Origin of the sequence: Nostoc sp., from assembly GCF_036917515.1 — a bacterium.
Classification (GTDB): Bacteria; Cyanobacteriota; Cyanobacteriia; order Cyanobacteriales; family Nostocaceae; genus Nostoc.
Window position 1 is genome coordinate 1 of record NZ_JBALDE010000280.1, and the last position, 56699, is coordinate 56699.

The window sequence follows — 56699 nt, forward strand, 5'->3', positions numbered from 1 at the left end:
TATTTACTGCTTAAGAGCGCTGCGTAACCATCAGAGTTACTTACTGTTTCAGTTTTTCTTCCTGATTCTACTCTCCCCGTAGTAACAAAAGAGGGCTAATACCATCTCACGAAAAACCTGATACAAATAAAGCATCCAGAATAAAACCCCAACCTGTAATAGAAGCAACAATTGATGTGTTTAATTTTTCCAGACGTTGCCAGATAACTGTTCTTAGCTCATCTAAATTTCCAAAGCATTCCCAACTTAAATACCTTTTAATTTCTTCCCATAAACGTTCAATTGGATTTACTTGTGGTGTATGTGGAGGTTGAAACAAGAGAATGATATTTTCTGGTATAACAAGAGTTTGGCTTAAATGAAAAGCACCATTATCTAACTGTAGAATATGTATATCTTCTGAGTATGTAGTTGCAAACTGTTCTAAAAAAATATTGAAACAGACTGTATTGAGATGAGAGAATTCCCAAATATAATGCTCTCCAGTTAGTGGTTATACTAAACCGTATAAATATAAATTTTCTCGTTTCCACTGCATCGTACCCAGCGGTTTAACACCACGGAGTGTAATTAATCTTCCTGGCTCTGTTTTTAATCCTATACAACTTTCATCACCACACCAGTATCTAATTCTTTTGTATTGAACTGAAGGTGCTATTACGTATTTTTTAATTACTTCTAAGTATTCTGGAAGTTTTTTTTAAATTCTGATTCCGCTTATTAGTCGTGTTTTATATTTACTGCTCACGGTACTTTTAACTTCGCTTTCATTTGATAACGCACTGTATCATGTACTACTTTATATGAAGCTTCTACCCCCTCCTGGGCTTTTAACCATGTTCGTATTTCCTCATAACTTTTAAATCCTTGTGGCTGTTGAAGTTCTTCCAAAAGTTGCTCTCGAACCTGTGAGTTGATGATTGGTGGTCGCCCTGACCCTTCTTTTCTTGATAAAAGACTGGTGATTCCCGACTGTTTATAAGTCTTTAACCATCTTTGTACCGTCGCTGTTCCTCTTCCCAGCACAACAGCCAAATCCCCTATCGTCTTTACTTGCCCTATTTTCAGTAAATACAACGCTTGAATACGTTCTTTACCTAACGCTGTTTTTTGTTTTCTCAGCAACTCATGCAATTGGTCTGCTGACTCAAATATTTTTACTTTGGTAACTCTAGCCATTTTCACTTGCTAATATTTATTACTTAATTATTTCTATCATTTTTTCCGTGAAATGGTATCACTGGTATGCAGCCGCAAGACTTTGGCATTAGTTAAAAGGGTGAAATTGGCATACATCTCGCGGCTAGGACGAATGGCGTTGACATCGGCATCGGCTTTTGCGTGTACGAGACAAGGGTATCCGTCAAAAGTATCGCAACGAATGCAGGGACTCTTGGTGCGATCGCTTTCATTAAGCTTTAATCCCAGTGGTAGGTGAAATGGGTAATAACCTAGTTTGCGGATGCCATCAGCAAGGGACTGCATATCCGGCTCATGACTCACTGGCGGATAGGGATATGGTTCTCTGCGAGGTGGTTCCGTTGGGTCTTCTCCTGCTTGACCATGCATGTCATACAGCTTTTCTGCCTGTGTGTAGTACGGCTCAAAGTCTGAGTACTTAAGCGGCCATTCTGGAGAAATTCCTTGCTTGTGAATTACCCTTTCAAAATCTCGCTCCCGAAATCGAATTAAGGCTGCACCGTAGAGTTTAGTATTGCCGCCAACCCAGTAACCTGTTTGAGGCTTAAAAACTTTGCCTTCTTTGTTATACCATTGCTCATCGGTGTGGTAACGATGTTTTTCATAGACTTACTGGGGATTCCAGTTAGCTTTTTCTCTCGGTAAAAAGTCGCCTCGTTCCAGCACGAGAATTTTTTTACCTGTAGGTGCGAGGCGGTGAGCTAGTGTACCTCCACCTGCTCCCGTACCGATAATAATGATGTCATAGCGCTCAGTAATTGTCATATATGTCCTAGCGCTTACTACTAACTTCAGGCTGTCCTTTTTGAATCAAATCAACGATACCACGCCGTAATTCATCAACAGTTAGCATCTGGTTCAAGCGCATCAATTCTGAAATCGCTGCTGTTTCTGTATCTTGATGGCTGGTTGCAACTGCCAAGACTTGATTGTTTTTCAGATAAAAAGCGATAAATTCCTGTTTTTGCAAATCCCCATCTACAATTATTTCATCCCAACTTTCGGCGTGTCCGATGTAGCGCAATGGAAAGTCGAATTGCATTGTCCAGAACAAAGGAAGCCCTCTAAATTTGACTGCTTTCCCTGTCATGTTCTGAGCGGCAATTCGCCCCTGCTGTGCTGCGACTCGCCAATGTTCAATCCGAATCGATTCGTTTGTCCGCCAATCGGGATAATGGGCAATATCACCTGCGGCGTAGATGCTATCAGCTGCACGCAAGTATTCATCAACAACAACACTGTTATCTTTAGGATGCAAATCGATACCCTGAAGAAAGTCTGTTGCAGGCTGTACGCCAACTCCGACAATTACAATATCTGCTTTTAAGCGATCGCCATTATCTAAAATTACAGCTTCAACCTTGTCGCTACCCTCAAATTGCACCGCTTTCCTACCAAATTTAAAGGAAACACCCTTTTCCTCATGGACTTGCTGAAATAGTTTGCCAATTTCCTCGCCCAGGATTTTCTTAAAAGGTACAGAATCCGGTGAAACAACAGTTACTTCTAAGCCATGTTGCTTCAGCCCAGCTGCCGTTTCCATGCCGATAAAACTGGAGCCAATGACTACTGCTTGTCCTTTTTGCTTGCTGATTGTCAAAATATGATCAGTGTCATTAAAACTGCGTAATGTCAAAATATTTTGCAAGTCTGCACCGGGAATATCTAGCTGGCGTGGTTTCCCCCCTGTTGCTACCAGTAAGGCATCATAGGTTAATGAATCACTAGACGCTCCGGTGTCGCTATCGGTAAAGGCGATCGTTTTATTTGTGGTTTGTACCTGTTCAACTCGCTTATTCAACAGCACTTCAATCGCGTGTTCTTTGAAGAAATCAGGCGATCGCAAGGGCATTTCCTCTGCGGATGTCTTACCAATGAAGTAGTCTTTAGTCAGCTTGGTGCGATCGTAGGGTAGCCTGCTATCTTGAGTAATCATCACGATTCGCCCTTGATATCCAGCTATTCGCAAAGTTTCTGCAGCATGGACACCTGCCGCTCCTGCGCCTAAGATGACAAATGTCCGCCCATCAACATTAGGGTCGAATTGCGCCATTGCGGGCGATCGTAATCCGTTAGTTTCCTCTGGTAGGCTGACAATGACATTTTCACCTTCAATGCGTACTTTATAACAAGCTAAAGCATCCAAACCAGGTGGCTCTTGTTGGTCGCCAGTCGTTACATCATAATAGGCATTGTGCCAGGGGCAAACAACATGATGTCCACTCAGTACCCCCTCAGCTAGTGGCGCTTTATAATGAGTGCAGTGTGCGCCGACAGCATAATACTTTCCATCTATACGACTTAATAAAATTTCTGTCTCGCCGACAGACACTTGTCGCATTTCGCCATCATTTAAATCGTTAATGTTACCAACAACTGCTTCTATCTGTTTCATAATCAACTTTCAAATTAAGAATAAGAGTATACCAATTCTTGAAAATTTGATCACATATTAGTTTGAGTACGGCTACAAGGTTTTACACCCTTTGATTACGAATTGATATAACAATAAAAAACTGGACTCTGTATTCAGTATTATTAGTCTGTCCGATTACTTTTGAGAGATATTCAAATAGTTTTTATTTACATTTTTTACTTTATGTCACAAAGTCTGATTTTTTCAACTTATCGATGGTATATCTCTTAAAATTAGAAATTCAGCCTTTAGACATAGATAAACTTAAGAAAATTGTTCTAACTGAGAATTGGGAAAAATGTAGTGAGAAATGAATTGGCATAACCTAGAGTTACAGAAATATTGCCAATTTAAAATTTTGTTTGGATTCTACCCAAGGGACTAATTGTTATTTATGTCTAAAGAGAGGGATAGTATTTCATTTTAATTTTATTTTTGTTTATATATGATGTAAATCAAGCATATTCAATATTTATAAAAATGCGGAAAAGTTTTATAAATATTACTTTTTAAATTGGTATTAACTTAACCTGCCATTTAGCGCTAGTAACCAAGTTAAATAACAGGAGATTCCTATGCCTGAAGCCATTGAGATTTCTGATGATCGCATCTGTGCCTTAGTACGCCCAGGTGCTTCACTGCAAGGCGTTGCATAATATAGGGAGGAATTGAGGTGTTCTACTGTGCATTGTCCATACTGTGAGTCTACTGAGATTAGAAAAAACGGAAAGCGAAGAGGTAAACAGAATCACATTTGTGTTAATTGTGGTCGTCAATTTATCAATGTTTATAGTCCACCAAAAAGGTACTCAGATGAAGTTAAACAAAGTTGCTTACGCTCATAGGTTAATGGGATGGGATTTCGAGCTATTGAGCGTGACAAGGGAGTTCAGACGCTCGCGGACTCGCTAACGCTTCGCTATCACACAACTATAATTCATTGGGTAAAACAAGCTGCCTCGAAGCTCCCAGATGCTCCACCAACGACGGCGATACCAGAAGTTGGGGAATTAGATGAACTGGAAACCTTTGTCGGGTCAAAAAAAACAAAGTTTGGTTGTGGACAGCAGTAGATCATTTTCGTGAGGGAATTTTGGCTTGGGTGATCGGCGATGCCTTCGGCGGGCAAAGCCTACGCAGCGCGAAAACGTTTGAATTATTGTGGAAGATTGTTTGCTGTTGGCAGTGTTATTTCTATGTAACAGATGGTTGGAAAGTTTATCCCTGTTTTATCGACCCAGGAGATCATATTGTCAGCAAAACTTACATGACTAGAGTAGAAGGTGAGAATACGCGTTTACGTCATTATTTAGCAAGACTACACCGAAAAACACTATGCTATTCCAAAGAGCGTGGATATGCTTAAATACTCTATTAGATTATTACTTCATTATCTTGAGTATAAGAAATTACTAATGTTTACTTGATTCCTCCCGCATTTATGCAACGCCCTATTTTTATTTTACCGATGGATGGAAAGTTTACCCCAGTTTTATTGAGCCAGGAGATCATATTGTCAGTAAAACATATATGACCATCGAAGGTGAAAATACACGGTTACGTGATTATCTGGCACGCTTACATCGCAAAACATTATGCTATTCCAAAACAGTAGATATTTAAATACTCAATTCGTTTGTGACTCTCTTACTTGAAGTATAGACAAATACCTGTATTTAGTTAATTCATCCCGCATTTATGCAACGCCCAAATTGATTGTTGTTTTCTTATGATGTTTGCGTTTTAGTAATGCTGCCGCCCCCCAAACACTAATTGCCAGTGTACCCAATGCTGCCGAAGGTTCGGGGACAGAGACCACCTCAGATTTAAATGTAAATTTTGTTACTAAACCTATTGATATGAACATCATTGTACTTCATTATACTGGGAAACGCTATACAAGTAATCACCCGAACTTGATATAGTTTCTAACTATTAATGCTTTATCGAATTAATGTTGATAAAATGCAAGATTCCCAACTTCTTCATGAAGCCGGGAATCCAAACAACTTAACTCAAACAAAATTATTTCATATTCTAAATTTAGCAATCCCAAATTAAAGATAATAAATAACTGAGGTTGCAAGTCAAAAAATATTACTCCTCTTCTTCCTCTTCTTCCTCTTCTTCTCCAAATACTTCATCTATAAGTTCTTGTGCGCGTTTGTCTGAAATATTTAAGGCTTCTTGAAGTTCAGAGATGTAATCTTGTTCGCTTTCGGGTACTTCTTCGTCAATCCCTACTACTAAAATAGCTGTGATGTATGCAGCTTCGCGATAATCTGTATTGGTTAAGGATTCGATAGACTCGGTGATTAAATCTTCTGGTTCTTCTTCTTCAATCAAACTGACAACTTTTTCGGTCAATTCTTCAAAATCTTTTTCAGAGTAATCTTCAAATAAGTCAACCTGACCGAGAAATTCACTCAAAGCGTATTCTTCTGTGGAAGAAATACCTTCACCATCAGCAGCTGCGGAAAACAACCCAAGGATTGCGATCGCAACTTCTGGTTCTAGAGCAACTGAACTAACACTACGGCCTTTGGGCAACTTGCGTTTAGACATAATTATCCTCTAAAAGTTACGTGATATTTCAGGAAGTAATACGTTGTGGTCTATAATGCTTCCTCGATTTATGATTCCCAAAAGAATGCAGAAATATACATTGGGATGAATCTTTTTTCATAAAAAATACGCAGACAAATATATTATCTGCGTATAAAAACTGTTAAATTGCCTTAAGCAATTGAGGTTTTTAGTACTTGTGTATGCTAAGTAGCCTAAAAAGCTACGGTATAAACACGTCTTGGTAATAAAGCCCAAAGTCTGGATTTACCCCCTTAATCCCCCCGATGCATTTTGGCATAGCGGGACTTAAACATTTTTGAGGAATAAATAAGCCTTAAACCCTTGTGGGGTAAGGTAAATACACCAAATGCCCGAAAACGCCTGAAACCTAGATATATCAATAAACCAAGCAAAACGATGTCAAAATTCTTTGAGATATACGTTTGAGGTCATTTTATCGGTGTTTTTTGCCTAAGTCCCAATAGGTGTAGAATGTTGTAGACATTGCTTTAAGTTGTTACAGAGCATGGGAACGAGGAAAGCCTACAGCCAGGCTCGGTCGTATTGAATAGGCCAGAGTTTATCGTGTCCAAGTTGTTTGGCTGCCAGATGTGGCCAGTAAGGATTGCGGAGTAGTTCACGTCCTAATAGCACTATATCAGCTACTTCTGTACGAATAATCTCGTCAGCTTGTTCAGGGGATGTAATTAAGCCCACGGCTCCTGTATAAATATTAGCTTCGCGGCGGATGCGTTCGGCAAACTGAGTCTGATAACTAGGTTTAATTGGGATATTAACGCCCGGTATAATACCGCCTGATGAATTGTCGATCAGATCCACTCCTAAAGACTTGAGTTTGTCGCTTAAAGCAATACTTTGCTCAATGTCCCAGCCATTGTCTACCCAATCGGTGGCGGAGATGCGTACCCAGAGTGGATGTGTCTTAGGCCAAACCTCTCGGACTGCTTGAACTAGTTCTCTGAGCAGACGAGTCCGATTTTCAAAGCTGCCACCATAATCATCTTGACGGTGGTTAGAAAGAGGCGAGAGAAATTGGTGCAGTAGATAACCGTGAGCAGCATGGATTTCCACTACCTTGAAACCAGCTTGTAGAGAACGTTTGGCAGCTTGAGCAAAGGCGTCAATAATTTCTTGAATTCCCTCATGGTTAAGGGCTTCTGGAACTGGGCTATCTTGGCTAAAAGCGATCGCACTACTCGAAACCAAGGGACGCCAACCTTCCTGAGATTCATCCAGCACTTTCCCTCCTTTACTCGGTTTAGCAGTACTGGCCTTTCTACCTGCATGAGCAAGTTGAATACCTGCAACAGCGCCAAAGTTATGAATTAATGCCACAGTCTTGGCTAAAGTTTCTATGTGTGAATCTGACCAAATTCCCAAATCTTGCGGGCTAATGCGTCCACGCGGTTCCACAGCTGCTGCTTCTGTGAACACTATACCTGCACCGCCAACTGCGCGAGAAGCTAGATGAATAACGTGCCAATCATTAGCATATCCATTTGTACTGGAATATTGACACATCGGTGAAACGGCGATACGGTTGCGAAAAACAACTTCACGAATCTTGAATGGTTCAAATAGATGTGCCATTAATCTTGATTCCTTCTCTTGCTAGGTAAAAGAAATTGGGGAGGGATTTGCAACATAAATTTGACTTTGCATTATTTTGGATTAATTAAATAGAGAAGTCAAAATTCAGAATGCAATCAGTGGGGAATTTAAACCCACCACTTTATAGTCTTCCAGCAAATTCAAAATTTGGTAGGAGACTTAAATCCTTACTCTCAGCGCCTAATTTACCGCCGTAGGTATCACAGTAGTTCTTGTGTAGGGCAGTATTCCTCCAGCCTCCTCCCCTACGCAAGAACTACCTCTTTTGTTAAATATTTGTTGAATGACTAGAGTCATCATAGAGATTTGGATAAATAGGCTGATTTTCAGGCTTTTGAGACTGCAATTCCCAGATATCGCGTTTTCCTAGTTCTTGATCCACTAATAACTGTATATGAGCTGGTAATTTAGTTGTTTGCCAAGTTGACCAAATTTCTTCACCAAATAATTCTTTTTCAATTTTTCCAGAAAACATGATTTGACCTCCACGAATGTTCAATTTTAAGTTTAGTAACTCCTAATTTAGGAAAGACGAAGTAACAAAATTGTCATTCTTCATTCTTTCGCTAACTTTAAAATACAAGTACTATTCGCCCTTAATATTGCTTGTTAAGAAAATCTCTAACTTGTGCATCGTTAAGTAACTTTTCATTACAAATATTGTCGACGGGATCGCGTCCTGTGAAGGCAATAATCCGTTGAAAAAGGCGATCGCATGAGCATCATCACCAATTTGTCTACTCAAAATTAAATGCAAATCAGGCTCTACTCGTACCGCAGTAGCCTTTATCTACAAGTACCACTCTTACCCCTTGAGCAGCAGCATTCCAAGCTGCCCAAGTTGCTGATGGGCCACGACTTATGACTAGAACATCAGTCTCTAAATTCAGTTGCGAAGTTGAACTATTGCCTGACTCAGATTTATATGTACTCACGATTACATCTCCTAAAAAGTTTACTTGGCACTAAATTTTGAGTTTATTGGCTAACCCACCTAACTTTTTATAAAATACGCTAAATCGATCGGTTTACCGTATTATATAGTTATGAGATTTACATAGATTGTGCTAAAAAACAAGAGGCTATTAAAATTTATTGATATTACTCTTTAATAAAATGCAGTTTGTGGCGAAAACTTTCTCAAAAAAGTAAAGGACAAGAACTATACTTGTCCTCAATGGTTAAAATACAGGTTCTGCGTCGAATAGGAGTTAGATGAGACAGGGTAAAACTTTTAGCTTAACAAGTCTGCTATTCCTCCTACCGTAGGTAATCGCCTAGTTCACAGGTTGCAAAATTTTTCTCCCACCAATCCAGCATTGCTCGTCACCTTTAGCACCGAATTTTAATTACTGTACTGTATATACTGTGCTGTTTATTAAATCCTTTGCCAGCAGACTTTTCGAGACTTAACGGGAAAAGTCAGATTTATGGATCGGTTACTAGTGAAACTAACTGGAAGTTTTTATTTTTAGAAGGGACAACTGTTTATATAGATTTGACTGAATATTATATTAAAGAAGTTGATAAAATTTTGGGTATTTTGTTGCAACCTTTTCAGCCTGTTTTAACTGCTGTTCAACTAATATGAGTCTATATTGTCTAGTTCACGGTGCTTTCCAAGCGACTTGGTGTTGGGATTTGCTAATTCCCTACTTAGAAGCACAGGGTCACAAAACCGTAGCAATGGATTTGCCAATTGAAAATGCATCTGCTACTTTGTCCCAATTTGCGGATACAGTAATTCAAACGCTGCCAAAAACTGATAATGATATTGTGCTAGTCGGTCACTCAATGGCTGGTACGATAATTCCTTTGGTTGCAGAAGCAGTAAAAGTGCGTCAACTAGTGTTTGTGGCTGCGCTGCTTCCCTATCCCGGAGTTAGTACACTCGACCAATTTGCTCATCGCCTTGATTCTGAGACGCTCAAATCATTCAATTACCAGCCAAAAGACCCAAGTAAACTCAAACAGTTCTACGATGAGCCTGATGTGTATGAACCAGCTTCCGTAGGCAAAGATTATTCAGACGAAGCAGTATTAAGGGAGTTTTTCTTTCATGATTGTCAACCGGATGTAGCACAGTGGGCAATCTCGAAAAGTCGTTCGCAACAATCTATGGCATATATTCTTGAAACGAATCCTCTAAAAGTTTTGCCAAAGGTTGAGCGTAAATATATTGTTTGTACTGATGACCGAATATTGTCTCCTACATGGTCACGCTATGCTGCACGCAAGCGCTTAGGAGTTGATGCCATTGAGCTAGCTTCTGGACATTGCCCACATCTGTCTCATCCTGACCTTCTGGCTACAGTATTAACTAGTGATTAATTGTTTGAGTTTGGCTCGATTGTTGCCATAGCAAACATATACCAATTCAATTAATGATTGCAATACATCTTTCGGTAAAGACGCGATGAATCGCGTCTCTACAAATGGTCTATTGGTTGCATTCTTTTTTTAAATTGGTATTACCTTCCAACGCACGCAATTGTCAGGAAAATGAATGCGATAAGCAATGCAATCGCCCGAATTGCATGACGATTATCCCAAAGTCTACGCCTTTCTTTCCAGTTTTTGGGTAAGTTCTCCAAATTCCATTTAGCAACCTCGTCGTTAATTGGTGCCAGAGCAACGATAGTACAGATAATACTAAGAAGCCAGATCACGGTGGCTGCAATGGCAAGCCAGAAAAATATGGGGTTGGAGAGAGTATGCAACTGATAAGTAAAAAAAGATGAAGTAATAAAGGTAGCAGCGTACCAGAAGGGCATGAACGCACCGAATATACGTGCTAACGGTTGGGCTGCTTTAATATGTGTAGCGTCATCGAGCTTCCATAGCTGCGGGTGGACGAAAAAACCGACCGTGATTTCGTTCCCTACCATTAATCCAGCGACTACAAGTGCAAGGACGCTGGAGACAATTAATATAGTCATATATTATCTAAATATCATATATTATCTAAATATCATATATATCTAAATAATACCATTTCCTGAAATACTTGATACAAATGATTTGTCTCTAACTCTTTCCCCCTGCTTTCCTGCTGCCTATTTGTATCAACCTTAAAGTGAAATGGTATTACTGGTGCGATCGCTAGCAAAAAAGAGGAGCCATTGATGCTCTAAGATAGCACAAGCGATCGCTTACCAATTAGTATTACTCTCTCCCAAGACAAACTTGTTCATAGCTTTTACCAGCAATATCCCAAGTGAATTCCGTTTCTACCAGTTGTCTGCCATTGTGAGACAATTCTGAACGCAGATGTGGACGATCGAATAGTTGAATAATAGCGATGACGTACTCTGCTGGTTTATTGGCTCGTAATGCCCGTAATGGATGACTAGCAACATCTACAGCTAATCCTTCTAAGCCGCGATCGCTAGCTACTACAGGTATACCAGCTGCCATTGCTTCTAAAGTTTTATTTTTAATACCAAACCCAGTCCGCATTGGTACAACGCAAATGGTGGCTTGGTGTAAATATTCTGCCATCGAAGGTACACGCCCCAGCACATTAATTCCTGGTTTTTTATCAAGTGCTAAAACTTCTGCCACTGGATGAGAACCGACAATATCGAAAGTTGTATTGGGATAGAATTTTTGGATTTCTGGCAAAACTTCATTGCTGAAAAAGCAAACAGCATCAATATTTGCTAAATTATCCATTGCACCAATAAAAATTAGGCGATGTCCTCCTGGATCGATGGTACGGTTAGGGAAAGAAACTAAATCTACGCCATTGGGAATAACCGTAATTTCGCTATTGGGGTTAAATTCTTGTAGTTGAATTTTATCTTCTTCTGTTGTCGCCACAATTGCCGAAAATTTAGCGCAGTAGTTTTGCTCATAACGACGCAAAAGTGGGAGATTAATTTTATCTCTGAGTGAATTTTCGGAAATACCTGTTGCTAGTTGGTTTTGACAGGTAGCATAAACAGAACTATGAACATTAACTATGGTTTTTAGCTGTTTGAGAAAATGTGGCTGCACATAAATTTCATTGACGCTATGTTCGCAAGTAATTACATCACATTTTCCCGCTTCCACCCAGTTATTAACCCATGTTTGCATTTCAACTGAGTAGCGGTTAAGTACACTTGGCGGTGTTCCCTGCTGCAAAAATCTCCCAAATCGCTGTATTTTCTGCAAGATTCCAGTGGTTTGAGAATCTGGCGGACGTTCAAAAATGGCTAGATGATCCACACAATCACGTAATCCTGCTACTTCTGCGTCTGTAACATCACTCTCGCGTTGAGTCGCGAGGGTAACAGTATGACGTTGACTCAAGTACTTGAGTAAATTAAATGTTCTAACTTGGGTTCCTCCGCGCGTTGGTGGATAGGGAAAGGTGGAAGATAGCATTAAAATGTTCATACAAGTAATGAATCAAATGTGATATATACACCATGCCCTCATTGGAGGCTGTATGTCACTCGCTTCTCTAAGAGACGCTGCGCGAACGCTCGAATTAAAAATTAAAAATTAAAAATTAAGAAAGCCAGACATAACAAAGGTATGTCCGTATGTATCTGTCGCATTCTTTTTTCAAATTGGTATAACAAAAATACCAAGAGGAAATGCGCGTTTCCTCCTGGTGTTTGGTAAATGACTCACAATAGTTAGGTGTGGTTACGATTTTTGGGTGGACTTGCTAATCTGACTGCTAAATGGGTGCTGCTTTTATTTTAAAGACGTTTAGTGTAATGGTATTAGAAAGCCGCGACAGCTGCCTCAGCTACAGCTTGATCCTGTTCACCGCTACCACCACTTACTCCGACTGCACCAACTATCTGCTCATCGCGTTGAAGTGGTATACCCCCGGCAAAGATCATGATTCGTCCTCCATTTGAGGCGTGAATACCATAAAATTGTTTTCCTGGTTGAGCATCCTCACTAAGGGATTTGGTAGAGAGATTAAACGCACGAGCAGTAAATGCTTTGTTAATTGAGATATCGATACTTCCGATCCACGCATCATCCATACGAATATGAGCAACAAGATTCCCGCCAGCATCAACAACCGCAAGATTCATTGGTTGTCCGATTGCACGAGCCTTCGCTTCTCCAGCCGCTAGTATTCGTCGTGCGTCATCCAAGGATACAGAATGTTTGTCAGAAGTCATGGTAATTCTTTCAATCGTAGAAATGTGTGCGTTGAGGGCGTGTCATCAATCAAGGATATCACGAGCATAAATTCTCGGTGTACTCCTTTAAGACTGGGAAGACTTCAAGCGCTGGTTATACCGTTTCACATTCAGATTGATACAAATAATCAAAGCATAATCAAACCCAGTCGCACACCCACTGCAACAGCCTCGGTGCGGCTGGAGACACTGAGCTTTTGAAAAATGGATGAGAGATGAAATTTGACGGTATGCTCAGAAATATGTAAACGTTTTGCGATCGCCTTATTCCCCAACCCAGAACCAAGCATACCTAAAACTTCTATCTCCCGTGGTGTCAAGGTTTGTACAGGATTCGCCACCACTTTTTCGCGGATAGACAGTAATTCTACAGCATCCGGGTGCAGCGCCAGCAAACCAAAAGCGATCGCCTCCACAGCCGCGATAATTTCTGACTCTGTGCTAGTACTGGGCAATATTCCCCGGATACCAGAACGTAACGCCGTCTCTAAGTCGATACTGTCGAGTTCTTCAACAATGACGATTATTCCTAATCGATATTGCTGTTCTTGAATAGTCAGCAATTTTTCCCACACCGCTTGTGGAAAATTACCGCTCAAATCTATCAGCACCACATCTGGCTGTAATTGCCCAACTTCACTCGCCAATACATCCAAATCGGATGCACTTCCCACAACTGTCAACCGAGGATTGGTAGTTACCACAGCTGATAACCCTGCCCGCACCACAGGGGAAGTAGCAACTACCATCACTCGGATCATGTCGCCTCCACCGCAGTTGTCTCGGACTGCACAGCAACATAAATCACCAATTGCTGTCTACCGCGTCGGATTTGTAGCGGCACAGATCCTTTACTGTTATGGAGATATTTGGTTAAATCATTCATGGTAGTGAATAATCGCCCCGAAACTCCAATTAAAACATCGCCGATTTGCACACCAGCAGTTTCCGCCGCACTGCCAGGTAGAATTGACAGCACCAATAAACCTAAGCTACGCCTACCTAAAAGTACAGGTTGCAGTGTGACTCCTAGTTGCGGACGACTATTTCCTTGTAAAAAACGCTCAACGGTGTTGCTGGGAACTGCCACAGCCAAACCATTAACAATCATGGTGTTAATTCCCACGACTCGACCGAGATAGTCGGCAAGTGGCCCCCCAGAATTACCAGGATACAGCTGCAAATCAGCCATAACTGCTCGTGGATTATTTGCATGGATAATTCCAGTTGTCACAGCACCACTGTCACCAAAGGGATTACCCACCGCCAAGACTAATTCACCCACTCGTAGCGCCTCAGAATTGGCGATTGTTGCAGCAGTTAAATTAGTGGCGACAATTTTCAGGGCTGCTAAATCCTGCTGTGGATCGAATTGGGTACGCACCGCATCAAATACCCTTCCGTCTGCCAATTCCACAGTTGCGCGGTTACTGGTTGCCACATGGGCATTAGTGATAATTAGTCCGTCAGGTTGCCAAATTACACCAGAACCGACTCCTAGAGAACCACTTTTTACTTTGACAGTGCGATCGCGTAGTTTAGCAGCTACCTCTGTCAATTCAGCAGCGATGTTAGTTAATGTTGTGTTTGCCATGTTATACAATTTTTGAGCATGTCAAAGTAGAATCAGTGATGTCATTTGTCTTTTGTCCTTAGAAACACAAATGACTAATGACAATTCGAGCAAAAAGATGCAACTTTCGAGTTCAGAAGCTCAACGTTCAAGCAAAAAGATGCAACTTTCGAGTTCAGAAGCTCAACGTTCAAGCAAAAAGATGCAACTTTCGAGTTCAGAAGCTCAACGTTCAAGCAAAAAGATGCAACTTTCGAGTTCAGAAGCTCAACGTTCAAGCAAAAAGGTGCAACTTCCGAGTTCAGAAGCTCAACGTTCGAGCAAAAAGGTGCAACTTCCGAGTTCAGAAGCTCGAATGAACAGAAAATTTTGATAATTTTGACAAAACTAGTTAAACCAATCGCAAATTGGCATTATTCCTCCTTAGTAGGTCGTTCGCCAACTGTGATCGCTAACTCAATTAACACTCCACCCCGGACAACTTGCACGTTGACAGGTTTACCAATGCGATCGCTACTATTGAGCAGCGCCAACACATCACCTGTATCGCCCACAGTTACGCCATCAAACGTTACCAAAACATCACCAAGCAGTACACCTGCATTGTCAGCAGGCCCCGAAGGCTCAACATTAACAACAATTACCCCAGTTGCCGAACTTAGATTGAGAGCAGTTTTTAGATTCTTTGGTAAACGTACAGGTTGCATTCCCACACCCAAGTAGCCTTTAGAAATGTGTCCTTTTGCTACCAATTGGTCAACCACGCGATCGACTGTCGCAGTGGGAATAGTCAGAGCAATGCCACGCCGCCCCGATGTATTCATGCCTACTACAAAACCAGCAGCATCTACTAGTGGCCCGCCCGCAAAACCAGAGTAAAGGGTGATGTCTGGGCGGATGAATTGGTCAATATTGCCGCCACTCATACTCCGCCAAGCACCGCTAATCACACTCACCGAACCCATCGCCGCTCTTAAGTCACCTTCGCTACCTCTTGCTAGTCCTAATACCAGATGACCGACTTTGAGCGTTTTGGCATCACCAACTTTGGCCACAGGTATTTCGACATTTTCTAGTTTAAAAACAGCGATATCAGTGCTAGAGTCATGGCCAATGAGTGTTACTGGTGCAGTGCTACCATTTGATAAGGTAATCGTGATGTCGTCATAGCGCTGGAGGCACTCATCAGAGGTAACAATGATGCCATTACGCCAATGAATACCGCTTGGAGAAACGCGTGTACCCCCATTCACCGCAACCACAGCATTCCCAGCTTGTTCTACGGTATCAGCTAAACTGTTGGACAAAGCCAGTAATGAAGACATAAGATTTTCCGCAAACGTTTTTAGATGTTTATATCGTGCCGTTTTATCAACACAGATGACATCGGAAAAATGGGGAGAATTCACCCTAGAAAAATGGCTAGGATTGACATCACCCGCATTTGTTACAAGCTTGAGGTGCAGAGGTGCTTCAGAGGCAGAGGGGCAGAGGGGAAAGAACTTATACAAGAACTCTCCTCTGTTCTCCTGCTCCCCTGCTGTCTAAATGTGCTTTCTTAGGTGCTTAACAGCTTACTACCTTATCGAATTCAATATAGAGGTACTTCAGTCCCCGCATGAGTATATTCGGTAAGTACTGATAACCGGATTGTCCCAAGCGGATGTTCTTAAGCCGTAGTAACAATCGCTGATATGCAATCTGCATTTCCTTACGAGCAAGCATAGCACCTAAACAAAAATGAATTCCATGACCAAAAGATAGGTGATTGCTGGCATTATGGCGGCACACATCCAAACGCTCACCCTCAATAAATTTTATGGGGTCACGGTTAGCAGCATCGAAGCGGATCATCACCAAAGAGCCAGCTTGCAGAGCAACGTTTCCTAGTTTTATATCTTCCGTCACAACTCGCCACATTCCCGCTGTTGGACTTTCCATCCGTAGAACTTCTTCAACAAAGTTCTCTAGCTGCGAAATATCTGTTTGTAGCAACTTTATTTGCTCTTTATTGTTTGCCAGCAACAACATCCCACCTGCAAGCGCACTGGTGACAGTTTCATTACCAGCCACTAATATCTGCTGAATTATACTTAACAGTTCAGCAGTATCGAGCGCTCGTCCAGCTACCTTTGCCTGTACCAAGTCAGTGATCAAATCATCTTGAGGCTGTTTTTGACGCGAGTCTATAACATCCTTAAAATAATGCTGGAAAGCAACAACATCTTTAGCACACTCGATCTCCTGCTCTCTAGAGAGTGTGTGCCCTAGACGTGCAATAAAAGCATCAGACCATTGCTTGAACTTTGGCATATCTGCTTGCGGCACACCTAACTGTTGAGCAATAACTTTGAGTGGTAAAGCTACGGCAAACTCACTGACGAATTCGCACTTGCTGCGATCGATGAAATTGTCAATTAGTTCATCAACAATCTGCTCAATCAACTCAGACATTTTGTTGACACGCTCAAAGGTGAATGCTTTATTCACCAGCGCTCGAAATCGCTCGTGTTCTGGCGGATCTGCTGTGAGCAGGGTGTTCATCTGAGGCCAGCCTTGAGCAGAAATTTTCTGCAACTCATCATCCTGTTCTTCTTTTCCAGCCAGTAAAGTAGAGAAATTGCTTGAGAATACTCTTGTATCCTTAAGAACTTCTTTCACCAAGTCATAGCTGGTAACGAGAAAGAGTTTTGCTCCTGTTCTGGAACTAGGGAGCTCCATAATTGGTGCTTGCTCCTGTGCCAGCTTGTAGAATTCATAAGGACACACGAGCACTTCCGGGTCAAAGAAGTTGTAGTCCGACAGATGCTTCATGCTTTTAATGGTAGTCAATGATGGTTTACTTTGAGTAATTGTGCAGTCAACATCATCTTAACAAGTTACCTATCAACCCCACTTAAATTAGCACCACTCAAATCAACCTCACTAAAGTCTCTCTCCCCAGCAGCATAGCGTTGGAGCAACTCTTCAGCATCCATAACTCAACCCCCCTACATCAATCATTCGATAAATAAATGCACACCGAATCAAGAGAAATCAATCTGCTAACTCCATCGAGAAACTTACCTCTATATGGCAAAAGAATTTTAGTAACAGCACCGAGAAATTATGCTTATAGGTTATCCGAACAAATCATCAAAAAAGGTGCTTTACCTGTTTTCATGCCTACTATCGAAACCTGCTATTTATCAAACTACACTCAGTTAGATGCCGCTTTAGCCCATATAAACGAATTTGATTGGATTCTCTTCACAAGTCGAAACGGAATCGCTGCATTTTTTCACCGTATAAATGATTTGAATATTCCTATATCTGTAGTACAAAAATGTCACTTATGTGCGTTAGGAAAAGATGCAGAAAGCTTATTGTCTTTTTCTGGCAAGGTGGATTTAATTCCAACAGAATCTAGCCCAGCCGGAATTGTGGCTGAATTAGCGAAACTTCCGCAAATTCATGAGAAAAAAGTGCTGATACCGACTCCAAAAGTTGTGGGTTTGCCTGAACCTAATGTTGTACCCAATTTGATTACGGATTTGCAACAATTGGGCATAGAAGTAATTCGTGTACCCACATACATTACGCAGGGTTTAGACAAAAGTATCTACGGTATGGAATTAAACCTGATGCGTCAAGCAATTATTGATGTAATTGCCTTTAGTAGCACAGCGGAAGTAGAAAGCTTTTTAACAATGGTTAACTCGCAAAGCGATTACGAACATTGTGTTATTGCATGTTTTGGTCCTTACACTACTGCTAATGCCCAAAAGTTGGGTATGACTGTCTCTATCGTGTCTAGAGATTACAGTTCATTTGAGGGATTTGCTGAAGCGATCGCAGCATTTTTTACTCTTACTTCTGATTAAAACTAAGCGTCTCAAGATGTAAAATAATCAACTAAATTTCACTCTAGACTAGGTGCACATAAACCCGTAGTATCGAAAATGGAGTTTATGTTAAGTTAGGAAGTTTTACATGGCAACTTACAAAGTTACATTGCGTACCCCAAACGGCGAAAAAGAAATTGAAGTCCCTGATGATGAGTACATCCTAGAGGTCGCTAACGAGGAAAATGGACTAGACTTGCCCTATTCCTGTAACGCTGGTTCTTGCTCTACCTGCACTGGCAAGCTGATTTCAGGTACAATTGACCAATCGGATCAGAACTTCTTAGACAATGATCAAATGGACGAGGGATGGGTTCTTACCTGCGTTGCCTATGCCACTTCTGATTGCGTTATCGAAACCAATCAAGAGGAAGCGCTTAACGCTTAAGAGCAGTTAAGGGTTAAGGGCATTGGTGTCATACTTCAGCCCCAACCCTTTTTAAATTTCGTTTATCTGGGTGGAAATGCTGCTTATTAGGCTGCTGCCTCCCTTGCTGGCGGTAGCAGCCTCCATTGTATACGTCACCCTAAAAAAGGTGTGGAAATTAAACTGCGATCGCAAGTGGGTGTAAATGTGCAGCAACGTTTTAATAATTTGTATTCTCTGAAGGATTAACCAAAACCCCATCGCCGATATTCAAGAATTGCGTGCATGATAAAAGCAATAACTATGGCGAAAAGTACTAAGTTTATGGTTGCAATCTAATCAATTTCATCTGATTAGCTTCAAAAATGAGCAAATATTTAATAATATGGAGTTAGTTTTACATACAATTGCTCTAGCCCTTATCCCCTAACCCCTTCTCCCTATGGGAGAAGGGGAACTAAAATTTTACAAGGAAATTTATAACTTATTAAATACCTTTTTTGCAAACTAGTTTTTCCAATTTTTTTCATGTTCATATTTATCTAATCAAACCTCTAAATCAATTGCGTCTGTAAATTCCATAAAAGCTATTGCAAATCTTTCTAACTGTTGAATATTTAATCCGTGAATGCGTTCATAGATTCTAGGCGCTTCTTTTTTCAGTTCATCAAGAGTAGCAAAACGACTACGAACTAAACAATTAAATCAATGATACACACCTGGATACAAAATATTCTCATTATTGACTGACTCTTGCATAAAATCCTCAGTCAATAATTGATCGGGCATTAATATAGTAGAATTTTATTGTGAAACAAATAGCCTTTCGTTGGTGCGAGATTTTAGAGCAATCTTTACAGTAAATTTTGATACAATTTTAGATTTGGAAATAATAATTTGGCATAACAATTACTGAATAACCATTCTTAATCGTTTATCCTAACAAGGAGAATTGAATTTATGGCAACAACAGCTTTAATTGTCGGTGCAGGTAATGGACTGAGCGCTTCTTTAGCTCGCTTATTTGCCAAAGAAGGATTCACCATAGCCTTAGCGGCTCGCCAAATTGAAAAAATTACTCAATTGAGCAGTGAAATTGGCGCAGTTAGTTTCGCAGCTGATGCCTCAAAGCCAGATGAAGTAGAACAGTTATTTATTGATATTGATAATAAAGTTGGTTCCCCGAATATTGTCGTTTACAATCCTAGTTTTCGGGTACGGGGGCCTCTTGTCGATCTAAACCCTAGTGAAGTGGCAAAAACCCTAGATGTCACTGCTTATGGTGGCTTTCTTGTGGCTCAAGCTGCTACCAAAAGGTTTTTGCAACTTGGTGGCGGTGCTATATTTTTTACTGGAGCTTCAGCCAGTATTAAGGGTTATCCTTTGTCTGCTCCCTTTGCAATGGGTAAATTTGCACTACGCGGTTTGGCTCAGAGTATTGCTAGAGAATTAGCACCAAAGAATATCCATGTAGCGCATTTTGTGATTGATGGTGCAATCCGCTCCGCAGACCGCCAAGATCCAGTAGATAATCCTGATAGTACTCTTGACCCGGATGCGATCGCTCAAACTTATCTCAGCATTCTCCGCCAACCCCGCAGTGCTTGGACTTATGAAGTAGAACTACGTCCCTGGGTAGAGAACTTCTAGGCAAAACAATTGTTACAAAAATAGTTTTGCAGGTATGAAAATTGATTTTGGTGCAACTGCTACTGATTATGCAAAACACCGCGCTGGCTTTCCCAGTTCATTATTTAATAAACTGTCTGAATATGGCATAGGTTTACCAGGGCAAAATATTGTTGATCTCGGTACAGGAACAGGAACACTAGCGCGGGGCTTTGCCGATAGAGGTGCTTATGTAATTGCTATAGATCCATCAGCCTCACTTTTAGAACAAGCGAGACTGTTAAGCGAATCTGCCCAACTGAAAGTAGATTATCGAGTCGCAACTGCCGAGAATACCGAGTTACCAGACACTAGTGCGGATGTGGTGACAGCAGGACAATCTTGGCATTGGTTTGACCGTCCGCGTGCCGTCCAAGAAATTACTCGGATATTGAGAAGAAATGGCTTGATCGCGATCGCACATTTTGATTGGATACCCTTAAAAAGTAATGTAGTTGAAGCAACAGAACAACTAATCGAGGCTCATAATCCCGCATGGAATCTAGGCGGCGGTAACGGATTGTATCCCCAGTGGTTACAAGATATTGGTGAAGGAGGTTTTCGAGAAATCCGCACATTTTCTTACGATGTATTTGTATCTTATACACACGAAGATTGGCGAGGACGAGTTCGGGCGAGTGCTGGTGTGGGAGGCAGCTTGATACCAGAAAAAGTAGAAGTATTTGACCAAGAATTGGCAACATTGCTCGAAACAAAATATCCTACACCAATTCTTCAGATTCATCATAGAGTTTGGGCTGCGATCGCAAAATCACCGCAATTTAATTTGTAATTAAGAAATGTCTGTAACACGCTATTAACCTACAAAACAATCGCACAATTTTCGGAAAAGAACCATGATTGAACTTTACTATTGGACAACCCCAAACGGTCATAAAATCACAATTTTCTTGGAAGAAGTCGGCTTACCATACACCATAATTCCTGTGAATATTGGAGCTGGGGATCAATTTAAGCCGGAATTTCTGAAGATTTCTCCTAACAATCGGATGCCTGCGATTGTTGACCACCTACCAGCAGATGGAGGTGCGCCAATTTCGGTATTTGAGTCTGGTGCAATCTTACTATATTTGGCAGAAAAAACTGGGAAGTTAATCCCCCAAGATTTACGTAATCGCACTCAAGTTTTAGAATGGTTGTTTTGGCAAATGGCAGGGCTGGGGCCGATGGCGGGACAAAATCATCACTTTAGTACTTATGCTCCCGAAAAGATTGAATATGCCATTAACCGCTACGTGAATGAGACGGGACGCCTATATGCAGTACTGAATAAGCAACTAGCAGATAAAGAATTCATAGCTGGCGATTATTCCATCGCCGATATTGCTGCTTATCCCTGGATTGTGCCCTATGAACGCCAAAGTCAAAACCTAGAGGATTTTCCTCATGTCAAACGCTGGTTTGAGGCAATTAAAGCCCGTCCAGCAACCATTCGCGCCTACGAAAAAGCTGAAGCATTGAAAACTGAAGCGCTCGATCCAGATAAGTCACGAAATTTGTTATTTAACCAGTCGGCGAAGACTATTCAGCCTTGAGCCTTTTGAATTGTCTTGTCACTATGGCGATCGCTAAGTTAGCTCTAACCCCAGATCATCGATTGCAACTATGAGCAACGATTTCTCACCATTTTCCTTTCCTCAATTAGAAACAAAAAGGCTCCTTCTTCGTGAGACAACGTTGCAGGATGCTGAAGCTATCTTTGCTCTATTCTCCGATCCAAGCGTGACTCAGTTTCACGATCTTGATACCTTCACTTCTATTAAACAAGCGATCACTGTCATTGGACGTAGAGCCAAGCGGTTTGAGCAAGGAGAAGGAATTCGCTGGGGAATTACCCGTAAGCAAGACAACGTTTTGATTGGTTCTTGTGGGTTTACCTGGAACCCCCAAGAACACTCGGCCGAAGTCGGTTATGAGCTTGCCAGTACTTTTTGGAGACAAGGTATCATGACTGAGGCGGTGAGTACTATCTTGCAATTTGGATTTCAGAAAATGGGTTTGCGTTTCGTTGTTGCCCAAGTCATGCTGGACAACATAGCTTCTAAAAAGTTGCTAGAAAAATTAGGTTTTCACAGTCAGGGTGTACTGAAACAGTATGGCTTTTTCAAAGGGCAATATCACGATCTGGAGCAATTTTTGCTTAAAAGTGAAAAACTGAGTGAGTAAGCTTAGTGGTGCAGAAAACTCTTCAAAGTCTCAAGTAGAGAATACAATGATACGCGAGAACTCAATTTGTTGCTCTATCTGCGCTCATTAGAAGCTAAGACACTGGAACTGATCACCTTACAATTTGCTCAATTGTTTAATGTATGGTATAGTCTCCCACCAGTTAGTCAATCTTAAACGAAACGATGTTGAGCGCATCTATCAAGCGAGGATATTTTGCTTCAAGATATTACTAACCCACCCTCATTAATTGAATTAGCAAAACAAGTAGAGTTAGATGATCGCAAACTTAAGCAAGGATCTCGTTAACTCTTTGGTACAACAGTGTTTGGATATTTGCATGATTATCGTTTAGAAAAAGCTTGTCAATTCCTCTATGGAAGGACGGATAAATGTAGCTTAGGTGTCCTATACTGTGGGATTTGCCAATAGAGGTTACTTTGCTGCTGCATTCCGCAAAAAGTTTGGTATAAATCCCAGCGATTATTAAGCACAGTGGCGGAAATAGTCCGGCTAGCGATCGCTTTCGTCAAACTTAATAATTGTGGCAATGCCAGCACTTTCACCAAGAATAAAGCGATGCCTACGGCAACCCGTTCTCGTAGCGTCTCCGACAGGAGAAGCGGAAACGCTTCAATAGGAGGGACATTTTTTTATTTGTCAGTACCTAAATACGATCACAATAACTAGCAGTCAAATTCAAATTATGCAACGCCGCAATAGTAGTCACAGTTTTCATCCCAATGCATTTGGCGATCGCATTACTACCACCCAACCAACTATATGATAATAGGAAAAAATATCAATAAATCACAAAAATGACTCTGTTTCTTTCAACAAGAGAAGCCTATCACCAACAGCAAAATACTACTCCAATCTCTGAACCGACAAAAACCAACTCATATCATACTGGGTATCTAGCAGTGTTGAACGATCCAAAACAGCAAAGTTGGGGTTATGAACATGCAATGGCTTTCCCTACCGGGATTAACTTACTAGTAAAACAGTACGACTTAGCGGAGGATTTAATTGTTGAGACAAAGGCATATAACCTTCCTTTAATGGAGTTTAGTTTCGCAGTTATCGCAGACAATGAAACGGAAATGATACCTGCTGGACAAAATTTCACTGCAACTTATTTTGATTTGGATAAGGAAATTCCTGGTAGTGGATTTTATTGGCGGGCAGGTCAACGCATTCTGGAGGTAGAGGTTGGGATCAATCTACAGGAATTCTTTTGCAGAGATGAAGTTAGTGGCTTAGACTTTCTACCTAAATCACTTCAGTTGTACATAGAAACTGACAATATATGCTTTCTCAACTACTTCCGCATGGGGCAAACTACACCAGAAATGCAAATTATTTTGCATCAAATAGTTAATTGTCCTTTCCAAGGTTTAATTAAAGAAATTTACTTGCAAACCAAATGTCTAGAATTAATGGCTTTGAAGTTGGAACCCGATACATCTGGGGAACGGGAATTGATGCGATCGCGCATTTTGCAAGGAGATGATATTAACCGAATTTACCACGCCAGAGCAATTTTAATCTCCGATTTTGACAATCCACCTTCATTGCTAGAATTGGCGCGACAAGTAGGTTTAAACGATTACAAGCTGAAAATCGGGTTCCGTCAGGTTTTTAACACAACAGTATTTGGCTATTTATGGGCATACCGGATGGAAAAAGCTAGAACACTAATCATGAGTCAGCAAATGACCATAAAACAGGTAGCTAAGATAGTGGGTTACAACTGTCCTAGTCGTTTCGCTGTGGCTTTTCAAAAGCGCTTTGGCATCCAACCTAGTCAATACTTAGATAGATTTCTTGTTGCCAAAAACACCTAAAAAAATCCGTTTCGGCATATATCTGGTTCAGATTTTTCACTAGAAATTCCCCTATGCTGTTGATAATAAATCCCAAATCCAGATTGCTGTGATCTGGGATACTGTGGTGTGTGAGAGAAAAATGAGCAAGCGAATATTCCAAATCTTCAGTTGCAGACTGGAGTGGTTGTTGATACTTTTTACAGTTTTGGTGGTTCAGCCAGCGAAAGCGCAAGATATTCCTAAATTTGATTTATTGGTTAATCGGCTTCGCCCAGGGAAAGCAGTACAAGAAGTGAAGCCACCTCAAGCAACTAGGAAGATTCGACAACTAAGCGAAATAGAACCTGTTATTACCAGCGCCCAAATGTTACTGGTACAGTCACCAACACCAAACAACCCCCCTAATCAGGCGGGTGAAGTTGTGCAGGTAACAGGAGTGAAGGCAAATCCCACGAATCAAGGCGTGGAGATAATTTTACAGACAACTAAGGGGCAACAGTTGCAAGTTATAAATCGCAGTGCTGGTAATAGCTTTATCGCTGATGTTCCCAATGCTCAACTGCGTTTACTGTCGGGTGAAGCCTTTACATTCCGCTCCACTAAACCAATTGCAGGTATTACTGAAATAACAGTTGGTAATTTTGATGTCAGTACTATTCGGGTGACAGTTATCGGTGAGGGGAGTGTACCAACAGTTGAGTTATCTGACAGTCCAGACGAGGGTCTAATCTTCTCTGTTGCTAGTGCTGCATCTAGAGCGCAACAGCAACAACCCCAAACCTTACAACAGCCCCAAGCTAGTCAGCCGCCAAGTCAGACACAGCCAAAACCATCAGCCAATAGTGATGAACCGATTGAATTGGTGGTGACAGGTGAGCAAGATGGATACAATGTACCCGATTCATCAACCGCCACTAGAACTGATACACCGTTGCGCGATATTCCTCAGTCAATTCAAGTGATTCCGCAACAGGTGATTAAAGACCAGCAAATTACGCGGATTAGCGATGCTACCCGTAATGTGTCCGGAGTATCACCCTTATCGGGCTACGGTGGTTTCTCTGATGACTACACAATTCGAGGATTCACCAACTCCAACCTTCTGAGAAATGGCTTCACAACCAGCAACTTTTTTACCTATGGTGCCAACATAGAAAGAGTTGAAGTTCTCAAAGGTCCTTCCTCTGTACTATACGGTCAGGTCGAGCCTGGTGGTGTCATCAATTTTGTCACCAAGCAGCCCTTGAGCAGTCCCTACTACGCAGCAGAATTGACCGCAGGTAGCTTCAGTTTCTATCGAGGTACCATAGACCTTTCTGGTCCACTGACCACTGACAAAAAATTACTCTATCGCTTGAACGTTGCCTACGAAAATTCTGGCAGTTTCCGAGATTTCTATCATCAGGATATTTTCTCTGTGTCACCTGTAATCACTTACAAGCCTAGCGAAAACACAACCCTGAGTTTTGAATACGAATATGGTAAACGACGGGGATCCTTTGATCGGGGTTTTCCACCGAGCTCTGTGTTCTTGACTCTTCCCATCAGTCGTTTCTTGGGAGAGCCTAGCGATTTTTTAAATATAGATTTCCAACGGGGAACCGCGACAGTAGATCATCGCTTCAGTGAGAATTTACAATTGCGAAGCTCTTTTTCTGTGCAATCGACGTTTGACAACAATATCTATACCCAAGCCGGCACTGACTTTGAACCAGACGGTCGTAGTGTACTGCGCGGCAACATCATCGTAAATCGCAATCGCAGAAATGAAGACTACTCCTGGCAAACTGATTTAATTGGTAAGTTCAACACAGGTTCAATTGCCCATCAACTCCTGCTGGGTTTGGAGTTACGTCGCAACACAGACATTAATCCTAACTTCTTTGGTGGTGATATCGCCTCAATAGATATTTTCAATCCAGTCTATGGTGCTCGTCCGACAGGGACAGTGGTGCAACGTGTATTCGGCACAAAGATAAGTACAACAGGTATTTATTTGCAAGACCAGGTAACTCTACTATCTAATTTAAAGTTATTGGTTGGTGGCAGATACGATTTTGTTTTTAGCGATAACAGTGCAAAAATCGGAGATGAAAACAGCACTAACTCTAATTTTTACGACAGTGCTTTTTCGCCACGTGTGGGATTAGTCTATCAACCCATAGAGCCAATTTCGCTTTATGCCAGTTACAGCCGTTCTTTTGTTCCCAACAACGCGACAACGTTTAGTGGAGTATCACTGGAACCTTCTCGCGGTACACAGTACGAAGTTGGTATCAAATCTGAGTTTTTTGATCAACGGCTTTCTGCAACGCTAGCAGCCTATGACATTACTAAAACAAACATATCCAGGACAGACCCGAACCATACTGACTTCTCCATCGCAATTGGGGAAGTAAAAAGTCGAGGAATTGAACTGGATGTGGCAGGGGAAATTTTACCAGGTTGGAAGATCATTGCTTCTGGCTATTTGAATGATGCTTTTGTCAGCGAAGATAACGATCCTAATATCAAAAATCAGCGTTTGGAAAATACTGCATACCACGGTGCAACTCTGTGGACAACCTATGAGATTCAACAGGGGAGTTTGAAAGGGTTACAGTTTGGAGGAGGCATCTTTTTTGTCGGTTCGCGCATTGCTAACCAGAGCGATCCATTTACTGTTCCTTCTTATCTGAGAACTGATGCTGCCATTTCCTACAAACATGATAATTGGCGGGCTGCGCTCAATTTTAAGAATATCTTCGATGTCAAATATTACGACACTCAGGGCTACTTCGTCGTTCCTCAAGCACCGTTGACTGTGTTGGGAACGATTTCGTTTGAGCTTTGACGTTTATTTAGCACGAATATCTATCATGACTTACAAAAACCTGCGTAACTTCGTATTTGCTTTACACCGCTACATTGGCTTAGGTGTTGGACTGATTGCGATTATTGTTGGTTTAACTGGTAGCTTGCTGGTCTTCCAATCCGAAATTATTGCCGTTCAAAGGCATCACCAGATTGGAACTATCATTCCTCAAGGGGAAATGCTGCCGATTGAGGTGGTTCTGAATACGGTGAAAAACAGCTAGGACAATGCCCTCAAACTGTTATTGGGCGATCGCATCCTCAACTCCTTCACTCCCCTACACTACGGCACATTTGGCGGCTTACCTACTCGCATTCTCTATGTGTTTGTAGGACTTGCGCCGTTAATTTTATTTATTACTGGCTTCGTAATGTGGCAGTATCGCAAAAGACCTACGACTAATTTACCCACGGAAGCGATGCCTACCGCAACCCGTACCCCTTTCCTATGGAACGCTCCGCGAACGTGGAAGCAAGCTACGCGTAGCGTCTTTGACAGGAAAAGCGGGAACACCCTGAAGTAGAAACGCTCCCAATTTTTTAACTTTGTAGTGAAAAATACTTTAGGTTACTTAATGCATCAAACGCTACTTACTTTCATGGTTAGCGCTAGGATAGCTGTGTATTTTATGAAAGTATAAATATGGCTCAAACTTTTTACGTAAATCCAGTATCAGGTAGTAATACCAACCCAGGTACTCAACAAGCCCCTTTCAAAACTATTACGCAAGCCCTCAAGGTAGCTACTGTTAATACCAAGATTCAACTAGCAAATGGTAATTATAATACTGCTAGCGGTGAAGTCTTTCCGTTAACGGTTCCATCTGGTGTAACAGTGGTGGGTAATGAAACCGACAAAGGCAATGGTATTTTGATTGAAGGAAGTGGTAGCTATCTAAGCCGTACTTTTGCTGGTCAGAATGTCACTTTTGTGTTGCTGGACAAAGCCGAACTCCGAGGAGTGACTGTAACAAATTTGGCCAGTCGTGGTAGTGGTGTTTGGATTGAATCAACAGCCCCTACTGTTGCTAATAGCACCTTCATCAACAATAAGCGGGAGGGAGTATTTGCTACAGGCGATGCTAATCCAGTTGTTTTAGGTAATGTGTTCAGTGAGAATGCAGCTAATGGAATTGCGATCGCTAAAAATTCTAAAGGTCAAATTGAAAATAATACCTACTTCAAAACAGGTTTTGGTATTGCCATTAGTGATACTGCATCACCCATCCTTCGAGATAATAGAATTTATCAAAACCGTTCTGGGATTGTCATCTCTGGTAGTGCCCGTCCCGTATTACGTAATAATGTTAGTGAAAATAATACTGATGATGGGATTACAGTGATTGGAACTGCTCTACCGGATATCGGCAGTACCAATAATCCAGGGGGCAATACTTTACGTAATAACGGTAAATTTGATTTGCAAAATGTCAGTTCCAACAAGCTGATTTCTTTAGGAAATAAAATAGATGCGTCTAAAGTTAGCGGAAATATAGAGTTTGCAGATGGTTCGGTTCCAACGCCAACGCCAACGCCAACGCCAACTCCAACGCCAACTCCAACGCCAACTCCAACTCCAACTCCAACTCCAACTCCAACTCCAACTCCAACTCCAACTCCAACTCCAACTCCAACTCCAACGCCAACCCCAACACCAACTCCAACGCCAACACCTACTATTGAATTAACTGATATTGCGAATCATTGGGCAGGTGGGTTTATTCGAGAATTAGTCAAATTGGGGATAGTTAATGGTTTTCCCGATCGCACATTTAAACCCGATGCAACGATGACAAGGGCACAATACGCGGCAATACTGGTAAAAGCTTTCAATCCACAACCAAGCCGTGCAGCGATCAAATTCAAAGATGTACCAGCAGACTTCTGGGCATCCAAGGTAATTCAGCAGGCATATCAAGGTTTATTTCTCTCTGGTTTTCCTGACAATACCTTTAGTCCCAACAAAAATATCCAGCGCGTGCAAGTAATTGTCTCTTTGGTGAATGGACTGGGGTTATCTATTAATGGTACGGCAACTATCAAAGTTTTCGATGACCAAGCCAAGATTCCTGAATATGCCAAGGATGAGGTGGTAAAAGCTATAGACAAAAAAATTATTGTCAATTACCCAAATGTGAAACAACTTAATCCTACCCACGATGCTACACGCGCTGAGGTAGCGGCGATCGTGTATCAAGCTTTGGTAAATGCTGGTCGTGTAGCAGCGATCAATTCGCCTTATATAGTAACTGCTTGAGGGAGGCAGGGGGCAGGGGAGCAAGGGTGCAGGGGAGTTCTTGTACAAGTTCTTTCCCCTCTGCACCTCTGCCTCTCTGCCTCTCTGCCTCTCTGCCCCCCTGCCCCTGGAGCATCCTTACGCTACCTACCCTTCAGCTTAATAAGCGTGCTATTCAAGCCACGGGTGTTGGTGAAAAGTTAAAAGCGAACGCTGGGAAAAAGAACGTTCGCTTGACCATACCTGCCGAACATAGTGGTTAGTTGCTTGTTATTAGCATACTATAAACTGTGGAATTGAAAGCATTTAATAAAAATTTTGGTGCTAATGCCGATGAATTTGATCTAGTTGTTTCGCCCTCTAATACACCCTCAGTGGCCCCACTTTCCAGGAAATCTCAATTAAATCAGGCTTTCTCAATTTGGAATTTTGAATTGGTCTTATTACCATTTTTCAGTAATAGAATTGATAGTTGAAGCCTTTGCAAAGTCTTCAACTATCAAAAGATAGAAACTTTAGTAGCAGATTTTACCTGTATAAAAACAAAAATCTGTATTCAAAGTAAGCTTGTAGCATACAAAACGCTTGTAAGATTTTTATGACTTCCCGGATTCGCTTTTTAATGTGCCCTCCTGACCACTACGACGTAGACTATGTAATTAATCCTTGGATGGAAGGGAATATTCACAAATCATCGCGCGATCGCGCCGTGGAACAGTGGCAGGGACTACATCAAATCCTTAAAGAACACGCCATTGTAGATTTAGTACCACCTGAAAAAGGCTGGCCTGATTTGGTTTTTACTGCCAACGCTGGCTTAGTTCTGGGCGATAATGTCGTCCTCAGTCGCTTTTTGCACAAAGAACGTCAGGGAGAGGAACCTTACTTCAAGCAATGGTTTGAGGCAAATGGTTATACAGTCAATGAACTTCCCAAAGATTTGCCCTTTGAGGGAGCAGGAGACGCACTGCTGGATCGGGAAGGACGCTGGTTATGGGCAGGATACGGTTTCCGCTCGGAATTAGATTCTCACCCTTATCTAGCTAAATGGCTGGATATTGAGGTGCTATCTCTACGATTAATAGACGAACGTTTCTATCATCTAGATACCTGTTTTTGTCCCCTAGCAAATGGCTATTTGCTATACTATCCCGGCGCTTTTGATTCTTACTCCAACCGCTTAATTGAAATGCGAGTCGCACCAGAAAAGCGAATTGCAATAGAAGAGGCTGATGCAGTCAACTTCGCTTGTAATACGGTGAATGTAGATAGCATCGTCATCATGAACAAGGCGAGTGATGCTTTGAAAACCTGCCTTCAGGATGTAGGTTTCCAAGTGCTGGAAACACCACTTACAGAATTTCTCAAAGCTGGTGGTGCGGCTAAATGCTTAACTTTGCGGGTGACAGAACCAGTTAGGGATGAAATTCATGCCAATGTCTCGGTAGAAAGCCGCGTCATTCGCATGGAAGGACATTTGCTAGATGCTGGCTTAATTAACCGCGCTTTGGATTTGATTATAGATGCTGGCGGAAGTTTCAAAGTCCTGAACTTCAGCTTGGGAGAACAACGCCAAAGTACCTCAGTCGCCGAGGTGAGGGTATCAGCACCATCCCATGAGGTGATGGAAGAAATCATCTCTCGGTTGATTGAATTGGGTGCAGTAGATTTCCCCCATGATGAACGAGATGCCAAACTAGAACCAGTAATTCAAGATGGCGTTGCGCCCGATGATTTCTACGTCAGTACGATTTATCCCACGGAAGTGCGAATTAATGGTCAGTGGGTGAAGGTAGAATATCAGCGAATGGATAGCGCGATCGCCATTACTGAAACTCCCACAGGTTTAGTTGCTCGGTGTAAAATCCTCCGTGATTTAAAAGTTGGCGAACAGGTAATTGTAGACGTTTTAGGTATCCGCACCATCCGCAAAACTGAATCGCGCGAACTCCGCAGCACCCAAGAATTCAGCTTTATGTCGGCGGGAGTTTCCAGCGAACGGCGCGTGGAATTAGTCGTTGAGCAAGTGGCTTGGGAATTGCGTAAAATCCGCGATGCTGGTGGTAAAGTAGTTGTCACGGCTGGCCCTGTGGTAATTCACACTGGTGGCGGCGAACACTTGGCGCAACTGATTCGGCAAGGATATATACAGGCACTGCTGGGTGGTAATGCGATCGCAGTTCACGATATCGAGCAAAGTATCATGGGCACTTCCTTGGGTGTAGATATGAAGCGGGGTGTCGCCGTGCATGGTGGACATCGCCATCACCTGAAGGTAATTAATAGTATCCGTCGTTATGGCAGCATTCCGAAAGCTGTGGAGGCAGGAGCAATTAAAAGTGGCGTGATGTATGAGTGTGTCCACAATAATATACCTTTTGTGCTTGCGGGTTCGATTCGGGATGACGGGCCTTTACCTGATACCCAAATGGATTTGATTCAAGCACAGGAGCAATATGCCAAACTCCTAGAAGGTGCAGAGATGATTTTGATGCTGTCATCGATGCTGCACTCGATTGGAGTGGGAAATATGACCCCGGCTGGTGTGAAAATGGTATGTGTAGATATTAATCCAGCTGTGGTGACTAAGTTAAGCGATCGCGGTTCTGTAGAATCAGTAGGTGTGGTGACAGATGTGGGTTTGTTCCTCAGTCTGTTAATTCAGCAGTTGGATAAGTTGACAAGTCCTTATATAAATAAGGTACGTTAAGAAAACGTAGACACAAAGGCGCAGACAAAGGGAAATGACAAGAGTAGCTTTCAGTGAAGAGTTGCAGATTAATTGGGTCAGTTTTATAGCTGATTTCTTGTTGGTAGGGATGGTTTTTGGCCCGCCTATCGCTCCCTTTTTAGCTGCGTCTGGAGTGTCTTTGCTTCCTGGAATTGCGGATATTATTTATTTCATGGGTAATCATGTCTGTCCGCAACCAGATATGGGGTTAGATTTAGCACCACCGTTTCTTATGGCTGTGTGTATGCGCTGCTACGGTACTGTTACGGGTTTACTGATTACTCGTCTGTTGTATGGCGTAACTGGTGGTAAAGGATTTTACTGGTTAAGTCAGTATGGCTGGAGTGGTGTGGCGATCGCAAGTGTGCTGATGATGGCTTATCCTTTGGAATTGGCGGCACAGATTTTTGGTTTGTGGAGTTTTAATAACTATCTGGTTACGCCTTTTGGGTTAATTACAGGTTTGGCGTGGGGATTGTTTACTATGCCAATCTTGCATGGGTGGCAAGGTGCTAAAACTAGCTTGACCCAATTGTAGATTTTATCGCACAACTTTATAGAGTGGATTAATTTTTGTCAGTCGATACAATCGCATTGCAGCAGGTTGCATTTAGATAGCACGGCGATACAAATATAGCAGGAGGCAGGAGGTAAAAACATTACTCTTCCTGACATTCACGATTGTCATTATGTCCTAACCTATATGACTACGGCTATATATTGCGTTGCATACTTCTCTTATATTAGTAGTCCTTGGATGTCCCCCGGATTTGGCTGATGGGATTAAGGGAGCTAAAATTGTCCATTCTGAGTCACTTAGGTTGGTAGAATAAGCCTTTCGAGTCATTCTTTTCTACGTAAATACACTGCTTCAACCGTATCCTAACGTTCTTTTTTTCTAATTTTCCATCTTTAGATTTACTTTATAAATAGCCTCTTAGGTTTGGACGAATAACTTGTTAGACAAACTGCACAACCAAAATCTTAAAACAACTGATATATAGCTGACAGGGCATAAAACCTAGCGCCCCTATATTTTGCTATTTTTGGCTCAGTTATTGCATGAAAATCTGACGGCTGAAAATACTCATCACCTCAAGTATATTAACAACTGATAGTAATTGTTATTAATAATTAGAGAGTTTTAACGTGATAAATTCAGCCCGTTGAGGTTATTAACGTCAAAACTTAAAAAAAAAAGCCAGTTTTATTTATACTATTTTGCATTTATGAATTATGTCATATATATAACAGGCATAGTCATTGAAAATAATCTTGAGATAATTTAATTCCTTGTTAATGATTAATTCTTTTTTAATCAAAGTAAATTAGATAAAAAATATCTTACCATTGAAAAATAAATATTGATAAATAGGTGAGACTTTACAAGCATTATCACCTACATCATGCATGGGAAACAATAGAAAAACAAATAGCCGATGACTAACGTACTATGGCTACAAGGTGGTGCTTGTTCAGGCAACACCATGTCATTCCTCAACGCTGAAGAACCGACAGTCTGCGATTTAATTGCCGATTTTGGCATCAAGGTACTTTGGCATCCATCCTTGGGATTGGAAATAGGCAAAAACTTGCAAACACTGCTGTGGGATTGCATTTCTGGCAAAATTCCTTTAGATATCTTGGTGTTTGAAGGCAGTGTTGTTAATGCCCCCAATGGCACCGGTGAATGGAATCGGTTTGCCGATCGCACCATGAAAGATTGGTTACTAGACCTGGCTAAAGTTGCTCATTTTATCGTCGCTGTAGGGGACTGTGCCACTTGGGGAGGAATTCCCGCCATGTCACCCAACCCCAGCGAATCAGAAGGTTTGCAATTTCTCAAACGTCAAGAAGGCGGTTTATTAGGCAAAGACTTCCTTTCGCTAGCCGGATTACCTGTAATTAATATACCTGGATGTCCCGCCCATCCCGACTGGATTACGCAGATATTAGTTGCGATCGCTACTGGACGCATAGCAGACATTGCTTTCGATGAACTAAATCGTCCCCAAACTTTCTTCAACACCTATACCCAAACAGGTTGTACCCGCAACGTCCACTTTGCCTACAAAGCCTCAACCACCGAATTTGGTCAGCGTAAAGGCTGCCTATTCTATGACTTGGGTTGTCGTGGCCCCATGACTCATTCTTCCTGCAACCGCATCTTATGGAATCGCGTCTCTTCCAAAACTCGCGCCGGAATGCCTTGTTTAGGTTGCACAGAACCAGAATTTCCCTTCTTTGACCTCAAACCAGGAACTGTATTCAAAACCCAAACAGTAATGGGAGTTCCCAAAGAATTACCGCCAGGGGTGAATAAAAAAGAATACGCCTTACTCACAATGGTCGCCAAAGACGCAGCACCACCTTGGGCAGAAGAAGACTTTTTTACTGTTTAGGGGATAGGGCATTGGGCATTGGTTATTTCTCCCTCATTCTCCACTTTCCACTTCCCTTAACAATTAAAGGAGAACAGAATGACAATTCAATCATTAGATATATCGCCTGTCGGTAGAGTTGAAGGCGATTTAGATGTTCGAGTCGATATTGAACATGGAAGAGTAGTCAACGCTTGGACACACGCTGAACTATTTCGCGGATTTGAAGTTATCTTACGCGGTAAAGATCCCCAAGCCGGCTTAATTGTCACACCTCGCATTTGCGGAATTTGCGGCGGTTCTCACCTAACTTGTGCATCTTGGGCATTAGATACAGCTTGGGAAACAGAAGTTCCCCGCAATGCAATTTTGGCGAGAAATCTCGGACAAATTGTCGAGACAATTCAAAGCATCCCCCGCTATTTTTATGGTTTGTTTGCCATTGATTTAACCAATAAAAAATACCGCAATAGTCGCTATTATGAGGAAGCTACCAGACGTTTTGCTGCTTTCACTGGCAAATCTTATGAACTAGGCATAACAATTTCCGCTAAACCTGTAGAAATTTATGCACTATTGGGCGGACAATGGCCTCATTCTAGCTACATGGTTCCCGGTGGCGTGATGTGCGCCCCCACTTTAACAGACATCACCCGCGCTTGGGCAATTCTAGAATATTTCCGCACCAATTGGTTAGAACCAGTGTGGTTAGGTTGTTCTTTAGAACGCTATGAACAAATCGAGACTTATGAGGATTTCAGAGACTGGTTAGATGAAAGCCGAAATCATCGAGATTCCGACTTAGGTTTTTATTGGCGCATGGGTTTAGACATCGGTTTAGATAGATATGGCGCTGGTGTTGGTAAATATGTCACTTGGGGATATTTAGCCCATGAAGATAAATACCAAAAGCCGACTATCGAAGGACGAAATGCGGCGATGATTATGAAAAGTGGAGTGTACGACAGCTTCACACACACTCATACCTTAATGGATCAGTCATTTACCCGCGAGAATACAACTCACTCTTGGTACGATGAAGGGACAGAGGATATTCATCCTAGCGATCGCAACACTAAACCCATTGCAAATAATACAAAAGACTTCGATAACGCCTACTCTTGGTCGAGTGCAGTCCTGCACAAAGACTTCGGACGTTTGGAAACTGGTCCCTTAGCGCGGCAATTAGTAGCTGGTGGCAAACATGGCGAATCTTGGCAACATTACGACGGCTTTATCCTCGATGTATTCAAACGCATGGGTGGCGCTAGTATTCATGTACGTCAGCTTGCACGACTTCACGAAATTGTCAAGTTATATCGCCAAGCTGAACACTGTTTACGCGAATTCAAATTAAACGACCCTTGGTATATCAAACCCACAGAAAAAGATGGTCGTGGTTGGGGTGCAACGGAAGCAGCACGGGGTTCCTTGTCTCACTGGGTAGAAGTAGAGGGCGGTAAGATTAAGAATTACCAAGTCATTGCCCCTGGTACTTGGAATATTGGTCCTCGTGACGGTGATGGAATGCGCGGACCCATTGAAGAAGCTTTAATTGGCACACCCATTTACGATTCTAGCGATCCGGTGGAAGTTGGTCATGTGGCGCGATCGTTTGATTCTTGTTTGGTGTGTACAGTCCACGCCCATGATGCGAAGACTGGTGAAGAGTTGGCGCGTTTTCGGACTGCTTAGAGGTTGAGTGCATTAGTCATAAATTAAATCAATGAAAGCCCTCACGGAATATAGAGACGACCTACTCCTATGACATTTTCAATATCCAAAATAATTTCCAGAATCCGATCAACACACCGATTACGATAATCTGGTTCACCTAAGCGCTCAATATTACCAATCGTGATCACAGGTAGCGAATTGAGCGCATTTTCCTCACGCAGCACTTGTTCGAGTGAATCTTCGCCTTCCATATTCCGATTTGCAGTCAATAAAATCATTCGGTTTGTTTGGGCAACTTGCCAAACTACTCGGTCGTTGCTAAAAATCGACAAATCGATTTCTTTGAAGGTGATGAAGTCAATGGAAATTAACTCAAGCCAACCTTGACTCGCAATAGTACCCAGTAAAATTTGTGCGTATCCTTCAATGTTGTGGTCGATCAGAAAGTTCATGCTTGTGATTCATGCTTTGCTTTCTGCACCCGGAGCTTCTCCCAAAGAGCTTCTTTACCAGGTTTCAATGGAATCAATGCAATACGGGTAAAGTGTTCACGATTACGGTTTTCCCAGTATTGCCGATTTTCTTCTGCTTGCTTTAAGACAATTTGATACTCTGCTTCAACTTCAGTGTGATTGGCATCAATGTAAAACATCGCTGCATCGAACTGCTCATCTGTAATCTGAGGAAAGTAATTCCGAAAAAACTGGGGTGGGTGTCCCGTATGGAGGTAGTCCATGAATTGGTACAACGTGATGCGAGTCCCTGCGATCGTGAGTCCTCGTTCTGTACGAATAATTTGCGATCGCCCATTTGATCCTAAAGCCATAAGCGTAGCCTCTGGGAAACTAATTTTATAATAGTACTTTACGAAAAAAGCCTGTTATTAACACTTTTACTCATACTAAATAACTCTCATATACTAGTTTGAACTAAAACTTTTATTAATTGTTTTACCCAAGAATTATAGTTGCTGTCTATACCACCAAAGAAGCGATTGCCCTTGTACCACAATAACAACCAGACTAGACTTAGTTTAATCTTATGGAAACTGTAAATATTCATCAAGCTAAAACGAATCTCTCAAAGCTGCTGTCACGCGTAGAACTTGAAGAATAAATTCTTATTTCCAACCGAGGTATTCCGATCGCCAAGTTGGTTCCGTTTCGCACCTCATCAAATCGACTCAATAGTTTAGGGCAAGATAAAGGGCGTTTTGTAGTGCCAGATGATTTCAATGCCCCTTTGCCAGAAGAAATTTTGGCAGCATTTGAGGACGGTGAGGAGTGAAACTTTTGCTAGATACACAGTGCTGGTTATGGTGGTTTGTCTAACCAGAGCTTTTGAATGAGGTGGCGATGTCTACGACGGGCTACGCCTACGCCCAGATTGTCGAATTCTATACTTGCGAAGGTTAGCGGCAATTTATTTTTAAAACTCAATTTGAACTAAAAACTCTCCAACATTATCATCAAAGAACGCTTGAAAGTATCGTCTAGATTTTATATTTTCCCATTCTTGAAGTCTTTTATTCACGGTTACTGATTTAGGTGGAGGATAGGCTTCATCAAGTACTTGCTGCGTAGGAACATAAGCATCTTTTGCATCTTTGTTAAGTACAGAATCATTCACAACAAGCCAAAGTTTACCGCCTTCTTTAGAACGAAATGATTTTTCTTTGCCCACGGAGTAGATTTCTAGTCCATCGGGGTGTGGATTATCTTTTCCCAATTGCGCTTTACCTTCAGGAAAAATCCCAGCGATCAAACTTCCAAAAGGAGCATTGGGGTCAATTAGGTATTGTTTTCGTAATTCGTCAATAGCATTGCGGCTTGTTCCCTGATCTCCTGCTGGATCTAACCAGCCAGGTTCGAGCGGTTTGTGTTCTTTTGTAGAATTAATCAGACGATGAATAGCAACATTCACAGAACCAGTTGCAGCTATTTTTACCTCTTGCCCTGGCTTCACGGATAAACCAGTATTCAACCATAATTTATTTGCTGGAAGAAGTACAATTGCCTTTGAAGGTTCATCACCTTTCATCAAAACAGTTGTGCCTTCTTGGTTAAAGGTTAATTCAACAGCGCGATTGTTAAAAATTAATGCGTATAAAGCAATTGTAATGGCAAGTATTGTGACCATTACCTTTAAATCTAAAAGGCTCTTTAGCTTATTTATCAATCTGTTATTAACACTTTTACTCATACTAAATAACTCTCATATACTAGTTTGAAGTAAAACTTTTATTAATTGTTTTACTCAAGAATTATAGTTGCTGTCTATACCACCAAAGAAGCGATCGCCGTTGCACCGCTATAACAACCAGACTAAATTTAGTTTACAGACTTAGTTTAATCTTATGGAAACTGTAAATATTCATCAAGCTAAAACGAATCTCTCAAAGCTGCTGTCACGCGTAGAACTTGGAGAAGAAATTATTATTTCCAACCGAGGTATTCCGATCGCCAAGTTGGTTCCGTTTCGCACCTCATCAAATCGACTCAATAGTTTAGGGCAAGATAAAGGGCGTTTTGTAGTGCCAGATGATTTCAATGCCCCTTTACCAAAAGAAATTTTGGCAGCATTTGAGGACGGTGAGGAGTGAAACTTTTGCTATATACGCAGTGCTGGTTATGGTGGTTTACCCAACCAGAGCTTTTGAATGAAGCAGCAATAGCCCATATTGCCGATGAAACGAATGAATTGTGGCTCTCAGTTGCCAGTATTTGGGAAATGGGGATAAAAGTTGCGATTGGAAAGTTACCACTAATAGATCCCCTAGACAGTTATATTTCTAGTCGGATGACGGTGTTGGCAATGCGTTCGCTAGAGATTACAGCTGCTCATACTTTACAAGCGGCTGCATTGCCTTTGCATCACCAAGATCCTTTTGACAGAATGTTGATTGCACAGGCTCAGATAGAAGATATGACGCTTGTGAGTGCCGATTCGATGTTTAATCACTACGACATTTCCCTACTTTGGGCAGCCAAATCGTAAAACTTCACCATCTTAAAACTTACTAGCCAAAAATGCGTAGGCGTAGCCCGTCGGAGACATCGCGTCACCAACTATTTTAACCGGGGAGTGGAGAGTGAATGAAATAAGAGAGAAATAACCTATACCCAATACTATATTCCCAATGCCTTATATTCAAAACTCGTAGCGTAACACACTAAAACTTATAGAAACAGTGCGTTAGGCTTGCCTTAATCACTTCAACAAAACAGAAATTTACAAGGTAAGCTTGTGTCTGATTTAGCGCTACATAATTATCTCCCTCGCGTTCCTGATGCAGCATTGCAAGAATACATAGAATGGTGTGTTTTAGAGCAGGCTCAAGCCGCAGAATGTAACTTTACTCCAGATAGAAGTAAGTTAGATAATTTGCCACCAGCAGACTATGTTCCTAAACTTGTAGAGCAGTTCATGAAAGTTAAACCAGACCCAATTAAAGCAGGTTTGGTAGCAGCGATCGCTGGCAAGGAGGCTGACAATCACGCTTTATCTGGTTTAGCGATCGCAGCAGATTTTGTGTCTCTTTATATCAAGTACTTAATTCCTAAAGAAGGAAGTACTAAAGAACAGGCTGAAGAGATATTAACTAAAGTATCACAAGATCAGCATGATAAACTTACTGAAATTGCCAAGCGACATGGTGTAGAGTTATAATCTGCGACTGATAACTTATTTTTTTAGAGGCTTTGTTCGTGTCATGAACCAAAGCCTCTATAATATTACTCTAATAGGTTAATCTAGCTAAATACCTCTCTTTTTGCATTCTTGATCTATCTGCCAAGCTTTCTTACCTCTTGAGAAGTTTGCAGCAGATTCCACAGATAACCCCTCAAACAAAAATTGGTATGCTGCTAAAAGCTTAATTCGTTTTCCTAATCTAGGAGAATTAGTTGTTTCAGCATATCGATCAGATTTTCTTTCTTCTGCAATCAGGCAAGCGGCGTAAGCGTGAAAAAAAACTTCCTCTACAAGAAGTTTCAATTTTCGTCTTGGTTCATTGGAAAGATGGGCAGATGACATTTTGGTGTCTGGAGATTTAGGAGATTTAAATAATGATAAATCTTCTGTTTGTCTATCTATTTGTTGAGACACATCTTTAATTGCTTGCCAGATTGTCTGTTTGTCTGTATAAGCTGAGAAGAATCTGAGAAAATCTGTATCTTTAGGTGGGCGGTTATTTATAGTAACCATGTAATTATCTTGTTTACCAGTTTGAAATGAAATCGTCGCTCTCCCGTCAAAATTTTTTAAAACAATATTACTCATGAATTTTTATTATAATTGATTTGTTGAATTATTTATTTTTGGGATACTTAAATTGGTTTTCAAACTTATACAAGTATATCATAAGTATGAAAATTATTTTTTTGAGATAGGAAAACCGTACTTGAAAAGTAGTAAATTTACACTGGACAGGTATTTTTATAATTCAACTAATACTAGTTTTCCAAACAGAAGCATGAAGTACTAAGCTACTTGCTGACTTAGCGGCTGAGAGAACACTTGCAGTTGAACGCAACGAAAGTAAAATTCTTGTTGAAGTTAAAAGCCTGAATTACTAAACGCAGGGGTTTCCCAAAGTGATATTGTGTTAGCTTTCCATCCTCTGATCGCTCGCGCTTTAACTGAATTTGCAACTAATTAAACAATTAAATTTCATCTCATGTTAACTATTATCGGTTGTGGCAATCTAAATCGCAGTGATGATGCAGTAGGCGTAATCATTGCCCAACGCTTACAGAAACATCTAGCTGAAAACCCTCATCTGAAAGTGCAAGTATATGACTGTGGCACCGCAGGGATGGAAGTAATGTTTCAAGCTAGAGGTAGTAAAGAATTAATAATTATTGATGCAAGTTCAACAGGTTCTGAACCGGGTGCTGTGTTTAAAGTTCCAGGAAAAGAACTGGAAGCTTTGCCAGAACCTAGTTATAATTTGCACGATTTTCGTTGGGATAATGCTTTAGCCGCCGGACGGAAAATCTTTCAAAATGACTTTCCTGATGAAGTGACAGTTTATTTAATTGAGGCGGCAAATCTTGGTTTGGGACTGGAGTTAAGTCCTGTTGTCAAACATTCTGCTGATTTGGTTTTTGAAGAGGTAGCTGCACTTATCAGCCAGAATATTAACTTTTAATTAACAATCCAAAATCTAAAATAGAATTATGCCCAATCCCGATAAACGGAAAGTTCATCTACCCTCATTTCAAAAGGTATGCCTTGACTCTCTGGCGGACAAACACGGATTTTAGCACTGCTGACAATTCCATATAGTAATGTCCCCATTGGCACAATTTGTTGTAAAACACGCCAATTAGTAACTTGATCGGGACATTCAATTACCAATGTTAAAGCGTTGGCATGGGTTGTAACATACCACCGACAATTAGATAGAAGATTTTGAATTGTGCGATCGCACGCATCATAAAAGTATCTGCTAATAGAATCCTCTAGTTGTTGCCGCAGTATAATATCCGCAGATGTCGGTTGTATAGGATGTGAATCATCACTATTTAAGTAATACATCTTTCTAGCCATCTCTCTTTAGTTTCCTACTTATATTCCAATCACCATTCCATAAAGTACATCTTTATTTATTTCTAATAATTCTTGGGTTTCGTCATCATAATACGCACCAATTCCACTACATTGAATTCCCAAATAATTACTAGTCAAATAAAGTCTCTGTCCAAGAAAACCAGCTATTTGCATAGCTGTTTGATAATTTAAATAATCTGATACAAAAAATAAAGTTACAGCGCCATCTCTAGCAATAGCCTGATTAATACATAAGTAACCTGTCTTTTCACTAAAATTACCCGTTTTAATCAGATGTGTACCTCTATATAACCCAGGTGTCATTCCTTCTACTCGATGTACCACTGAGTAAAATTCTATTTCCTCATAATTCTCTGTCGGTATTGACTGTTGAAGTTGTTGCACTACATATAAATAATCTTCTTGAGAAATAGACTCTTTCCGGAAACGTCTAATAGAACGTCTATCCCAAACAGTTTGGTAAAATTTATCCTGGTCAAAATCAAATTGAGGATACTCTAATTTCTGCTGGTAACTCTTTTGTAGAGCAGTTGCTTGATAGGCATCTTCAATAAATTGATTGGATTCAAAATAATCAGTACCACAGACAAAAGGAACTTTCAGCCTTAAACGTCTGATTTTTTTGTCTTGTATTTCCCCTGACACCGCACAAGCAGTGATAAACTCTTTATTCTCAAACCCCAAATCTGAATTGAGCGCAAGTTTATCAAAGTCAAAAACTATTTGTATATCTCTGTTGTGGAGAAAAGCTGAAGCTGCGATTGCACCTAAATGATGTCCGCTATCTAAGAAGCAATATCTTATGCTCCTGTTTTGATATTTCCAGCTAGACCTATAATAAACACAACTAATTAAAAAGATGAATCCGTTGATACTTTTACCTGGTATAATATAACTCTCTAACCCATCATCAATTAATTCATAGATAAGAGTTAGACAATTATTCTCAACTTCTAAATGGTATATACCATTTACTATTCCCTCAATACCACGAACCTGTACGTAAACTTCTGTAGGATACAGAGCGCCTGCTGATGGATTCACTCGCAGTTTTAATGGGCCATCTTTATATACTTTTTCTAGTGTGATCGCACTAGTTAATGAGATAAAAGAGTGAACAGGATTATTGAGATTTAATTTCACTCTCCGATAAAACTTGGGATAAATTTTAAATGAAGATGGCTGTGTTGAAGCATCTACATAATTTGGGTCAAGTTGTACCGATAAGTAAGAATGCTTGGTAACGTCATGATAGGCTTTCCCTGATATCTGACTTGATGGCATTTTTAATTATCCTTAAGACTTCTATGTTACTAGCAAAATCTATCGCTTTATAATCGTCTAAGTTTTTTAAATATAAATTAGGATGATGTTGTAAAAGTAACTTGACGACTTCTGTCTTTCCAGCTGATGCTGCATACATTAAAACAGTTGCACCATTATCATTTTGGTTATCAATATTAATGTTGGCAGCCAAAAGTAAATTAATTAAATCGTAGTGATTACCAAAACAAGCAAACCACAAAGCATTGTTGCGATCGCTATTTCGAGCATTGATATCCGCACCAGCATCCATTAGCTCTTTAACAACTGTATAAACTCCCTCTTTTGTCGCTTTCATCAAAGCTGTATCGCCATTTTCGCCCGCCTGATTTAAATTCTCAGGATTATAGCCTTTTGCTATCAGCCATTGGGTTATTGCTTCACTTAATTTTTGACTCTTGGTTCGATTCATCAGTATTCCTTAGTTAACTTTATTTCTGCCAATTTACTAATATAAATTTGCTTTAAAAACAGAATGGTGAGTAATACCCACCATTATTTAAAAAATGTTATCTAAATTATTTAAACTTACATATATGCTATCAATCTTATAAGTTTAAACTATAAATTATTTATAAATATAGCCTGATGCTTTTCTTAAAAAAGCTTGAAAAATAATATAAAAGCAGTAATTTTTACAGTTTTGTTTTATAAAATAAATTAATAGCAGATATGTCAGAAAAATGGATTAAAATTCCCAACTTCTTCAATAAGTTGGGAATCTAAGCACTAAGTGTGTATATTTTGAAATTTACTGGCAATAATAAGAATATAAAATATTGTCTACATCTTCGATGGTAAGATTTTGTTTATCAGCTAAAGTTTTCAATCTATGAGTAATATCTTTAAGCTGGGATAAATTAAAAGAAAGTCCTAATTCATTAGCTCGGTGATTAATCGCCTGTTTTCCAGCCAATTTATGATTGATTAAAATGGAGCGTGTTACACCAAAACTCCGGGGATTGATAGCTTCATAAGTCTCAGAGTTATTGAGCATAGCCTTAGTATGAATACCAGCTTTATGATTAAAAGCACTTTCCCCGAAAACACAGTGATTAAAAGGAATAGAAATCCCTACTTTTCTCGCAACTAATTCATGTAAGTAACCAAGTTGATCTAAGCGATATTTAGACTTAATCTGCTCTGGATTTGTAGCATATAACCTAGCGATGAATCCAGCTAGTGAGGTAATGCCATTGCGTTCACCAATTCCCAAAACACAAGTGTCAATATGAGTTGCTCCCGCTTCCAGTGCTGTATAACTGTTAGCATTTGCACATTCTGTATCGTTATGACCGTGAAACTCAATATCTAAATTAGTGAACTGTCGCAAAGTCTTCACTAATTCAAATACTTGCATTGGCGTAATAATTCCTACTGTATCAGCAATTCCTATGCGTTTGATAAATCCTAATTTCTCAATTGCCGAGTAAATTGTGATTAAATCTCCTGTGGAAGTACGTGATGAATCCTCAGCAGAAAATCGTAACTCCATATCAGGAGCTTGCTGATGAATAAAAGTTAAAACTTCAGATGCTAAATCAATAATTTGATTAATATTTTTACCATGACTGAACTGACGCATCAAAGAAGAACTACCAATGGTTAAATTAATCCCAGCTACACCTGTTGCTAAGGCAACTTTAGCATCTTCTAAGTGACAGCGAATGTGAGTTAATATTTTGGATGGCAAGCCTAAGCGAGCCAATCGTTCGCAGTCTTGTCTAGATTGAGGTGAAGCAATTGGTGACGTTAACTCTATATATTCCACTCCAAATACAGCAAGAGCTTCAGCAATTTCGACTTTATCATCTGAAGAAAAATTGGCTTTGACAAATTGTTCGCCTTCACGGAGAGTGCTTTCTACAATTGCAAATTTAGATAGCGACATTGACAGTTCCTTTGTGCTAATTGTTACCAATTATGCTTATTTATTAGTTTTAATATCATTATATTTGCATAATTGAGAAATAATTGCTTTAGCTGATTTTTGAGGACTGACTATAGTATCAATTATAAGAGAGCGATCGCTGGTATTCATCGCCTCTAAAATCTGTTTTGTCGGAACCGAATCATAGTTCTGACTCTCTTCGACAAATATTTTTAGTTTTTCCCGCAATTCTACACTTGTAACAACTTGTTTGCTTACAAGTTCTAAGATTTGTTGTTCTTCTTTAGGAGTAAAATAAGCAGAAGCCTCTGGTACGCCCAAACTAGCAAAATTGGTCAGTACTTCTGGGATAATTTGCATAGGATCGTCTAACTCTTGATTAGCAATTCGATCAAAAGAATCATGACGTTTTAGAAGCCTTTCTAAACGCACTATATTTGGTGCAGTCAACATTACAAATTTAGCATTTTTTAAAGCCTTATCTGCATAGCAAACTTCATTTTCACCACGTAAACTATCGAAAACTAACATAGAGTTGACTTGTTGGGGATTGATATGTAGCGAAGCTAAAATGTGACCCATTCCACCAGGGAAGTATTCTCGATAAAGGCGAGTATAAGTTAGGCGATTAACCCGGCAATGGGGTTGCATAAGTTTCTCTTGCATTTTTAACATCGGCGCAATTATTACGCGTTCGGTTAAAACACGACGATTAGGTAAAAGTGTGAAATCTAACCCTTCTTCAGCCAAAGCTTTTGTGATTGTGCTTTTTCCCACGCCAGTCATGCCTACTATGATTAATAAAGGAAAACTTGTGATTGGCAACCAGCCTTTAGGGACAGGGAATCCTACGCCTACACCTAAACTTAAGTGTTCAAAAAATAGATTTTGTCTTGTTGTATTAACTTGATGCTGCACAATATGAACCTCTTTTTAGCCAAGTCATTATAAATACATAAGTTTTTTATAACATCGGTGTTTATACATAAACTTTTTAATGTTAAATTGATAATAATATCCATCAATATTATTTGTTAAAGTTGTTTTATCCTACTTTTTACAGTAAATAACTACGCATTTTTGTAATACTTATCAATCAGAGTTATCACCATTAAGTAAATCAAATAATTTCAAAATTATTAAGATATCTTAAAGAAAGCTAGTTTTAAAAACAGAAGTTACTAAAGTATAAATAGTTAAAATCTGCAAAGTAAAAAAATGGAAATTAGCGCTCGTAATTCTTTTAAGGGTACTGTCAAAAAAGTTTTACACGGTTCAGTTAATACTGAGATAATTTTAGAACTAGCACCAGGAATAGAGCTAGTGTCAATCATCACAAAATCATCAGCCGAAAAACTAGGACTTTCAGAAGGTAAGCAAGCTTATGCTGTGATTAAATCATCAGATGTAATAGTTGCTATTGATTAAAAAATAGAGTAGGCTTCGTTTGCAAGCCACTCTATTCTTCATATCAAAATTTATATTTTAATTTTTAATAATTGAAATTTAGACATAAATTTGATTTTTCCCAAATTTATTAAATAAGTCTATACATAAAATTTTATTAATATAGTTATTAATAATTAAACAGAAATGAATTTAGTACTTTCTAAACAGAAGACAACATCTGTGTTTTGATATTAATAATGAAAAATATTATTTTAAAGTAATCTTAATTTCTGTTATTATTCATATTGATCTAAGTTTTTTCAATATTGTTTGCTCTTGACTATTACAGAAGGCGACAATTCCACGTTCTCCTGTTTTCAATAATTCTAATGAACAGCCAGTCACACTAAAATGGGTAAACATTTTAATTATAAATTAGGAATTGTGAAAGGAAGAAGGAAGTATATTTTTATCCTTCATCCTTTATCTTTGATTTGGTCGCTCAAGGCAGCAACCAAAGTAATAGTTTAGACTAGATATGCTTCTTGATGTGTCTTAATTGTGCAATTAGAACGAGGATAAGTTACACAAAGTAAAGCATATCCTTTAGAAACCTGATCGTCATCTAAAAAGTTTTGATCATCTTGATTAACTTCACCTTCAACAACCTTACCAACACAGCTAGAGCAAGAGCCTGCATGACATGAAAAGGGCAACTCAATCCCATTTTCTTCTGCTGCTTCTAAAATGGTGGTCTCTTCGTCAACTTCAATTGTGGCGTCGAGGTCTTCTTTTTTGTTGATTAATCTAACTTGGTAGGAAGCCATTTAGCGATTCTCCTCAAACGTTATACAGTTGGTGTAATTTCCGAAGTTTTTGAGCAACCTATCCTAACTTTTTGCTTCCCTTCTACTTACAGAGATGCTACGCTTAGTCGGCTTCTCTATAGGAGTAAGGGATCAACGCGAACTAGAAGCCACTTCAAGCATCTATGAAAAACTGCGTGGAGTGCGTCTATGGGAAGCCTCTACAATTGACTTGGTGCTAACGGAATGATGTTAGCTGCAAGGTACACCAGTAGGCTTACCATCGCCTGCTTTGAGGGACTTTCCACAACCACTGCATTTATCAGTTGCATTGGGGTTGATGAACTTAAAACCGCTTTCCATCACTCCCTCAACGAAGTCAACCACAATTCCTTCTAATAACGACGCACTTTTGGCATCAATGTAAACCAGCACTTTGCCTTGCTGGCTTACCAAATCATCTGGTTGGGGCTTGCTGGTGATATCCATTGCATATTCATGTCCACTGCAACCACCATTTTTTACTGAGATGCGGACACCTTTAGTTGCGCCATTAGCGTTGGGTGCGGAACCTCCGAGCAATGCTTGCAGATGAAATTCTGCTTTTTCTGATAAAGTAACGGTCATCAGGTCTCCTGATTTGTAGCGATTAGTTGTTCTGATTTCAAATGTGGGTTGTCATTTGTCTTTTGTTAATGACTAATGACTATTCTGTGCAATACCTGTAGCTTCCATCGAATTGGATTGTGCATGTCTCCAAGGCGCATTATTACCGCATACTGGACAAGAGCGATCGCGATGAGAACGGCGTTTAGCAAATTCCATCCGATTTAAGTCGATTGTCAACAATTGTGACAATAGAGGCTGACTAAACCCGGTGATCAGCTTAATAGCTTCCAGTGCTGTTAAACAAGCCAGTGTCCCAGAAACAGCGCCTATAACGGAAAAGCCGCGCTGATCCCAATCAGGCTTTTCTGGAAACAGACAGGACAAACAAGGAGTCACACCAGGAATAATCGTTGTCAGGTAAGCCTCCATCCCATTCATTGCGGCTTCTACCATTGGCTTGCGCGATCGCACACAGGCTTCATTTAACAAATTGCGCTCTGTAAAATTGTGGGCGCAATCAAGAGCCATATCAGCAGATTGCACTAACGAATCTACATTTTCCGGGGTGATGTAATCATGAACAGCTTCCACTTGGACATCAGGATTAATCGCATCCAGAGTTTCTTTAGCTTTGAATACCCTTGGCTTACCTACCCAATCATCAGTCATGAGAACCTGACGATTCATATCATCTAGTCGCAAGTCACCACCCCGGACTAAGATTAGCCGCCCAACGCCTGCTACTGCTAGGTAAAGCGCCGCCGTACCACCTAATCCCCCCACACCCGTAACCAGAACTGTCGCTGACTTCAGGCGCTTCTGTGCTGTTTCGCCAAAATTTGGAAGCATCATTTGGCGACGATAGCGTTCTAATTCGGTAGGCGTCAGGTTAACCAATTTATACCTCCTAATCAGAAGTGATTTCTGTCAGTGTGACTACATTTTTCGGCTTGTCGTTAAACACTTTGAACAGCTTTTGTTCGTGGGGTGTTGATTCGATAAATACCTGATAAGCTTTTTGCAAAGCCAAAGAATATTGATTTAATTTCTCTTCTGCACTCAAGTCAGGAGAATTATCATCAACTTCCTGGATGTATTGAGAAAACTTTTTCAGAATATGTAGACGATTTACATTCACAACTTCTAAATCGTAGGACATATTAAAGAATTGAAAAAATTCTTCTGCATCTACGAGTTTCTTGAATTCATCAATAGTTCCAGTCATTTAGCATTCTCCAATTGTTTTAGATGTTGCTTAAGTTCATCTAACTGGCGATAGATTTCATAAGTTGCAGCTGCAACATCCATAAGTTGTTTGTAATCTGCTGGCAAACCTTCAGCTAAATCATGCAGATCCATTTTCATTTGACCTGCTTTGCTGTTGAGGCGTCTGATTTGCCCTTGTAGTTCCTCAATACTCGTTTCTTCTGCTTGCACAATCAGCCACTCCTTTTTCAGCACTCAGCACTCTTAAATTTTGCCAACTTCAGGAAAGCGCTTCGCCAAATCAAGCCCTTTTTTGACGTAGTTTTCTCCCTCTTCGGCTAATTTATCCAGTGAGTCAAAGCCAAAGCGATGAGCATCTCGCAGAGTTTTCACAGTTAACAAAAGACGACCAGAAAAAACTAGCGCCCAGCCAAATCCTTCATGGCTCAAATCAACTACAACCTGAGATATCAAACCTGTTTCTTGTTCAATCCCAGCAGCTACAGCTCGGAAAAATGCCATAATTCGAGCTTGAGTTATCGGATCGACTTCGCCCTCAATGGAAATTTCTCGTTTCTTTTGTTTAGTGACAATAAAGGGTTTGAGAATCAACTCATCCGACCAAGTACGATAAACCCCATAACTGTCTTGACCACGGATTTGTTTGATTAATACCTTCAGAAAAGGCGAGTTCAAAACTTCAGTTGTAGCTGTTCCGTTAACACTATTATTTGCGGTCATACTGTTGCCTCATCTTCAACTTCATCGGCAAAATTTGTGGGTTTTTGCTGTAAAGCTTTACGTAACCAAGGTGGAGGATTACCTTTGAGGGTTTTCACTAGCTTATTTAGCACTTCGGTAATTTCTTCTTCTTCCGATCGCGCCTTCACTGGGGTGACACCTTTCTTGATTAAACGAGCGGCAGCGCTACCACCAATTGCTGTTACGTAAATAATCGTACAGTCGCCTATTGACTCAAGTTTTGGGGTGATTTTGTCTTCATTCCCATCTTCTTTGAGTTCACCTGCAAAATTGAGGGTTTCTACGAAGTGATATCCCTGATCAGAAATTTCGTAAACATCAATCATTTTTGCCCATCCGAAGTGAGCATTAATATGAACTCGGTCACTCGTCGTGAAGGCAATTTTCATCGTAATTCTCCTCTCTAAAGTTGTGAGTTTTGAATTGATAAGAAGGAATTCAGGAGCGGAGCCGGAGACGCTCCGCCTCCGGTCAGAATTGAGGAGTAATTATTCGACTGGCAGAATTAAATCTGCATATTTATACCAATTCTGTTTGGTGCGCCAAAGTCTATAAGAAACGAACCGCATTCGCGCAGCGTCTCGTTAGAGAAGGGCGCATAGACACGAAGAACGAAAGCATTCTAAATTCTGACTCCTGAATTCTTAAAGAAGAATTCAAAACTCTGCGCTCACAATTCCCAACTCTTGGAACTGCTTAACTCTCGCTTCTTCTGCCTCTAAAAATAGGTTACCGATACCAAACAAAAGTTCCATCGTGCCTCGATAGCCAACTTTGGTAAATTGACCATTACCTAAACGGTCATAGATAGGCAATCCCAGACGATAAAGAGGAATTGAAAGCCGTTTAGCGATCGCAGCGACATTCGAGTTACCAATCAGCAAATCAGAACCGCCTGCTATACTCTCAAAGTCTTCTAAATCGCCGATGGTGATACTTTTTACTGGGAGTTTTTCTAGTAAGTGCGATCGCGTGGTTGTCACCACTGCATGAATCTGCGCTCCCATTGATTGCAGGAAATGTACTGTTGACCACAGCAAATCTGGTTCCAGTGCTAGGGAAACTCGTTTTGCACCGAAGTAAAAGTGAGTATCCAGCATCGCATCTTGCAACTGACGGCGTTGGCGGCGGTATTTTTCGGGTACGCTGTTACCGCTCAGAAACGCCAATGCTTGGATAAATTCATCTACTGGTTCTAATCCCGTCAGTTGGCCAAACACTTCATAAGGTGTGCCAAAGCGTTCTTCCAGAATCTTTGCAGCTTCCCGCATACTTTCACCCAATGCCAGGGTAAAAGCAGAATTACCTACTTCTCTTAGCTGTTTTAAGGTAGTCCCACTGACTGTAACCGCACTATAATCATCCTCTAAGTGCCCATCTAAGGAAGCGCCAAGATCGGGTACAACTATCGGCACTAATCCAAAAGATGTGACTATCTCTTTGATTTCCTGTACATCCCCTGGTGTGAAAGCAGAACCCGCCAAAATTGTGACTTGTTCAGTTCTAATTCCACCCGCGCGAGGAATTTCCTTAACTATGCTTTCTACAGCAACGGCAAAACCATCTTGCAACGCCCCTTTAAAATCTGGGGTAGGTGCAAAAACGATCGCTAAATCATTCAATTCCGGGTGGCGATCGCGGATTTCTTTCAGAAAACCCTCGATGTCATCTCCTCTAGTTTCAGTTAACCCAGTACTACATAAACCAATAATTTCTGGGTTAGCCTTTTCCACCAGAGTCAGAATTGCTTGTTCCACATTCTCTTCACCACCCAAAATAGTAGTGACTTCCGTCATCGCTGTGGTAGCTAGGGGAATCGCTTCTCGAAAATGCCGCACCAGGACAACTTTGGCGAAAGCAGTACAACCTTGAGCACCGTGGAATAAAGGCATCGTCCCTTTCAATCCCAGAAAGGCTAAGGTTGCACCCAAAGCTTGACTTTGCTTGAGGGGATTAACTGTCAGTGCTTTGTTAGAAACGGTAACGATCGCCATTAAACAGCCTCCTCGTCCCAAGGAGCGGGTTTGCGTATTTGTTCCCAAATCGGGCTATACAGAGCTTCGTACAGTTCCCGCGCCATCTCAATCATTCCCACATAACCTGCATAAGGATGGTGGCGTTCTTGGTTGATATCAAGGAAAGGAATTCGAGCTTTCAAAGCGGTATATTGGTTACGTCCACCAGCAATCAGCATATCTGCTTTGGTGTTTTTAACCACTTGTAGCAATTCCTTAGCGTTGCCCTTCTCCAACATAATGCCATCGTTGCCGAGCAACTTCTTGATTTTGGCTTTATCTTCTTCAGTACTTTTGCGAGTACTGGTAGCAACAACTTCAATGCCCAAGTCCCTAGCCGCGGAAATAATCGACCAACTCTTGACACCACCTGTATATAACACAACTCGCTTACCTTTGAGTCGAGCGCGATAAGGAGCCAGTGCCAAATCTAAAGCAGCAATTTCTTCTGCAATCAGCTTTTCTGTCCGCTCCTGTAAATCAGCGTCGCCTAATTTAGCAGCGATATTTCGCAGACAGCGATTCATATCATCGATGCCGTAGAAAGACTCTTCAATGTAGGGGATGTTGTAACGCTCCTCCATCTTTCTCGCCATATTCAGCAGCGCTCGCGAGCAGATCATGACGTTGAGCTTGGCGCGGTGGGCGTAGCGAATTTCATTGTAGCGAGCATCGCCCGTAATTTTAGACAAAATCCGGATGCCTAATTTTTCTAACAGTGGTGTTACTCCCCACATTTCCCCGGCGATATTGTATTCACCGATTAAGTTAATATCATAAGGCGTTGTATGTTCCGGTTCTGCTGTGCCGACAACATATTCCAACAAAGATTCACCACCAAAACGGTTGCCGAGATTTTTACTGCCAATAAATCCTGGGGCAATGACCGGAATAACAGGAATACCAATTTTTTCGGACGCAGCTTTGCAAACAGCATCGATATCATCACCAATTAAGGCTGTAACACATGTGGCGTAGACGAATACTGCTGCTGGTTGGTAACGCTCTTTGAGTTCCAGAATCGCTTTGTAGAGTTTCTTTTCACCACCGAAGATGACATCATTTTCACCCAAGTCAGTGGTAAAGCCCATTTTGTAGAGTTGCGGGCCAGACGACAGACTACCACGACTGCCCCAGGAATTACCAGCACAAGCGATCGGCCCGTGGACTAAATGAGCAGCATCTGCGATCGGCACTAAGGCAATCATTGCACCATCAAAAGCGCAGCCCCCTTGAGCCGCGCCAGGTTGTGCCTGTTGAGCGCAAGACTTATTTTTCTTTTCTGTTTGTTTGTGCTGATTATGCTCGCATCCTGTTTCAGTGAGCAGTTCGTTGATTTTGCTTTGGGTGATTTTCATCTCTCTTCTTGTACTTAATTGTTAATTGTCATTAGTCATTTGTCCTTTATCATTCGTGAGTTACTAATGACCATTGTACAGACGCGATTAATCGCGTCTCTACTGACTAATGCTCCATGCCCAATAATTAGCAAATGTATTTTGTGACATCCTCTCCACATACATCAGTGAGGTAAGATAGAGCACGGAAACGCAATCCTACAAATTCCTCATATAAAGGATTGAGTTTACATAGTGGTGGAATATCAATACACTTCCCAAATAGTTTAATTTGTCGCTCAAAGGGACAACAACAAGGAATAGTTTGGCAAATTAGATGAGCGATGCGATTATTGTTAACCTGAATTTCATCCACCACACGGCGCAACGGATTAAGAAGATTGTTGAACCATCCTCGTTTTTTCTGGTTAGGTGGATGGTAATTAGGATGAGGATGAGTGTGAGTGTGTTGGTGAGTGTGATTGATGGTTTCCATTTATAAACACCTTGGGTAAATGCTAGAAAGAAAAAGGGGAGTTGGGGATTGTGGATTGGGGATTGGGGATTGGGTTTAGATATTTCCCTACTCCTTATTCCCTACTCCCTACTCCCCTTCTTCACCCTTTAATTAACGCGTTGTGTTTCTACGCAATTTCTAACGAATCAAGTCGTAGGAAATATCTGTCTTAGAAGGAATATTGGTGTTGCGATCGATTTCTTCAAACAGGGTGTTTACAGTCCAGTTGAGCAAGTTGATCACACCTTGATAACCAATGGTGGCGTAGCGGTGTAAGTGGTGACGATCCATGATCGGATAGCCGATTCTCACGAGGGGAATCTTGGTGTCGCGCCACAGGTACTTACCGTAGGTGTTACCTACTAGGAAGTCTACTGGTTCGGTGAACAACAGCGATCGCATGTGCCACAAGTCTTTACCAGGCCAAACAGTTGCATTCTTACCGAAGGGGCTAGAAGCAAGCAGTTCTTTCATTTCTGCTTCAAATACTTCGTTACTGTTGTGAACCAAGATATGCACAGGTTCAGCACCCATTTCTAGCATAAAGCCAACTACGCTGTATACTAAATCTGGTTCGCCGTAGATAGCGAAGCGCTTGCCATGAATCCATGAGTGAGAGTCAGTCATGGCATCAACTGCCTGACCGCGTTCAATTTCTAATTGTTCGGGAATGGGTATACCACTCAGTTCGCTGAGTTTCATCAAGAACTCATCAGTACCCTTAATACCCCAAGGACGGGAAACTGAGGTTGGTTGCTGCCATTCTTTTTCGATGTACTCGCGAGTTTTGGGAGTGGAGTGTGCTTGCAGAGCAACTGTAGCTTTCGCATTAATTGAATCTTCTGCATCTTCTAGCTTTGTTCCACCTGGATACATATTAAACTCACCTGTATTTGGTGAATCCAGGTAGTCGCTGTTGTCAGCTAGAATTGTGTAGTCAAAGCCGAACAAGGAAGCAATCCGCTTGATTTCGCGGTTATTGCCTACATAGGTGTCAAAACCTGGGATGAAGTTGATTTTACCATTGCTGGTTTCTTTCTTATGACCTGCGGTCAAGTTAGAAAGAATTCCCTTCATCATGTTGTCGTAACCAGTGATGTGGGAACCGACAAAGCTAGGAGTGTGAGCGTAAGGTACTGGGAAATCTTGAGGAACTGAACCAGCATTCTTAGCGTTGTTGATGAAAGCTTGTAAGTCATCACCAATTACTTCTGCCATACAGGTGGTGCAGACAGCGATCATCTTGGGCTTGTAGAGTTGGTAAGAGTTCGCCAAGCCGTCAATCATGTTTTGCAGACCACCAAACACGGCTGCATCTTCAGTCATTGAAGAAGATACACCAGAGAATGGTTCTTTGTAGTGACGGGTTAAGTGGGTGCGGAAGTAAGCAACGCAACCTTGAGAACCTTGAACAAAAGGTAGAGTACCTTCAAAACCAACAGCAGCAAAGATTGCTCCTAATGGTTGACAACCTTTTGCAGGGTTAACAGTTAAAGCTTCACGAGCGAAGTTCTTTTCACGATAATCCCAACCCTTTGTCCACTCTGCAACCCGTTGTACTTCTTCGGCTTCGTGACCGTTTTCAAACTGCTTTTTGTTTTCAAATAGCTGTTTGTACTCCGGTTGGTGGAATAACTCTACGTGGTCTTGAATTTTTTCTGGATTCTGAGGCATTTCTGGATCTCCAAGCTTACTGAATTCTTTACTGATTGAGGTGGGAGAGACGCGATTAATCGCGTCTGTACAAGGGAGATAGGAATATGATTCAAAATTCAAAATGCAAAAATCAAAAGAAATTTTAATTTTTCAGTTTTGAATATTGGATTCCCAACTCCCCCCTGGGGTTTTAGCCCCAGGTTATCCTTACTTATCGCTCTCTCCCATTTCCCTAGACGGCAGCCTTAGCCTTAACTTCAGCCTTCTTAGCCTGAGCTTTTTCATTCCAAGGAGCGCCAATTAATGACCAAGTTGGGCTGTTGAGTGCCAAGTCCATATCACGAGCAAAGATGGCGAAGCCGTCATAACCGTGATAAGGGCCGGAGTAATCCTTTTTATGGTTTAATTCTTTTCAATAGCCTAATGTTTGCAGTAAACAGTGTCAGCGATAAACATTGTTCGCCGATAACACATTTATTTTGAGGCTAAATATAGGCTAAAAACACAGCGATGCATAATCAGGTTCAGGACTCACGCATCATCTAAATGTTGTCCTGAGCCAAGGCGATTAAAAAATCGTCCGTTTTTTTGCTCATCTCTGCAAGCACAGCAGCAAAAAGAACACATGAGAACGAAAGTACTACTAGAATTAGAGAAAGTTAATCTGCGTTTGAAGTCTGCAAAGGCAAAGGTGACAATTAGAGAATCGAATGGAAGTCTGCAATTACGGGCGACGTTACCAATTAAACCGGGAGACAAAGATAACAATGGAACTGGGAGAAAGCAATACAATCTCAGTTTGAATATTCCCGCTAATTTGGATGGACTTAAAACGGCTGAGGAAGAAGCTTATGAATTAGGGAAATTAATCGCTCGTAAAACGTTTGAATGGAATGATAAATATTTAGGAAACGAAGTAATTAAAAAAAAATTTCAAACCATAGGAGAATTACTTGAAAATTTTGAAGCAGAGTATTTTAAAAATCACAAACGTACAACAAAAAGCGAACATACTTTTTTTTATTATTTTTCTAGAACAAAGAGATTTACAAATCCTAACCATTTAGCAACTCCTGAAAATTTGATTAGTTCAATTGAACAAATCAATAAGGAATGGGCTAAGTATAATGCAGCTAGAGCGATCGCTGCATTTTGTGTAACATTCAACATCGAAATTGATTTATCGAAATATTCCAAAATTCCAGAGAATAATTCCCGAAATATACCGAATGATGCGGAAATATTTGAGGGATTTACCA

60 protein-coding genes and 8 pseudogenes (1 of these 68 running past the window's edge) are annotated in these 56699 nt (G+C 40.9%); 30 read left to right on the top strand and 38 right to left on the bottom strand.

Translation table 11 applies throughout. The features are described from left to right. Positions 1-106: 106 nt before the first annotated feature. The 4 genes and pseudogenes from V7K89_RS35095 to V7K89_RS35110 all read right to left on the bottom strand — a co-directional run bounded on the left by V7K89_RS35095 (position 107) and on the right by V7K89_RS35110 (position 3595). A complete protein-coding gene (locus V7K89_RS35095; RefSeq protein ID WP_335195557.1) occupies positions 107-472 on the bottom strand; it encodes a transposase in 366 nt (121 codons plus the stop codon). A 272-nt stretch (positions 473-744) separates the two neighbouring features. Further along, the gene (locus V7K89_RS35100; protein ID WP_335195483.1) at positions 745-1179 is read right to left on the bottom strand and encodes a helix-turn-helix domain-containing protein; all 435 of its coding nucleotides are present in this window, start codon (positions 1177-1179) and stop codon (positions 745-747) included. A gap of 60 nt (positions 1180-1239) precedes the next feature. Beyond that, a pseudogene (locus tag V7K89_RS35105) lies at positions 1240-1965 on the bottom strand (NAD(P)-binding protein); the annotation flags it as partial. Positions 1966-1972: 7 nt separating this feature from the next. Then, positions 1973-3595 (bottom strand): FAD-dependent oxidoreductase, encoded by a 1623-nt coding sequence (locus V7K89_RS35110; protein ID WP_335195484.1) that lies wholly within the window; start codon positions 3593-3595, stop codon positions 1973-1975. A 704-nt stretch (positions 3596-4299) separates the two neighbouring features. Here V7K89_RS35110 and V7K89_RS35115 point away from each other — a divergent pair. Together V7K89_RS35115 and V7K89_RS35120 are read left to right on the top strand one after the other, a co-directional pair. After that, positions 4300-5043: pseudogene (locus V7K89_RS35115) on the top strand (IS1 family transposase). A gap of 25 nt (positions 5044-5068) precedes the next feature. Further along, positions 5069-5258 (top strand): annotated as a pseudogene (locus V7K89_RS35120) (IS1 family transposase); the annotation flags it as partial. 54 nt (positions 5259-5312) lie between these two features. Here V7K89_RS35120 and V7K89_RS35125 read toward each other — a convergent pair. From V7K89_RS35125 to V7K89_RS35145, 5 genes are all read right to left on the bottom strand, one after another. After that, entirely contained in the window at positions 5313-5486 is a 174-nt protein-coding gene (locus tag V7K89_RS35125) for a PEP-CTERM sorting domain-containing protein (RefSeq protein WP_335195485.1), read from the bottom strand. Positions 5487-5713: 227 nt separating this feature from the next. Further along, positions 5714-6181 carry a tellurite resistance TerB family protein gene (locus V7K89_RS35130; RefSeq protein WP_335195486.1) on the bottom strand — a complete coding sequence of 156 codons (468 nt, stop codon included), beginning with the start codon at positions 6179-6181 and terminating at the stop codon, positions 5714-5716. A 546-nt stretch (positions 6182-6727) separates the two neighbouring features. Beyond that, positions 6728-7795 (bottom strand): NADPH dehydrogenase NamA, encoded by a 1068-nt coding sequence (gene namA, locus V7K89_RS35135; RefSeq protein WP_335195487.1) that lies wholly within the window; start codon positions 7793-7795, stop codon positions 6728-6730. A gap of 289 nt (positions 7796-8084) precedes the next feature. Further along, positions 8085-8291, bottom strand: coding sequence for a hypothetical protein (locus V7K89_RS35140; RefSeq protein ID WP_335195488.1), 207 nt, complete (start codon positions 8289-8291; stop codon positions 8085-8087). Between the two features lie 283 nt (positions 8292-8574). Further along, positions 8575-8751: a hypothetical protein gene (locus V7K89_RS35145; RefSeq protein ID WP_335195489.1), complete on the bottom strand. Its 177-nt coding sequence runs from the start codon at positions 8749-8751 to the stop codon at positions 8575-8577. A gap of 652 nt (positions 8752-9403) precedes the next feature. Here V7K89_RS35145 and V7K89_RS35150 point away from each other — a divergent pair. Then, a complete protein-coding gene (locus tag V7K89_RS35150; protein ID WP_335195490.1) occupies positions 9404-10147 on the top strand; it encodes an alpha/beta fold hydrolase in 744 nt (247 codons plus the stop codon). Positions 10148-10287: 140 nt separating this feature from the next. Here V7K89_RS35150 and V7K89_RS35155 read toward each other — a convergent pair whose 3' ends face one another. From V7K89_RS35155 to V7K89_RS35175, 5 genes are all read right to left on the bottom strand, one after another. Further along, on the bottom strand, positions 10288-10755 hold the full coding sequence (locus V7K89_RS35155) for a DUF1772 domain-containing protein (protein ID WP_335195491.1): 468 nt from the start codon (positions 10753-10755) through the stop codon (positions 10288-10290). A 226-nt stretch (positions 10756-10981) separates the two neighbouring features. Beyond that, entirely contained in the window at positions 10982-12199 is a 1218-nt protein-coding gene (locus V7K89_RS35160) for a glycosyltransferase family 4 protein (RefSeq protein ID WP_335195492.1), read from the bottom strand. Positions 12200-12534: 335 nt separating this feature from the next. Then, the gene (locus tag V7K89_RS35165; protein ID WP_335195493.1) at positions 12535-12948 is read right to left on the bottom strand and encodes a GlcG/HbpS family heme-binding protein; all 414 of its coding nucleotides are present in this window, start codon (positions 12946-12948) and stop codon (positions 12535-12537) included. A gap of 149 nt (positions 12949-13097) precedes the next feature. After that, the gene (locus tag V7K89_RS35170) at positions 13098-13730 is read right to left on the bottom strand and encodes a response regulator transcription factor (RefSeq protein WP_335195494.1); all 633 of its coding nucleotides are present in this window, start codon (positions 13728-13730) and stop codon (positions 13098-13100) included. Then, entirely contained in the window at positions 13727-14563 is an 837-nt protein-coding gene (locus V7K89_RS35175; RefSeq protein ID WP_335195495.1) for a S1C family serine protease, read from the bottom strand. The genes V7K89_RS35170 and V7K89_RS35175 overlap by 4 nt, the downstream gene beginning before the upstream one ends. A gap of 70 nt (positions 14564-14633) precedes the next feature. On the opposite strand from V7K89_RS35175, the gene V7K89_RS35180 reads away from it, so the two are divergent. Beyond that, positions 14634-14915: a hypothetical protein gene (locus tag V7K89_RS35180; protein WP_335195496.1), complete on the top strand. Its 282-nt coding sequence runs from the start codon at positions 14634-14636 to the stop codon at positions 14913-14915. A 40-nt stretch (positions 14916-14955) separates the two neighbouring features. Here V7K89_RS35180 and V7K89_RS35185 read toward each other — a convergent pair whose 3' ends face one another. Next, positions 14956-15867 carry a S1C family serine protease gene (locus V7K89_RS35185; protein WP_335195497.1) on the bottom strand — a complete coding sequence of 304 codons (912 nt, stop codon included), beginning with the start codon at positions 15865-15867 and terminating at the stop codon, positions 14956-14958. A gap of 241 nt (positions 15868-16108) precedes the next feature. Then, positions 16109-17356 carry a cytochrome P450 gene (locus V7K89_RS35190; protein ID WP_335195498.1) on the bottom strand — a complete coding sequence of 416 codons (1248 nt, stop codon included), beginning with the start codon at positions 17354-17356 and terminating at the stop codon, positions 16109-16111. Positions 17357-17556: 200 nt separating this feature from the next. Between V7K89_RS35190 and V7K89_RS35195 the strand changes: the two genes are divergently transcribed. From V7K89_RS35195 to V7K89_RS35260, 14 genes are all read left to right on the top strand, one after another. Continuing rightward, complete coding sequence (locus V7K89_RS35195) at positions 17557-18405, top strand: uroporphyrinogen-III synthase (RefSeq protein WP_335195499.1); 849 nt, start codon at positions 17557-17559, stop codon at positions 18403-18405. Positions 18406-18514: 109 nt separating this feature from the next. Beyond that, on the top strand, positions 18515-18814 hold the full coding sequence (locus V7K89_RS35200) for a ferredoxin (protein ID WP_335195500.1): 300 nt from the start codon (positions 18515-18517) through the stop codon (positions 18812-18814). 939 nt (positions 18815-19753) lie between these two features. Continuing rightward, positions 19754-20443 (top strand): SDR family NAD(P)-dependent oxidoreductase, encoded by a 690-nt coding sequence (locus tag V7K89_RS35205; RefSeq protein WP_335195501.1) that lies wholly within the window; start codon positions 19754-19756, stop codon positions 20441-20443. Between the two features lie 34 nt (positions 20444-20477). After that, positions 20478-21254 carry a class I SAM-dependent methyltransferase gene (locus tag V7K89_RS35210; RefSeq protein ID WP_335195502.1) on the top strand — a complete coding sequence of 259 codons (777 nt, stop codon included), beginning with the start codon at positions 20478-20480 and terminating at the stop codon, positions 21252-21254. Positions 21255-21318: 64 nt separating this feature from the next. Continuing rightward, on the top strand, positions 21319-22017 hold the full coding sequence (locus tag V7K89_RS35215) for a glutathione binding-like protein (RefSeq protein WP_335195503.1): 699 nt from the start codon (positions 21319-21321) through the stop codon (positions 22015-22017). Positions 22018-22087: 70 nt separating this feature from the next. Then, a complete protein-coding gene (locus V7K89_RS35220; protein WP_335195504.1) occupies positions 22088-22648 on the top strand; it encodes a GNAT family N-acetyltransferase in 561 nt (186 codons plus the stop codon). 495 nt (positions 22649-23143) lie between these two features. Next, entirely contained in the window at positions 23144-23338 is a 195-nt protein-coding gene (locus tag V7K89_RS35225) for a hypothetical protein (RefSeq protein WP_335195505.1), read from the top strand. 128 nt (positions 23339-23466) lie between these two features. Further along, positions 23467-24495: a helix-turn-helix transcriptional regulator gene (locus V7K89_RS35230; protein ID WP_335193820.1), complete on the top strand. Its 1029-nt coding sequence runs from the start codon at positions 23467-23469 to the stop codon at positions 24493-24495. Positions 24496-24616: 121 nt separating this feature from the next. Next, positions 24617-27310 carry a TonB-dependent siderophore receptor gene (locus V7K89_RS35235; RefSeq protein ID WP_335195506.1) on the top strand — a complete coding sequence of 898 codons (2694 nt, stop codon included), beginning with the start codon at positions 24617-24619 and terminating at the stop codon, positions 27308-27310. Further along, positions 27300-27554 carry a PepSY-associated TM helix domain-containing protein gene (locus V7K89_RS35240; RefSeq protein ID WP_335195507.1) on the top strand — a complete coding sequence of 85 codons (255 nt, stop codon included), beginning with the start codon at positions 27300-27302 and terminating at the stop codon, positions 27552-27554. Before V7K89_RS35235 ends, V7K89_RS35240 begins: the two co-directional genes overlap by 11 nt. A gap of 21 nt (positions 27555-27575) precedes the next feature. Beyond that, entirely contained in the window at positions 27576-27854 is a 279-nt protein-coding gene (locus V7K89_RS35245; protein WP_335195508.1) for a PepSY-associated TM helix domain-containing protein, read from the top strand. Positions 27855-27973: 119 nt separating this feature from the next. Further along, on the top strand, positions 27974-29587 hold the full coding sequence (locus tag V7K89_RS35250) for a DUF1565 domain-containing protein (RefSeq protein WP_335195509.1): 1614 nt from the start codon (positions 27974-27976) through the stop codon (positions 29585-29587). A gap of 577 nt (positions 29588-30164) precedes the next feature. Continuing rightward, a complete protein-coding gene (gene argZ, locus V7K89_RS35255; protein ID WP_335195510.1) occupies positions 30165-32276 on the top strand; it encodes a bifunctional arginine dihydrolase/ornithine cyclodeaminase in 2112 nt (703 codons plus the stop codon). A 34-nt stretch (positions 32277-32310) separates the two neighbouring features. After that, entirely contained in the window at positions 32311-32835 is a 525-nt protein-coding gene (locus V7K89_RS35260; RefSeq protein ID WP_335195511.1) for a DUF2085 domain-containing protein, read from the top strand. Between the two features lie 177 nt (positions 32836-33012). Here V7K89_RS35260 and V7K89_RS35265 read toward each other — a convergent pair. Beyond that, positions 33013-33144: pseudogene (locus V7K89_RS35265) on the bottom strand (IS5/IS1182 family transposase); the annotation flags it as partial. A 592-nt stretch (positions 33145-33736) separates the two neighbouring features. Between V7K89_RS35265 and V7K89_RS35270 the strand changes: the two are divergent. Together V7K89_RS35270 and V7K89_RS35275 are read left to right on the top strand one after the other, a co-directional pair. Further along, positions 33737-34699, top strand: coding sequence for a hydrogenase small subunit (locus tag V7K89_RS35270; RefSeq protein WP_335195512.1), 963 nt, complete (start codon positions 33737-33739; stop codon positions 34697-34699). A gap of 78 nt (positions 34700-34777) precedes the next feature. After that, positions 34778-36373, top strand: coding sequence for a nickel-dependent hydrogenase large subunit (locus V7K89_RS35275; protein WP_335195513.1), 1596 nt, complete (start codon positions 34778-34780; stop codon positions 36371-36373). 41 nt (positions 36374-36414) lie between these two features. On the opposite strand, the gene V7K89_RS35280 is transcribed toward V7K89_RS35275, so the two are convergent. Both V7K89_RS35280 and V7K89_RS35285 read right to left on the bottom strand, forming a co-directional pair. Further along, the gene (locus V7K89_RS35280) at positions 36415-36807 is read right to left on the bottom strand and encodes an ACP S-malonyltransferase (protein ID WP_335195514.1); all 393 of its coding nucleotides are present in this window, start codon (positions 36805-36807) and stop codon (positions 36415-36417) included. Further along, positions 36804-37181, bottom strand: a complete 378-nt coding sequence (locus tag V7K89_RS35285; RefSeq protein ID WP_335195515.1) for a DUF433 domain-containing protein — start codon at positions 37179-37181, stop codon at positions 36804-36806. Before V7K89_RS35285 ends, V7K89_RS35280 begins: the two co-directional genes overlap by 4 nt. A gap of 290 nt (positions 37182-37471) precedes the next feature. Here V7K89_RS35285 and V7K89_RS35290 point away from each other — a divergent pair, with 290 nt between their 5' ends. Then, entirely contained in the window at positions 37472-37642 is a 171-nt protein-coding gene (locus tag V7K89_RS35290) for a type II toxin-antitoxin system prevent-host-death family antitoxin (RefSeq protein WP_335195559.1), read from the top strand. 141 nt (positions 37643-37783) lie between these two features. On the opposite strand, the gene V7K89_RS35295 is transcribed toward V7K89_RS35290, so the two are convergent. Further along, positions 37784-38557 (bottom strand): hypothetical protein, encoded by a 774-nt coding sequence (locus V7K89_RS35295; protein ID WP_335195516.1) that lies wholly within the window; start codon positions 38555-38557, stop codon positions 37784-37786. Between the two features lie 154 nt (positions 38558-38711). Between V7K89_RS35295 and V7K89_RS35300 the strand changes: the two genes are divergently transcribed. The 3 genes from V7K89_RS35300 to V7K89_RS35310 all read left to right on the top strand — a co-directional run bounded on the left by V7K89_RS35300 (position 38712) and on the right by V7K89_RS35310 (position 40024). Continuing rightward, positions 38712-38957 carry a type II toxin-antitoxin system Phd/YefM family antitoxin gene (locus V7K89_RS35300; protein ID WP_335195517.1) on the top strand — a complete coding sequence of 82 codons (246 nt, stop codon included), beginning with the start codon at positions 38712-38714 and terminating at the stop codon, positions 38955-38957. Beyond that, on the top strand, positions 38954-39352 hold the full coding sequence (locus V7K89_RS35305) for a type II toxin-antitoxin system VapC family toxin (RefSeq protein WP_335195518.1): 399 nt from the start codon (positions 38954-38956) through the stop codon (positions 39350-39352). Before V7K89_RS35300 ends, V7K89_RS35305 begins: the two co-directional genes overlap by 4 nt. A 249-nt stretch (positions 39353-39601) precedes the next feature. Beyond that, positions 39602-40024: a hypothetical protein gene (locus tag V7K89_RS35310; protein WP_335195519.1), complete on the top strand. Its 423-nt coding sequence runs from the start codon at positions 39602-39604 to the stop codon at positions 40022-40024. 87 nt (positions 40025-40111) lie between these two features. On the opposite strand, the gene V7K89_RS35315 is transcribed toward V7K89_RS35310, so the two are convergent. Next, complete coding sequence (locus V7K89_RS35315; RefSeq protein WP_335195520.1) at positions 40112-40636, bottom strand: DUF7004 family protein; 525 nt, start codon at positions 40634-40636, stop codon at positions 40112-40114. A gap of 212 nt (positions 40637-40848) precedes the next feature. On the opposite strand from V7K89_RS35315, the pseudogene V7K89_RS36235 reads away from it, so the two are divergent. The 3 genes and pseudogenes from V7K89_RS36235 to V7K89_RS35320 form a co-directional block, all read left to right on the top strand. After that, positions 40849-40932, top strand: a pseudogene (locus tag V7K89_RS36235) (element excision factor XisH family protein); the annotation flags it as partial. A gap of 2 nt (positions 40933-40934) precedes the next feature. Then, positions 40935-41015, top strand: a pseudogene (locus V7K89_RS36240) (XisI protein); the annotation flags it as partial. A gap of 18 nt (positions 41016-41033) precedes the next feature. Continuing rightward, positions 41034-41507 (top strand): hydrogenase maturation protease, encoded by a 474-nt coding sequence (locus V7K89_RS35320; RefSeq protein WP_335195521.1) that lies wholly within the window; start codon positions 41034-41036, stop codon positions 41505-41507. Positions 41508-41533: 26 nt separating this feature from the next. On the opposite strand, the gene V7K89_RS35325 is transcribed toward V7K89_RS35320, so the two are convergent. The 5 genes from V7K89_RS35325 to V7K89_RS35345 all read right to left on the bottom strand — a co-directional run bounded on the left by V7K89_RS35325 (position 41534) and on the right by V7K89_RS35345 (position 46061). Beyond that, on the bottom strand, positions 41534-41908 hold the full coding sequence (locus V7K89_RS35325) for a hypothetical protein (protein WP_335195522.1): 375 nt from the start codon (positions 41906-41908) through the stop codon (positions 41534-41536). Positions 41909-41926: 18 nt separating this feature from the next. Beyond that, positions 41927-43213 carry a SagB/ThcOx family dehydrogenase gene (locus tag V7K89_RS35330; RefSeq protein WP_335195523.1) on the bottom strand — a complete coding sequence of 429 codons (1287 nt, stop codon included), beginning with the start codon at positions 43211-43213 and terminating at the stop codon, positions 41927-41929. Beyond that, positions 43176-43664, bottom strand: a complete 489-nt coding sequence (locus tag V7K89_RS35335) for an ankyrin repeat domain-containing protein (RefSeq protein WP_335195524.1) — start codon at positions 43662-43664, stop codon at positions 43176-43178. Before V7K89_RS35335 ends, V7K89_RS35330 begins: the two co-directional genes overlap by 38 nt. Before the next feature lie 339 nt (positions 43665-44003). After that, positions 44004-45143 carry a homocitrate synthase gene (locus V7K89_RS35340; RefSeq protein ID WP_335195525.1) on the bottom strand — a complete coding sequence of 380 codons (1140 nt, stop codon included), beginning with the start codon at positions 45141-45143 and terminating at the stop codon, positions 44004-44006. Positions 45144-45179: 36 nt separating this feature from the next. Continuing rightward, positions 45180-46061 carry an AAA family ATPase gene (locus V7K89_RS35345; RefSeq protein WP_335195526.1) on the bottom strand — a complete coding sequence of 294 codons (882 nt, stop codon included), beginning with the start codon at positions 46059-46061 and terminating at the stop codon, positions 45180-45182. A gap of 300 nt (positions 46062-46361) precedes the next feature. Between V7K89_RS35345 and V7K89_RS35350 the strand changes: the two genes are divergently transcribed. Next, entirely contained in the window at positions 46362-46571 is a 210-nt protein-coding gene (locus V7K89_RS35350) for a TOBE domain-containing protein (RefSeq protein WP_335195527.1), read from the top strand. Between the two features lie 488 nt (positions 46572-47059). On the opposite strand, the gene V7K89_RS35355 is transcribed toward V7K89_RS35350, so the two are convergent. Further along, positions 47060-47359, bottom strand: coding sequence for a 2Fe-2S iron-sulfur cluster-binding protein (locus V7K89_RS35355; protein ID WP_335195528.1), 300 nt, complete (start codon positions 47357-47359; stop codon positions 47060-47062). A 94-nt stretch (positions 47360-47453) separates the two neighbouring features. Between V7K89_RS35355 and V7K89_RS35360 the strand changes: the two genes are divergently transcribed. Next, a complete protein-coding gene (locus V7K89_RS35360; protein WP_335195529.1) occupies positions 47454-47588 on the top strand; it encodes a hypothetical protein in 135 nt (44 codons plus the stop codon). A 2-nt stretch (positions 47589-47590) separates the two neighbouring features. On the opposite strand, the gene V7K89_RS35365 is transcribed toward V7K89_RS35360, so the two are convergent. The 11 genes and pseudogenes from V7K89_RS35365 to V7K89_RS36245 form a co-directional block, all read right to left on the bottom strand. Next, entirely contained in the window at positions 47591-47965 is a 375-nt protein-coding gene (locus V7K89_RS35365) for a HesB/IscA family protein (protein WP_335195531.1), read from the bottom strand. A gap of 72 nt (positions 47966-48037) precedes the next feature. After that, positions 48038-48844 carry a HesA/MoeB/ThiF family protein gene (locus V7K89_RS35370; protein WP_335195532.1) on the bottom strand — a complete coding sequence of 269 codons (807 nt, stop codon included), beginning with the start codon at positions 48842-48844 and terminating at the stop codon, positions 48038-48040. A gap of 10 nt (positions 48845-48854) precedes the next feature. Continuing rightward, the gene (gene nifW, locus V7K89_RS35375) at positions 48855-49172 is read right to left on the bottom strand and encodes a nitrogenase-stabilizing/protective protein NifW (RefSeq protein WP_335195533.1); all 318 of its coding nucleotides are present in this window, start codon (positions 49170-49172) and stop codon (positions 48855-48857) included. Beyond that, on the bottom strand, positions 49169-49384 hold the full coding sequence (locus tag V7K89_RS35380; RefSeq protein ID WP_335195535.1) for a CCE_0567 family metalloprotein: 216 nt from the start codon (positions 49382-49384) through the stop codon (positions 49169-49171). Before V7K89_RS35380 ends, nifW begins: the two co-directional genes overlap by 4 nt. Positions 49385-49417: 33 nt before the next feature. Beyond that, positions 49418-49894, bottom strand: a complete 477-nt coding sequence (locus tag V7K89_RS35385) for a NifX-associated nitrogen fixation protein (RefSeq protein ID WP_335195536.1) — start codon at positions 49892-49894, stop codon at positions 49418-49420. Then, positions 49891-50304 carry a nitrogen fixation protein NifX gene (gene nifX / locus V7K89_RS35390; RefSeq protein WP_335195537.1) on the bottom strand — a complete coding sequence of 138 codons (414 nt, stop codon included), beginning with the start codon at positions 50302-50304 and terminating at the stop codon, positions 49891-49893. Before nifX ends, V7K89_RS35385 begins: the two co-directional genes overlap by 4 nt. Positions 50305-50571: 267 nt before the next feature. Then, positions 50572-51909 (bottom strand): nitrogenase iron-molybdenum cofactor biosynthesis protein NifN, encoded by a 1338-nt coding sequence (gene nifN / locus V7K89_RS35395; RefSeq protein ID WP_335195539.1) that lies wholly within the window; start codon positions 51907-51909, stop codon positions 50572-50574. Next, positions 51909-53288 carry a nitrogenase iron-molybdenum cofactor biosynthesis protein NifE gene (gene nifE / locus V7K89_RS35400; RefSeq protein ID WP_335195540.1) on the bottom strand — a complete coding sequence of 460 codons (1380 nt, stop codon included), beginning with the start codon at positions 53286-53288 and terminating at the stop codon, positions 51909-51911. The genes nifN and nifE overlap by 1 nt, the downstream gene beginning before the upstream one ends. 127 nt (positions 53289-53415) lie before the next feature. Further along, positions 53416-53763 (bottom strand): Mo-dependent nitrogenase C-terminal domain-containing protein, encoded by a 348-nt coding sequence (locus V7K89_RS35405; RefSeq protein ID WP_335195541.1) that lies wholly within the window; start codon positions 53761-53763, stop codon positions 53416-53418. Positions 53764-53922: 159 nt separating this feature from the next. Next, entirely contained in the window at positions 53923-55458 is a 1536-nt protein-coding gene (gene nifK, locus V7K89_RS35410; protein WP_335195542.1) for a nitrogenase molybdenum-iron protein subunit beta, read from the bottom strand. Between the two features lie 214 nt (positions 55459-55672). Beyond that, a pseudogene (locus V7K89_RS36245) lies at positions 55673-55840 on the bottom strand (nitrogenase molybdenum-iron protein alpha chain); the annotation flags it as partial. 183 nt (positions 55841-56023) lie between these two features. Between V7K89_RS36245 and V7K89_RS35420 the strand changes: the two are divergent. Further along, positions 56024-56699 (top strand): annotated as a pseudogene (locus V7K89_RS35420) (site-specific integrase); its annotated part runs 701 nt beyond the window's last position; the annotation flags it as partial.

Coding starts and splice junctions, on each gene's coding strand:
- V7K89_RS35100 (WP_335195483.1), bottom strand. CDS start 1,179: ATGGCTAGAGTTACCAAAGTAAAAATATTTGAGTCAGCAGACCAATTG.
- V7K89_RS35110 (WP_335195484.1), bottom strand. CDS start 3,595: ATGAAACAGATAGAAGCAGTTGTTGGTAACATTAACGATTTAAATGAT.
- V7K89_RS35125 (WP_335195485.1), bottom strand. CDS start 5,486: ATGATGTTCATATCAATAGGTTTAGTAACAAAATTTACATTTAAATCT.
- V7K89_RS35130 (WP_335195486.1), bottom strand. CDS start 6,181: ATGTCTAAACGCAAGTTGCCCAAAGGCCGTAGTGTTAGTTCAGTTGCT.
- namA (WP_335195487.1), bottom strand. CDS start 7,795: ATGGCACATCTATTTGAACCATTCAAGATTCGTGAAGTTGTTTTTCGC.
- V7K89_RS35140 (WP_335195488.1), bottom strand. CDS start 8,291: ATGTTTTCTGGAAAAATTGAAAAAGAATTATTTGGTGAAGAAATTTGG.
- V7K89_RS35150 (WP_335195490.1), top strand. CDS start 9,404: ATGAGTCTATATTGTCTAGTTCACGGTGCTTTCCAAGCGACTTGGTGT.
- V7K89_RS35155 (WP_335195491.1), bottom strand. CDS start 10,755: ATGACTATATTAATTGTCTCCAGCGTCCTTGCACTTGTAGTCGCTGGA.
- V7K89_RS35160 (WP_335195492.1), bottom strand. CDS start 12,199: ATGAACATTTTAATGCTATCTTCCACCTTTCCCTATCCACCAACGCGC.
- V7K89_RS35165 (WP_335195493.1), bottom strand. CDS start 12,948: ATGACTTCTGACAAACATTCTGTATCCTTGGATGACGCACGACGAATA.
- V7K89_RS35170 (WP_335195494.1), bottom strand. CDS start 13,730: ATGATCCGAGTGATGGTAGTTGCTACTTCCCCTGTGGTGCGGGCAGGG.
- V7K89_RS35175 (WP_335195495.1), bottom strand. CDS start 14,563: ATGGCAAACACAACATTAACTAACATCGCTGCTGAATTGACAGAGGTA.
- V7K89_RS35180 (WP_335195496.1), top strand. CDS start 14,634: ATGACTAATGACAATTCGAGCAAAAAGATGCAACTTTCGAGTTCAGAA.
- V7K89_RS35185 (WP_335195497.1), bottom strand. CDS start 15,867: ATGTCTTCATTACTGGCTTTGTCCAACAGTTTAGCTGATACCGTAGAA.
- V7K89_RS35190 (WP_335195498.1), bottom strand. CDS start 17,356: ATGAAGCATCTGTCGGACTACAACTTCTTTGACCCGGAAGTGCTCGTG.
- V7K89_RS35195 (WP_335195499.1), top strand. CDS start 17,557: ATGCACACCGAATCAAGAGAAATCAATCTGCTAACTCCATCGAGAAAC.
- V7K89_RS35200 (WP_335195500.1), top strand. CDS start 18,515: ATGGCAACTTACAAAGTTACATTGCGTACCCCAAACGGCGAAAAAGAA.
- V7K89_RS35205 (WP_335195501.1), top strand. CDS start 19,754: ATGGCAACAACAGCTTTAATTGTCGGTGCAGGTAATGGACTGAGCGCT.
- V7K89_RS35210 (WP_335195502.1), top strand. CDS start 20,478: ATGAAAATTGATTTTGGTGCAACTGCTACTGATTATGCAAAACACCGC.
- V7K89_RS35215 (WP_335195503.1), top strand. CDS start 21,319: ATGATTGAACTTTACTATTGGACAACCCCAAACGGTCATAAAATCACA.
- V7K89_RS35220 (WP_335195504.1), top strand. CDS start 22,088: ATGAGCAACGATTTCTCACCATTTTCCTTTCCTCAATTAGAAACAAAA.
- V7K89_RS35230 (WP_335193820.1), top strand. CDS start 23,467: ATGACTCTGTTTCTTTCAACAAGAGAAGCCTATCACCAACAGCAAAAT.
- V7K89_RS35235 (WP_335195506.1), top strand. CDS start 24,617: ATGAGCAAGCGAATATTCCAAATCTTCAGTTGCAGACTGGAGTGGTTG.
- V7K89_RS35250 (WP_335195509.1), top strand. CDS start 27,974: ATGGCTCAAACTTTTTACGTAAATCCAGTATCAGGTAGTAATACCAAC.
- argZ (WP_335195510.1), top strand. CDS start 30,165: ATGACTTCCCGGATTCGCTTTTTAATGTGCCCTCCTGACCACTACGAC.
- V7K89_RS35260 (WP_335195511.1), top strand. CDS start 32,311: ATGACAAGAGTAGCTTTCAGTGAAGAGTTGCAGATTAATTGGGTCAGT.
- V7K89_RS35270 (WP_335195512.1), top strand. CDS start 33,737: ATGACTAACGTACTATGGCTACAAGGTGGTGCTTGTTCAGGCAACACC.
- V7K89_RS35275 (WP_335195513.1), top strand. CDS start 34,778: ATGACAATTCAATCATTAGATATATCGCCTGTCGGTAGAGTTGAAGGC.
- V7K89_RS35280 (WP_335195514.1), bottom strand. CDS start 36,807: ATGAACTTTCTGATCGACCACAACATTGAAGGATACGCACAAATTTTA.
- V7K89_RS35285 (WP_335195515.1), bottom strand. CDS start 37,181: ATGGCTTTAGGATCAAATGGGCGATCGCAAATTATTCGTACAGAACGA.
- V7K89_RS35295 (WP_335195516.1), bottom strand. CDS start 38,557: ATGAGTAAAAGTGTTAATAACAGATTGATAAATAAGCTAAAGAGCCTT.
- V7K89_RS35300 (WP_335195517.1), top strand. CDS start 38,712: ATGGAAACTGTAAATATTCATCAAGCTAAAACGAATCTCTCAAAGCTG.
- V7K89_RS35315 (WP_335195520.1), bottom strand. CDS start 40,636: ATGAGTAATATTGTTTTAAAAAATTTTGACGGGAGAGCGACGATTTCA.
- V7K89_RS35320 (WP_335195521.1), top strand. CDS start 41,034: ATGTTAACTATTATCGGTTGTGGCAATCTAAATCGCAGTGATGATGCA.
- V7K89_RS35325 (WP_335195522.1), bottom strand. CDS start 41,908: ATGGCTAGAAAGATGTATTACTTAAATAGTGATGATTCACATCCTATA.
- V7K89_RS35330 (WP_335195523.1), bottom strand. CDS start 43,213: ATGCCATCAAGTCAGATATCAGGGAAAGCCTATCATGACGTTACCAAG.
- V7K89_RS35335 (WP_335195524.1), bottom strand. CDS start 43,664: ATGAATCGAACCAAGAGTCAAAAATTAAGTGAAGCAATAACCCAATGG.
- V7K89_RS35340 (WP_335195525.1), bottom strand. CDS start 45,143: ATGTCGCTATCTAAATTTGCAATTGTAGAAAGCACTCTCCGTGAAGGC.
- V7K89_RS35350 (WP_335195527.1), top strand. CDS start 46,362: ATGGAAATTAGCGCTCGTAATTCTTTTAAGGGTACTGTCAAAAAAGTT.
- V7K89_RS35355 (WP_335195528.1), bottom strand. CDS start 47,359: ATGGCTTCCTACCAAGTTAGATTAATCAACAAAAAAGAAGACCTCGAC.
- V7K89_RS35360 (WP_335195529.1), top strand. CDS start 47,454: ATGCTACGCTTAGTCGGCTTCTCTATAGGAGTAAGGGATCAACGCGAA.
- V7K89_RS35365 (WP_335195531.1), bottom strand. CDS start 47,965: ATGACCGTTACTTTATCAGAAAAAGCAGAATTTCATCTGCAAGCATTG.
- nifW (WP_335195533.1), bottom strand. CDS start 49,172: ATGACTGGAACTATTGATGAATTCAAGAAACTCGTAGATGCAGAAGAA.
- V7K89_RS35385 (WP_335195536.1), bottom strand. CDS start 49,894: ATGACCGCAAATAATAGTGTTAACGGAACAGCTACAACTGAAGTTTTG.
- nifX (WP_335195537.1), bottom strand. CDS start 50,304: ATGAAAATTGCCTTCACGACGAGTGACCGAGTTCATATTAATGCTCAC.
- nifN (WP_335195539.1), bottom strand. CDS start 51,909: ATGGCGATCGTTACCGTTTCTAACAAAGCACTGACAGTTAATCCCCTC.
- nifE (WP_335195540.1), bottom strand. CDS start 53,288: ATGAAAATCACCCAAAGCAAAATCAACGAACTGCTCACTGAAACAGGA.
- V7K89_RS35405 (WP_335195541.1), bottom strand. CDS start 53,763: ATGGAAACCATCAATCACACTCACCAACACACTCACACTCATCCTCAT.
- nifK (WP_335195542.1), bottom strand. CDS start 55,458: ATGCCTCAGAATCCAGAAAAAATTCAAGACCACGTAGAGTTATTCCAC.